We start from the raw sequence: 57,671 nt of genomic DNA, 5'->3' as shown, positions 1-57,671 counted from the left end.
AAAAAACCGGTTATTAAGACGTCGCTACCCGAAAGAGCTGCGGTACGGCCGGCGTTAATGCCTTTGCCGCCAACAGATTGGACGGGGGTAGCAAAACGATTTGTCGCACCTAAAGCAAAATGGGGAATTGTATAAGAATAGTCCAGTGATGGGTTCATGGTAATTGTAATAATCATTCAGGTTCCTCCTTAAGAATCTGGGTGTATTGACTATAATGGTGTACCCATTCATTGGTAATGTGATCATCGGTAATCAAATAGTCCATTTGATCCATATGTTGGAAAGTATAGACATCAGAAACCCCTAGTTTTGAACTATCCGCTACGACGCAAGAAATTTTCGCTTTGGCAATGGCCGCATTTTGGATATCTCCTTCTTCATACTGGGCCGTGGTAATGTTGTTTTCAAAAATGCCATTCGTTGCGATAAACGCATAGTCGATGTTGAGTGTTTCAAAAGAGCGCTTGGCAACTTCACCGATAAATTCCTCGGTCGTATTAATAAACTCGCCACCAGTCAATAAAATGCGGTAGTCGGTATTATCTTTCAAATAATTAAAGGAAATCAAACTATTGGTAATCACAAAAAGATTTTTGCGGGTAATTTCTGATAGTGCGTGAAAAATGGTTGTCCCAGCCCCAACAAAGATGATGGCATTATCATGAATAAGATTGTTCATTAATTTGCCAATGTATTTTTTTTGTTCAACATTTGTCGTGATTTTTTCATCAGTAGAAAGTTCTTTATTTAAGACATCTAATTTTTGAGCGCCGCCATAAAGTTTATTTAATTTCTTTTGTTTCGCTAATTCCGTGACGTCTCGGCGAATGGTCATTTCAGAAACGTCTAGTCGTGATGCGATGTCAGAAATACTTAAGTACGTATGTTGTTGGATTAGTTCCAAGATTTTTTGTTGTCGTTCTTGTTTAAGCATGAACAGGCCTCCAGAATATTTTGTTGGACATTGTTAAAGTTTGTTTCAAATCGATGTTCGACTTCATTGTAGCGGAATATGTAATTGTTTTCAAGTAATAGAAGGACAAAAAAATGTTCAACTTTGTTAAAGAAAGCGTTGACAGAGAAGTTAAATTCGATTATGATGAGAATGTAGAACAAAGTAGAACACAGAAACACAAAGTTTAACATTGTTCTTCACAGGTCGAGGAGGTGTCGGAATGGACTATAAATCGATGTTTAGTCCTAAGTTAATTGATTTGTCAGTCGTAGCTACAACAGAAGCAGACGTGTTTAAAATTGTAGCAGATAAGCTTTTAGAAGCAGGTATGGTGAATGAGGATTATTTTGCTGGTATTACAAAACGGGAAGAAAACTTTCCCACTGGGTTGGTCACCCAACATTTGAATATTGCATTGCCTCATGCAGATCCAGAATTTGTTAAAGAAGCTTTTGTTTTTATTTGTCGTTTGAATTCTCCTGTAACATGCCGGCAAATGGGAGATAACCGAGAAATGGAAGTTGAGAATTTATTCTTTTTAGGAATTAAAGATGGAAAAAATCAGGTTGGTTTGTTACAAGTCTTTATGAATTTATTTATGGATGAAGAGTTTGTTCAGCAATTCTTGGCAATTGACTGTCAAGAGACAATGTATCAATTTTTCATTCAAAGTATTGAATCTTAGGAGGAAAAAAACATGAAAAGAAAATTAATTGTAGCTTGCGGCAGCGGGGTTGCTACTAGTCAAACGATTGCGAGTAAAATTGCCAACAAATTTGAAGATGACGGAATTGATTTTCAAGTTGAAGCAGTGGATTATAAATCAATCGCAAATGAACTACCACAAGCGGGAATTTACGTGTATATCGCGCAACCAGATAGCGAAGTCTTGTCTAAAGCAGATGAATTAGGCGTGAAAGTTTTTCCTGGTATTCCATTTTTAACAGGCATGGGTGCTGACGAAATTTACGATCAAATTACAGCATTGGCGAAATAGGAGGAAAAAAGATGGAAATCTTTCAACGGGTTGTTCAAGCTATTTTAGATCTTGGCTCTGCAATTTTTGTTCCATTAATTATTTTATTATTGGGCCTTTTAGCGGGCATGAAGCTGAAAAAAGCCTTTATGTCAGCAATCACTTTGGGAATTGCCTTTACGGGCATGTCGATGGTCATCGGTTTTATGTCAAATGCCGTTAGTCCAGCGTCTGAAGCAATGGCAGAAAATACCGGCATTAATTTACCAGCTTTAGATATGGGCTGGACGGGTGCTGCCAGCATTACCTGGTCTTGGTCCTATGCCTTTGTCTTTTTCGCGGTGACAATCGGGGTCAATTTCTTAATGTTAGTTTTAAAATTAACCAAAACACTAAACGTTGATATGTGGAATGTTTGGGGAAAAGCCTTGACGGCGTATTTGGTTTACTTTGTTTCAGGTAGTTTAGTAGCTGGTTTTATTACAGCCATCATTCAGGTCATTTTAGAATTAAAATTAGGTGATATGTTCCAACGACATATTCAAGATTTAACTGGTATTCCTTTGGTAACAGTTACGCATTTTATGACTTCTTCTGCGATTGTCTTGTTACCTTTTAACATGTTGATGGACAAGATTCCTTTCTTTAACCGCAAAGCAGATGCCAATGCATTAAAAGCAAAATTGGGTATTTTCTCAGAGAACTCTGTCATGGGCTTCATTATTGGTTTAGCATTAGGTTTTGCCGCTTCTTATGGTGTTTCAGGTTCCTTGAATTTAGCGATTCAAGTAGCAACGGCCATGGCGTTATTTCCAATGATTTCTAAAATGTTCATGCAGGCGTTATCACCACTAGCAGACGCAATGTCAGAATTCATGAAAAATAAATTCAAGGATCGCGAAGTCTATATCGGATTAGATTGGCCAATTTTAGCGGGTCGTTCTGAAATTTGGGTAACGGCTATTTTACTCGTACCAGTATTTATCGGTTATGCAATGTTCTTACCAGGCAATACTGTATTGCCGCTAGCTGGTATTATCAACTACGCAATTGCTGTTGGCGGGTTACTTTTAACTGGCGGAAATTTAGCGCGGATGTTGGTTTTAGGTGTGATTACATTGCCAATTTATTTGTATACTGCGACTTGGTTAGCACCGATTTTAAGTGGTTTAGCAGCTAAAACTGGTGCAGTTGAAGGTTTTAAAGAAGGTCAGTTAATCACGTGGTCTTCTATTGAAGGGGCAGAATTTAGAGTTTTATTTGCCGAGGCCTTTAATAAAAATATTTATGCGATTGCCGGTATCGTGATTTTCTTAGGACTATTCGTATTGTTGAATCGCTATATGAATCAAGCCAAAGTCCCAAGTCAACGCTATGAAGAAAAGAAAACAGAAAAACTAGCAACCAAAACGGCTTAAATGAGGGGGAGTCATAGTGAATAGCGAAAAATTTAAATGGTACAGTTTGTTAATGGTGGCAATTGGCCTTTTTGTAACGAATCTTTTTATGCAAAATCTCTTGATAAATGGGGTCATCATTATCTTAGCTGGGATTATTTATCACTATGGTAGCCCGATTTTATTCAAAGAATACAATGATAGACAAAAACAAAAATTGCAAGATTCCCAAGAAATTAGAGCGGCTACACGTGAAGTGCTGTCTTCGGGGAAATTGTTTAAAAAATAATGGGGGAATAAAATATGTCTGATGGACGCATGCTTTTTGAACGAGAACGACAAGATATGGCGGATATTGTTCGCCTCATCTTTACACGTAAACTAACCAACGTAGCGGGCGGAAATTTTTCTTTTCTAGCTGAAAAAGATGGGCAAAAATATATTATTATGACACCGACGATGATGTCAGAAGCTTACTTGGGTAATTTAACCGCTGCTCAAATTTTAGTAGTTGATCTCCAAACGCGAGAAATTGTCAGTGGGGTTGGCAGTTTAACACGAGAGATCAATATGCACCAAGCTGTCTATAAAACAAATGAAAAAATAAAAGCAGTTCTTCATGCCCACGCACCAAATGCTATGTTTTGGGCTACCAGCGGTTTGCCAATGCCAAACTTAACCGAAGCAACGCAAAAAGTTGGCCCGGTACCAGTTATGCATTTTGCACCAAACTGTTCCGAAGAATTAGCTGAGATCACCAGCACGTACATTCGAGAAAATGATTTGCCTGTTCCGCACATGTTATTGTTAGATAGTCATGGCGTATTGATTAATGCGACTGGAGATGATGGTTTGATGGCAATTCATAAAGCGCTATCGATTCTAGATACCGTAGAGTGGAACGCTGAGATTGCCTATAAACAAACAATTTTCCAAGCGTTAGGCATTATGGACAGCTACCATTCCAAAGGCGAAGATATCGCTGACGTTGCTGACTTAAAAGCAAAAGAAGCCATTTATAATCGCGCTAAAATTGCTGCTGGTGGCGATTAACATTAACAAAAATTAAAACCGCACTTCTCTTTAACGAGTTGTGCGGTTTATTTTGTTTTCAAATACGTAGATGATAGTCCGCACTGGTTTGAAAATTGTCTAAATCCGACCCCAGCATGAATTTTCACAGGGAAAAAGGGGGCGAAAAATTGTCAAAAAATACAATTCAGCGTAGGATAATCAAAAAAGGGGTGGGACAGTGGAACAAGTAAGTGATGCATTATTAATCATTGATTTACAAAATGGTGTTTGTCACCAAGAAAATACGAACATTCATCAGCTAGAAAAGTTGGTTGCAACAGTAAATAAACGCATTGCTTTATACAATCAGGCCAAATTACCAATTATTTTTGTACAACACAATGACAACGAACTGCGCAAAAATTCTTTTGCTTGGGAAATCTTGCCAGCAATACAAACGGATAAGGGTGATTATTTTGTTAATAAAACCCATGCCAATTCTTTTTATCAGACCAATTTGCAGACAATACTTACTAAAAATAACGTTAACCAAATAGAAATTTGTGGTGCACAAACGGAGTATTGCATCGATGCAACAATCAAGTTTGCCCACGGACTAGGTTATGATTTGCGGATGCAAAAAAACATGTCTACCACCTATGACAATGAATTTATGACCGCGACACAGACAATCAAATTTTACGAGAAAATTTGGGATAGACGGTTTTTGACGTTTATTTGAGTTGGAGAAGGTTTTCGCCTCACTGGAATCAAATAGCGAAGAAATTACATTAAACCATAACGCGTGGAAAAATTCAGAACCACATCACATCATCATTTACAAAAGTAGTAAGTGGTGAAGTCGCTTGTGTTCGTTTTCCAATGCCATTAAAGAAAGAATATCGAAAAGTAAATTGGGCATTACTTGGCCATGGCAATTCGTTGGGAATTGGATAAAGCAAAACACGGTGATACATATCGTCAAGTTATGTTGAAATCAGCCAAACCAAATCCAATTGCTCGTGTTACCATTTCAATTATTAGACGATCAGCGCTAGGTGGCAGGTGCTTTTCGCTCTTTCTTGCATCCTTCTCTAGGAGCGTATATACTGTATCTACAGGATATACAAAATTAAAAAGGGGTGAAAACTATGGCGATAACAGAAAGGAAGCTTCGCAAAGTGGGGAACTCAACTGTTGTAACGCTGTCTAAAGATTTTTTAGATAGTATGGGTATGTCTGAATCTGATACTGTCATCATTGATGAAGAGAAACTAAAGGAAGCAATGGTGAAAAAAGTGGAAAAAGATGAAGATCAATTACTAGTGGAGATGTCTATGGCTAAAATGTCTAAGCAATATGAAGAAACGTTTAAAGCTTTGGTGACAAAATGAAGTATTTAACTGGCAAGCAGATTAGCATGATGAATGCTTTTCAAATAGCTGAATATTCTCCTGGCGAAACAGTTGGAATAAGAGATATTAACGCTATTGAAATGGCGGTCAATCAGCCAAAACAAGTCGTTTTCGGAAAAGAGTTATATTCGACGATTGAAGAAAAGGGTGCTATTCTTGCAATTAACATTATCAAAAAGTATCCGTTTCATAACGCAAACAAACGAACGGGGACTTTTGCATTGCTTGTTTTTTTAGATTTAAATGGCTACGATTTTGTTATGGATAAACAAGAGCTAACGAAGTTGGTCGTTCATATTGCTATTTACGAAGGAGAATTTGACGACCTAAAGACTGAAGTATCTAACATCATTAAAAGCGCAATGGTAAAACGTGCAGACTAATAACAATGTAAAATCTATCACTTGTGGATAGGTTTTTTTCTTATATTTGTTGATAGTCACGCTTTGTCGGTAACTATATTTCGTCTAAGAGTATTAGATTATTACAGACAGACACAGATAGGGAGGCTAACTTTCTATAGCTGTAATGGGGATTTCGGATTTAGTTATTTTTATAGGAGATAAAATGAATGTGTAGCAAATAATTTCTCGTACGTGTATTTAGCCAGAATTTTTGGAATTTATCCAGCTTTAACCAAATTGCTAGAGTCATTAAATGCAGTAAACTAAAATTGCTAGATATGCTTAGTAAATATAGTATACCCTTTATTATTTGAATCTTGCGACAAAAAAATGTAGAACCTGACTGTTTATTAGGCTTTGTTCCAACTTTTTTTCTGTTATTTTTATCCTTGAAATATTCCGACTTTTAAAAATTTTACAAAAAAATTGTTGACAATTGTAAAGAGGTTAAGTAAGCTAACAATCAATTAAAGAATTAATACGTTGAAGAGAAGAGTAGCTAAAAAGAGTGATCCAAGAGAGTCCGGTTGGTGGGAAAGGACATTGCGCGATTTAGTGAAGATGAGCTCTGAGTATTTCAAATGGTTTACGCTATTTGGACGGAAAAGCAATCGTTATCAATGCCGGGTATCAACAGGTACCGTTGAGATATTATTTGTGAGGATAATATGAATAAGGGTGGTAACGCGAAAAGTCTTCGTCCCTTTGTTTGTCATAGTTTGACAAACAAAGGGATGGAGATTTTTTTTTTGCTTTTGATAAGAGCTCATCACGATTTGACGGAATTTTTTGACGATTTATAGATTTAGATCAATTTGGAGGAGTTGGAAAAATGAAAGTGAAAAAGAGTATTTTGGTGGTAACAGGAATTTTGGCTGCGGTGACGTTAGCCGGGTGTAAAACTGGCGGGGCAGCTAAGGAAAGTGCTAGTTCAACAGCAAAACAAGCAATAAAACAAGAAATCAGTGTCAGTTTACCGGCGCCGTTAAGTACGTTAGATACAACGCAAACTACCGATAAAATCACATTTACTGTGGTACAGCATTTGTTTGAAGGGCTATATCGTTTTGATGATAAGAGTCAACCAGTGCCTGCTTTAGCAGAAAAAGTTGACATTAGACCAGATGGAAAAACATATACCTTCACTTTAAGAGAAGACGCGAAGTGGAGTAATGGGGAAAAAGTAACCGCCAATGATTTTCTTTTTGCCTGGAAACGACTAGTAAATCCGAAAACAATGGGGCCAAATGCGTATTTACTGGATAATGTGGTGAACAGTCAAGCAATTCGTGAAGGTAAAAAAGCAATTGATGAAATTGGTTTAGCTGCACCGGATGAAAAGACTTTTGAAGTGAAACTAACACAAGCCCAGCCGTCATTTTTATCTGTGGTTTCCATTGGTTGGTTGGCACCGCAAAATGAAAAATTTGTCACCGACAAAAAAGATGAGTATGGCCGCACCAGTGAGGATCTTTTGTATACGGGACCTTTTGCATTAAAAGATTGGAAACAGACCGGAGATGAGTGGACCTTGGTGAAAAATGATGATTATTACGATAAAAAAGCTGTCAAATTGTCAGAGGTGCACGGTTCTACGATCAAGGAAGAAAATACCGGAATTCAGTTAGTGGACAGTGGAGAATTGGATTTACAGCGTATTAGTGGTCAATATGTGGAACAATTCAAAAATGATCCACGGTTAGTGACAGAAAAAGATGTGGCCAATCAATTTTTAGATTTTAACAAAAAAGCCAACAAAGCCTTAGGAAATGTACATGTTCGCAAAGCGATCGCCCAAGCAATTAATAAAGAACAGCTGGCAAAAAATGTTTTAAATGATGGCGCCACCCCTTTAAATGGCTTGATTCCAACGGGTCTTTATAAAAATCCTCAAACAAAAGAAGATTTCCGCAAATTTAGCGGCGACTACAACACCTATGATGTAAAAGCAGCTAAAAGTGAATGGTCCAAAGCCAAAGCGGTCATTGGCGATAGCTTAACGTTGAAATTATTGGTAACCGATGATGATAACGGTGAAAAAGTTGGTGAGTATTTGCAAAGCCAGTTACAAGAAACATTGTCCGGCTTGAAAATTGTTATTAACAAACAACCAAAAGTGAATTTGAACCAATCCCGTACCGATGGAAATTACGAATTGTCGGTTTCTGGTTGGATTGCCGGTTCTAGTGAACTGGATTCCTATTTCAATTTATATAAGACGGGTTCTTCTTACAATTACGGCGGGTATACTAACAAAACCTACACAGATTTAGTCGAAAAAGCCCGCACTACCGATGCGAATGATCCTAACGCATTTTTTAAAGATTACCAAGAAGCAGAAAAAGTATTGCTCGCAGATGATGCAGCGCAAGTACCGCTATATCAAAGTGCTTCAAATTATTTAATCAATGAAAAAGTAAAAGGTATCGTTTTTCACGCCTATGGTGATTATTTCAATTTACGGACAGCATCTGTGAAGTAAGGAGAGAAAGTATGCGTCAATTATTGGAAGATTTTTTAAGTTATGTCAAAGTGAATACCCGCTCAGATGAAAAATCCACCTTCATTCCCACTACGCCAGGTCAAATTGATCTGGCGCTGCAATTAAAAGAGCAGCTGGAACAATTGGGATTAAGTAATGTTGCTTATTTTGAGAAAAATAGCTTTGTGATTGGGGCTTTAAAAGGAAATGCCGCAAAACCTGCAATTGGTTTTATTGCCCATGTGGATACGGCGGATTTTAATGCAGAAAATATTCAAGCGCAAGTTCATTACAATTACGATGGCAATGAGGTGGTTTTAAATGCAGCTCAAAATATTGTTTTGTCTCCTAGCCAGTTTCCCAATTTAAAAGACTATGTAGGGCAAACGCTAATTACGACAGATGGGACGACTCTTTTAGGTGCTGATGATAAAGCCGGGATTGCTGAAATTATGGCCGCGTTGCGAAACTTAAAAGAAGTTCCAAAAGAAAAGCGTGGGGATGTTTGGGTCGCTTTTGGGCCAGATGAAGAAATTGGTCGTGGGGCAGATAATTTTGAGGTTGCAGATTTTCCGGTGGATTTTGCCTACACAATTGACAGTGGTCGTGTTGGGCATTTTGAATATGAAACGTTTAATGCTGCCAAAATTGAGATCACAATTGAAGGGACCAGTGTCCATCCTGGTACGGCGTATGGGCAATTGGTGAACGCCATCAAGATTGGGGAGACCATTGACAGTCGCCTCCCTCAAGCAGAAGTACCGGAATTAACGCAAGATTATGAAGGTTTTTATTTATTGAATAAATTTAGCGGGGATATTTCTTTAGCGCAGTTGGATTACATTATCCGGGATCATGATCAAGCCAAATTTATAGCCAGAAAAAATCAAATCGTAGCGATTATTGACGCCTTGAATGCCACCTTCACCTATCCGCGCATTACGTATCGCCTGTTTGATCAATATTACAATATGAAAGAAATCGTAGATAAAGAACCCCGGGCGGTAGACTATGCACTTTTAGCGCTGAAAAATTTAGGGATAAAACCGATGGTCACCCCATTTCGTGGTGGTACTGACGGATCGAAAATTTCGTATAAAGGAATTGCTACCCCAAATTTATTTACCGGAGGCGAAAACTTTCACGGACCATATGAATTTATCACCCTTGAAGCAATGGAAAAAGCCCGCGATACCATCGTTGAAATCGTTAAAGTAGCCGGTGAGGAAAAATAATTTAGTTATTTTTGACAGTTTTTGTTGGTTTTTGAATTCGTCAAAATATTTCACAAATAATTATTTTACTGAATTATTTTGAAGAATTATTTCCACTTTTGGAATAGGAAAACCTGTTTTTATAATACTTTTCAAGAATTTGATTGTAAGTAATTTTCTTCACGTAAATTCCACGTCTTGTTTTTTGAATTATCAGAAAATTTATATATATTTGTTTTTTTATGAATAAAGTATTGCTTTTTTAATAATTATTGATTAAAATTTTCGTTAACTTCAGAAAATGTTTAATATTCTGAAAATTCAATACAAGACAAGGGGTAAAGGGAATGAAAATGAAGAAGACATCATTATTTGGCGTTATTGCTGTCTGCGGTGTTGTGTTATCAGCATGTGGCAGCGGTAGTGGCACAACAGATGGCAGCAGTGCTGCAGGCGGTTCTGGTAAAGAAGCGGACAAACAAGAATTTAGAGTTTCTGTCTTACAAGAAATGCCGAGTGCTGATTTATCACTTGCGACAGATACCATTAGTTTCACTGCGTTAAACAATGTCTACGAAGGAATTTATCGTTTGGACAAAGATAGCAAGCCAGTGCCAGCTGGTGCCGCTGAAGAAGCCAAAGTTAGTGAAGACGGTTTGAAATATACGATTAAATTAAGAGAAGATGCCAAATGGTCTGACGGAACACCCGTTAAGGCTTCTGATTATGTCTTTGCATGGCAACGAACAGTCGATGCCAAAACCGCATCTGAATATGCTTATTTATATGAACCCGTTGTGAATGCAGCCGATATTACTGCTGGCAAAAAAGATAAATCTGAGTTAGGCATTAAGGCTGTCAACGACTACGAATTGGAAATTACGTTAACCCGTCCAACGCCTTATATGGATTATTTATTCGCATTCCCTTCATTTTTCCCACAACCACAAAAAGTTGTTGAAAAAAATGGCGACAAATTTGCTACAAAATCAGAAAATTCTGTTTACAACGGTCCATTTGTTTTAGCTGGATTTGACGGTCCTGGTACTGATACAGAGTGGGAATACAAGAAAAACGATACTTATTGGGATAAAGATACAGTAAAATTAGACGCTGTCAAAGTCAGCGTAGTGAAAGAATCCTCCACAGGGTTGAACTTATTTAATGACGGACAAACAGACGATGCAATTTTAACCGGTGAATTGGCACAACAAAATGCCAATCAAGAAGCTTTCCAATCGGTTAAAGAAGCCCGCACTTCTTATCTAGAATTAAATCAACGAAAAGAAGATTCACCATTTATGAATGAAGATTTGCGTTTGGCAATCTCTTACGCAATTGACCGCAATGCAATCGTTAATTCTGTTTTAGGCGATGGCTCGGTTGCTTCTACTGGTTTGATTCCATCGGATATGTCTAAAAATCCAGAAACCAACGAAGATTTCACCAAAGAGGCGGGCGATTTGGTCAGCTTTGATGCGAAAAAGGCAAAAGACCACTGGGAAAAGGCTAAAAAAGCTTTAGGAAAAGATAGCTTTACCTTTGATATTGTCGCTTCTGACGATGACGGAACTAAAAAAGTTTTAGAATATTTGCAAAGCACACTCGAAGAAACATTGTCTGGTATCAAAATTAAACCAACGCCAGTACCATTTTCTGTTCGGTTAGATCGTTCAAATAACGGTGAATTCGACATGGTATTAGGTGGTTGGGGTGCTGACTACTCAGACCCATCAAGCTTTACAGATTTATTTGTTACAGGGAATTCGTATAACCGTGGGCAATGGTCAAATGAAGAATACGATAAAGTTGTGAAAGAATCTAATACGACCAATGCAGGTGATCCGATGAAACGTTGGGCTAATTTGCAAGAAGCAGATAAAATTATCAGCTCAACTGCTGGAGTTATCGGCGTTTTCCAAAAAGCAGAAGGTCACATGATTAATCCGAAAGTAAAAGGTATCGTTCATCACGCTGCCGGCGCCTCATGGGATTACAAATGGACATATGTAACCGAATAATAAGTAACACTTAAGTTGCTACTCAAAACGTCATTTAAATAGTAAAAAGAGGCTGGCACTGCCAGCCTCTTGCAACTATTTTTGCTATTGGTGTAGTCATGCTTTAGAAATTAATAATTATTAAATGCTGCCAATGGCATAAAAAATGAGCGAGCAGACCAAGATGATACCGGCAATTTTTAGCCAAAAAAGATACACACCCTGGCCAACTTGTGATAAAGGCGTATAGTTAGCTTTTTTCTTTTGCTTTCTCCCTACAGCTTCATGCATGGATCGTTGAAAAGTATCGAAGAAGCCAGAGGAAAAAACCCATAACAAAATGCCAATAATCAAAAAAGGCAGTCCCAACATAAACAGAGTGTCTGATAACATGATCAGACTTAAATTTTTTTTGATCAGACCCCAGATAATAGCGATAACGAAGATAATGACGGCAATAAACGCGGGAGGATATTTTTTCATAATGGTCTCCTTGTTGGTTTTTGTAGCTTTTATACAGGGCAAGTTTTTTAGCTAAAGACTAGTGCCAACCAAGTTTCAAAAGCTTTTCCAATGTCTAGCTTTTCAAACTAACTCTCGGCGACAATAAGCAGAAAATTCGAGAAATTTGAAGAACAATTTATCAAATTTTTGTCTTATTGCTTGAGTGCTAACCAAGTTTCAAAAGCTTTTTCAATGTCTAGCTTTTCAAACTGTCACTCTAAGAAATAAGACAAAATTTTCAAAAATTTGAAGAACAATTTCCGAAAATTCCGTACTTATTTTTTGAGTGCTAACCAAGTTTCAAAAGCTTTTCTTTTACTTTATCGAATCCATTTGGCAAAGTCAAAAGAGTTTTTTTTTAGCACCATTTACTTCTTAAGGTAGGGAACTTGTTTTAAAAAACAGAAGATTTTCCCACCTGCAAAAAAATTTTCACATCATGTGCAGTTGATGCATTTTTTGTTCTTGTTGCATATTCTCAATTTTATTTAGGAGGAGAAATAATTTGAATGACTTTCTCAAATATTTTCTAAAACGGCTATTTTTTATGCTGGTAACCTTGTGGCTGATTGCTACGATTACATTCTTTTTATCAAAAATGTTACCAGGAACGCCTTATACCAATGCAGAACGTTTAAGCCCAGACCAAATTGCGTTGTTAAATAAGCAAATGGGTTTGGATAAGCCGGTTATCGTGCAATATGGAACGTATCTGAAAAACTTACTTCAAGGTGATTTTGGAATTTCCTTCCAGTTTAAAAACCAACCAGTTGCAGCCTTATTGGCTGGTCGCGTGGGACCTTCCTTACAATTAGGGATGCAGGCGATTTTACTGGGGACTTTCGTGGGGATTATTTTAGGGACGATTTCAGCCATGAAACAAAATACATGGGTAGATACGTTAGCGACTTTAATTGCGATTTTGGGTCGTTCGATTCCAAACTTTGTCTTCGCCGTTTTACTACAATATGTTTTTGCGATTAAATTGCACATTTTGCCGATTGCTAAGTGGGAAGGTTTTGCCTATACGATTTTACCAACGATTGCGCTGGCAATGTCGCCTTTAGCCGATTCGGCACGTTTTATTCGAACAGAAATGGTGGAAGTTATGCACAGTGATTACGTGGAACTAGCTCGAGCTAAAGGATTAAGCCGTTGGGAAATCGCCTTTAAACACGGCTTGCGTAATAGCTTGATTCCCTTGATGACATTACTCGGACCTTTAGCAGTTGCTTTAATGACTGGTTCTTTAGTAGTAGAAAATATTTTTGCGATCCCTGGTATTGGGGAGCAATTTGTAAAATCAATTACCACCAACGACTATCCAACCATTATGGCGGTAACCGTCTTGTACTCGGCAATGTTGATTATTGTCATTTTAGTGGTTGACTTATTATACGGCATCGTTGATCCACGAATCCGCGTGTCAGGAGGGAGCAAAGGCTAATGGAAAATGCAAAACCAAAATATGATACGGTTGCCAAAATCCCAGCGTCAGAATTTGAGCTGTACCACGGTAGTACCATTAAAGAACGGGAAATGATTGCCGCTCCGTCTTTGACTTTCTTACAAGATTCTTGGCGGCGCCTTCGAAAAAATAAAGCAGCGGTCGTATGTATGGCGATACTACTCGTAATTATTGTGATTTCGATTATTTCAATTTTCTTTTCACCCCATAATCCCACGAAGCAAAATGTTGCCTATATGAATTTGCCACCACGAATTCCTGGGATTGATATTAATGGCTTAAACGGAAAAGCAATGGTTGGCGGACAATTAGTCGATAAATATGCCGCAGCGAATGTACCGGATAATTTGAATTATTATTTTGGGACTGACGGATTGGGCCGTGATGTTTTGAGCCGTCTTTTGATGGGAACGCGGGTCTCTTTATTGATCGCCTTTATTGCGGCGATGTTCGACATTATTTTTGGTGTTACTTACGGATTAATTTCTGGTTTAAAAGGCGGTACAGTGGATACGTTAATGCAACGTATTTTGGAAATTCTTTCTGGTATTCCAAACTTAGTTGTGATGATTTTAATGTTAGTCGTTTTTGAACCGGGTATTCCATCGATTATTGCTGCCATGGCCATCACTAACTGGATTCCAATGGCGCGGATCGTTCGGGCACAGACGCTGAAATTAAAAGACCAAGAATTTGTGTTGGCTGCCCAAACTTTAGGGGAAAGTAATTTCAAAATAGCCTTTAAACATATTTTGCCCAACATCTCCAGCGTGATTATTGTCCAGATGATGTTCAGTATTCCAACGGCGATTTTCTTTGAAGCCTTCTTGAGCTTTATCGGTTTAGGTTTAACACCACCGAATGCTTCACTGGGTACAATGTTAAGTGACGGGTATAAAACCTTCCAATATCTGCCTTACCTATTGTGGGTACCAGCAGTTACGTTATCTGTCATTATGATTGCCTTCAACTTACTAGCTGATGGTCTTCGTGATGCTTTTGATCCGAAAATGAAAGAGTGATGATGATGCCAGAAAAAGTATTAGAAGTTAAAGATTTGGAAATCTCCTTTGATACTTATGCGGGAACAGTCCGCGCAATCCGCAATGTTAGTTTTGACCTTTATAAAGGAGAGACTTTGGCGATTGTAGGGGAGTCAGGTTCCGGTAAATCGGTAACTACTCGCAGTATCATGGGACTTTTAGCCAGTAACGCCAATATTGATAAGGGTGAAATTATTTTTAAAAATTCCGATATTGTCAAAAAATCGGAAAAAGAAATGCAGAAGATTCGAGGTAAGGAAATTGCGATGATTTTCCAAGATCCCATGACCTCTTTAGATCCAACCATGCCAATTGGCAAACAAGTTGCGGAGTCTTTGATTATTCACAACAAAGTGTCTAAAAAAGAGGCCTTAGCTTCCGCGTTGGAATTGTTAAACTTAGTTGGTATTCCCAATGCCGAAAAACGATTGAAAAACTATCCCCACCAATTTTCCGGTGGACAACGGCAACGGATCGTAATTGCCATTGCGCTTATTTGCTACCCGGAGGTTCTGATTGCTGATGAACCAACGACCGCTTTGGATGTAACAATTCAAGCCCAAATTTTAGAGTTGATGAAAGATATTCAGAAAAAAATTAATACGTCGATCATTTTTATCACCCATGACTTAGGTGTTGTGGCAAACGTGGCTGATCGCGTGGCAGTCATGTATGGGGGCAGAATTATCGAAGTTGGAACGGCAGAAGAAATTTTTTACAACCCGCAACATCCGTATACATGGGGGCTGTTAGGTTCAATGCCGACTTTAGAAGGGGGCGAAGAACGCCTATATGCTATTCCAGGTTCGCCACCAGATTTACTGCAACCACCAAAAGGGGACGCTTTTTATCCTCGTAATGAATTTGCTTTAAAAATCGATACCGAGGAAGCACCACCATATTTTGACGTCTCTAAAACCCACAAAGCGGCAACGTGGCTCTTAGCACCACAAGCCCCTAAAGTAACCCCACCGGCCGAAATTGTTCGTCGTTGGGAAATTTTCAAAGAAAAACAAGAAGCCTAAGGAGGTAGCCGCGTGAAAAAAGTTTTATTAAACGTAACTCACTTGAAACAATACTTCAATGTCGGACGTAAAGACGAAGTCAAAGCAGTGGATGATATCAGCTTTCACATTTACGAAGGCGAGACTTTTGGCTTAGTGGGAGAATCCGGTAGTGGCAAATCCACCACCGGGCGCACGATTATCCGCTTAAATACGCCAACTGATGGAGAAATTGATTTTGCTGGCCAAGATGTGATGAAAATTAAAGGCAAAGAAGGCTTAAAAACATTTCGTCGCGATGTACAAATGATTTTTCAAGATCCGTATGCCTCTTTAAATCCTCGCATGAAAGTGCGGGACATTATCGCAGAAGGCATTGATATTAATGGTCTTGCCAAAAATGAAAAAGAACGCAATGCCCAAGTGGATGAACTGTTAGAAACGGTGGGGTTAAATCCTAGTCATGGAACGCGTTATCCTCATGAATTTTCCGGCGGACAACGGCAACGGATCGGTATTGCCCGCGCCTTAGCTGTAAAACCAAAATTTATTATTTGTGATGAACCAATTTCAGCTTTGGATGTTTCCATTCAAGCCCAAGTGGTAAATTTATTGCAAGACTTGCAAGAACAGCAAAATTTGACGTATTTATTTATCGCCCATGATTTGTCGATGGTAAAACATATCAGTGACCGCATTGGTGTTATGCACTTAGGCAAATTGCTGGAAGTGGGTACCAGTGATGCCATTTATAATCACGGCGTTCATCCGTATACGGAAAGTTTGCTGTCGGCAATTCCATTACCAGATCCAGATCATGAACGTAACCGCAAGCGGATTAAATATCAGGCCCAACCTGATGATGGCAAACAGCGAGGAATGCATGAAATTGCAGAAGGACATTATATTTATTGTTCAGAAGATGAAATTGCCATGTACCAAGCAAAATTACAGCAAAAAACGACGCAAAGCCAAGTGGCACTGTAATTGGACTCTTGCGGACTGAGAAAGTTCATTCAGCTTTTCTTGTTGTCTAGCTTCATGAACTGGTCCTCCAAGAAATAAGGCAAAATTTCCAAAAATTTTGGGAGCAATTTCCGAAAATTCCGCTCTTATTTTTTGCGGACTGACCAAGTTCAATCAGCTTTTCTAGTTGTCTAGCTTCATGAACTAACTCTCGGCGACAATAAGTCAAAATCTTGAGAAATTTGAAGAACAATTTATCAAGATTTTCCCTTATTGCTAGCGAGTTGACCAAGTTCATTCCGCTTTTTTAGTTGTCTAGCTTTATGAACTAGTCCTCCAAGAAATAAGGCAAAATTTCCAAAAATTTTGGGAGCAATTTCCGAAAATTCCGCTCTTATTTTTTGCGGACTGAGAAAGTTCAATCAGCTTTTCTTTTAAAAAATTTGTTAGGTTAGGTAAGGTTAGGTGGGACAAGGGGAACGTCCCTACCAAAAGCCACCACAACTGAAGTAATGATCAGTGAGGGGAGGCAGGTACCAATTAAAATATTAAAAGCTTATAAATTTGCGCTTTATCCTGATGAAGCGCAAAAAAAATTTTTTATTCAAACTTTTGGCTGTGTTCGTTTTACTTATAACACGTTATTGACACTGCGGCAGACAAACTATCAAGATAATAGCGAAACTTTTACAAATCCAGCTTCAGGGCGGTTAAAGACGCAAAAGTTAACGCCAGCTAAACTAAAAAAGGAGTATTCGTTTTTAAAAGCGACGGATAGTTTAGCTTTGGCTAATGCGCAACGTAACTTGGAAAAAGCCTTTCAAAATTATTATCGCGGCCATGCCAGTTATCCGAAACTAAAGAGCAAAAAAAGTGCGTGGCAGTCTTATACTACAAATAATCAAGGTCATACTATTTATCTTGAAAAAGATGGCTTGAAGCTTCCAAAGTTAAAAAGTAAAGTTTTGTTGCATCAACATCGTAATGTGACGGGAAAAATTCGCTCGGCCACTATCTCTGCTAAAAATTGGCAGGAATTTTATGTTTCTTTATTATGTGAAGAAGATAGTACTGCTTTGCCAAAAACAGGTAGCAAAATTGAAATTACCTATAATGGGACAACACTAATTGAGCCAAGTGTGGCAGTGCGCGGCATACCGACGCTTTGCCAAGTGCAACTTTTAGCACAGCTAAAAAAAGCGCAGCGGCGCCTTGCCATCCGAGCTAAGAGTGCACAGCGGCGCAATGTAAAGTTGGAACAAGCTAAAAATTATCAAAAACAAAAATTGCGCCTCCAACAACTATATATCCGCAAAATGAAGCAAAAAGAAGACTTTACAGAACAACTGTCGATTGCTCTTGTGCGCCAATTTGATTGTATCGTGGTCACAATGCCAGCAGCAGGAGACGATGAAACAAAAAACAAGGGCAACAAAGCCCTTAAAACGCAGAAAAATAATCAAAATACCCCAGTTTTGCAAAATATTGAAGAGAAATTTACTTTAAGTGACTGGAATCGTCTCCTCTTGAAATTGAAATATAAAGCCGATTGGTATGAAAAAGAGTTAGTCTTTTGTTCAAAGCAAAAAGCCAACTAATAATTAGAAAATTTTTTTAGTTTAAGAGAATTTGATTGAAAAACTATTTCTGACAGATAAAAAAAGAAACACTAACTGCAAAGTGTTTCTTTTTTAAGAACTGGAAGGGGCTCCAGGGATCGCCTTGGGTATATAAAAAGTGCATCAGCACTTTTGTTTCTAGGAATCCGCTCACTAATTATGATAAACCATTGTCAGCTTCTTTAAAAAGAGGCTGGGGCATAGGCTAAGTTATGTAAATGACTTGGTCTATGTTTTTTTTGACTGAAAAAAGTTCGAACACGTCATTTTGCACCCCACAAAATAAATCCGCCTAAAATTTTCTAAAAAATAAAATATATTGCATAAAAAAGATAAAAATAAGTCGTTTTGTTTTTAATTTAGGCAAGAAGAGGGTATTCTATGGATACCCAAAAAAGCAATAAAATGAAAATTATTATAAATATTGGTAGAAAGAAGTGAGTGAAAATGGGTTTAATTTGGTCATTAATCGTTGGTGGTGTCATTGGTGCGATCGCAGGTGCGATTACAAATAAAGGTGGTTCAATGGGAATTATTGCAAATGTCGTTGCCGGTCTAATTGGTTCTGCGATTGGGCAGTCTTTATTGGGTCATTGGGGTCCAACTCTAGCTGGAATGGCAATTGTACCTTCTATTATTGGTGCAGTTATTTTAGTGGCAGTCGTATCGTTCTTTTTTGGTAGAAAAGCATAGACATAGTCAGCTTATTTTATTAGTAATAGGTCGTCATTTTGTGACAAGTTATAAATTTGCTGAAATGATTCGGATTGAAAAAAACAGGAATTCAATTTACAATCGTGGTCTATCTTTTGGTTAAATAATTAGAATGTTTGCAATCAGATAGAAGTATAATCCTAGGATGATATAAATGATATAACCGACAGTAAAAGTGTAGGTGTCATTTTAATGGGTGGCAAAACCTACTAAAAATCTGTCTGTAATTAAAAAAACTGCAAGCGCAGGTAAAGTCACGAGACTTTGCCTGCACTTGCTTTTTTTATGCTAGTTTTACGACAAATGTTTCGTAAGGCAGTAAGTTCAACTGATTTAAATGGTGATACGTATGGGGATAGTTTGTGATAATCGTTTCTGTGGCGGCATAAGGCAATGAGACTGCTTGTTTGCTGTCAGAAAAATTCGCACAAATAAGCCAAGTTTCCCCTTCGTAGCTACGAGTATAGGCAAAAATATTTTCAGCGGTATCCAGTAAGTCATAATCTCCCCAGACAATTAGCGGATAATTTTTTCGCAACTGAATTAATTTTTGGTAGGTGTAAAAAATGGATTCAGGATCATCCAGCCGGGTTTGCGCATTAATAGTTGTGTAGTTGGGATTTAAATTGTACCACGGAGTTACGTTTTCTCCTGTAAAGCCAGCATTAGGCACATTAGACCATTGCATTGGCGTACGGGCGTTGTCACGTCCTTTAGTATTAATGGCTTGCCAAATTGTTGCCTCACTGCTGCCTTTAGCTTTTTCTTCTTCATAGTAATGAATACTTTCAATATCATCTAATTGGCTAATTTTATCGACGTATTGGTTGGTCATGCCCAATTCTTCACCTTGATAAATAAAAGGAGTCCCCCGCATCAAATGGAGTAAAATGGCCAACATCTTACTGCTTTTCGTGGGGTAATCAGCTACATTGCCCCAACGAGATAAAATCCGTGGTTGGTCGTGATTACTCCAAAATAAACTATTCCAAGCTTCTTTTGGTAAGTCTGTTTGCCAGCGGGATAGCACCGTTTTTAACTCGGAGACATTTAAGGACTTCAAATTCCATTTTGAAGTTTTGGCAACTTCATCTAAGGCCATATGTTGAAATTGAAAGACCATCAACAGCTCTTTTCTCTTAGGATCTGTATACAAAGGAGCAGTTAATGGCGTGACACTGCCAGTCTCGCCGATGGTTACAACGTCGTGTCCTGCTAAAACTTCGCGATACATTTCTTGTAAATATGGATGTAAGGCGGGGCCGTCCCCAATAATTTTTTGATCGGGAATTTTACCAATTAATTCGATCACATCTAAGCGAAAACCACCGACGCCTTTTTGCAGCCAGAAATTCATAATTTGCCATACTTCTTTGCGGACAGCAGGATTTTCCCAATTCAAATCGGGTTGTTCTTTGGCAAATAGATGGAAATAATATTCGTTTGTTGCGGGCAAGTGTTCCCACGCACAGCCGCCAAAAAAAGAATTTAAGTCATTTGGCAATCCATTTTTATCAGAACGAAAAATGTAATAATCCTTATAATGTGGATCGCCTGCTAAGGCTTTTTTAAACCAAGGATGTTCACTGGAGGTATGATTGACTACTAAGTCCATGATAATTTTTATGCCCGCTTTTTTTGCTGTGGCAATTAATTCTTCCATATCTGCCATCGTGCCAAATTCTGGCATAATAGCGCAATAATCACTCACATCATAGCCATTATCGACATTAGGAGATGCAAAAACTGGCGAGAGCCAAATGGCGTCGATCCCCAATTTTTCTAAGTAAGATAAACGCGCGGTAATTCCTTTAATATCGCCAATGCCGTCATTGTTGCTATCTTGGAAACTCCGGGGATAAATTTGATAAAAAACGCTTTGTTGCCACCATTTTGATGCCATGATAAAACTCCTTTCAAAAAAAATAAACTTTTAGTGAAACGTTTTTCTTATTTGGTAAAATATTTGCAGCTAGATTTTACCATGAAATTGTTTTCAAATGGTTGTTTTATTAAAATATTGTCATTTAATTTTTGATGAATGCTTATTTAACGCTGATTTTACTCGTTGTGAAAAGTTTTTTTATAAAAAATCGTAGAAAACGGTTGCAAATTGAATCACGGCATTATATACTCTGTTCGTAGAAACGTTTCACCAAAAATGAAATACGGAGGAAGAAAGATGAAGATTTCGAAAAAGCTTTGTTTATTGGGTGTAACAGCAGCGATGACACTGGGTGTTTTAGCAGGTTGCGGGTCAGGTTCTGGCGGAGATTCTGCTAAAGATGACAAGGTCTTAAATATTTGGGGTATGGGAGAAGAAGTGAAACAATTATCCAAAATGACGGATAAATTCACAGATGAAACTGGGATCGAAGTTAAAATCCAGTCTATTCCTTGGTCAAATGCCCACGATAAATTATTAACAGCTGTTGCTTCTAAGAGTGGCCCAGACGTATTGCAAATGGGGACAACTTGGATGCCTGAATTCCAAAAAGCTGGTGCTTTAGCAGACATGAGCAAGTACATTGAAAAATACGACAATTTAAAAGCTGAAAACTTCTATCATGGTTCTGTTGAAACGACAAAATTTGACGACAAATATTACGGTATTCCGTGGGCAGCTGAAACACGCGTACTATTTTACCGTACTGATGTTTTAGAAAAAGTTGGCTATAAAGAAGCGCCAAAAACTTGGGAAGAATTAGAAGATGCTGCTAAAAAATTAGCTGCTCGTGGCGATGACAAATACGGTATCAACATCGACAGCAAAGAACAAACACTAGGCTTTATGTTTGCTCGTCAAAATGGTTCACCATTATTAGAAGATGGCAAACCTGTCTTCAATAAAAAACCTTTTGTTGACGCTGTTTCTTACTTGAATGACTTTATCCAAAAAGGTTACTCACCAAAAGAAGATTTAGGTTTGGATGTATCGCAAACTTTCTCTGGTGACGATGCAATGGTACCAATGTTTATCAGTGGTCCTTGGATGGCAAAAACTGTAAAAGACACAGTAAAAGATGTAGATGGCAAATGGGCGATTGCAACATTGCCGAAAAAAGAAAACAACATTTCTTCAATGGGTGGCTCAAACTTAACTATTTTTGAATACTCTAAGAAAAAAGATGATGCAGCGAAATTCATCGAATTTATGGCCCGTCCTGAAAACCAATTAGAGTGGATGAAATTAACTGACGCACTTCCAACTGCGTTAAAAGCTTGGGAAGATGATTCTTTGAAATCTGATCCTGTTTACAGCGTCTTTAACGAACAATTACAAAACTCTGAACCAATGCCTTTAATCCCTGAATTTGAAGAAATCGCACAAAACTACTTGAAACACTTTGAACAAATCTATCTTGGCGGCGCCAACGTTCAAAAAGAAATGGACGCTTTCAACCAAGAGTCAGAAACTACTTTAAACAAATAATCGTGGTATAAAAATTTAACAGCTAAGAAGTGTTAAATCGTCACCACAAATTTTTTAGGAGTGGTCCAAAAGTCCTGTTTGGACTTTTAACCACTCCTTGCTTTTGTCAATTCCTACAATTCACGAAATTATTTTGAAGGGGGCGCTTCCATTGCGAAAAGCCAAAACCACCAAAGCACCATATCTTTTCATTGCTCCAGCCTTGATTTTACTTTTGCTATTTTCAATTATTCCTATTTTTGTTGCATTTTTTATTAGTTTTACTGATATGAGTCTTGTTGGACTCGCCGACTGGTCACAAATTAAATTTGTTGCGTTTAAAAACTATCAAGATATTGTTTTGGACCCTGTTTTTCTAAAGAGTATTAAAAATACGCTCTTTTACGTGGTATTCGGGGTGCCGGTTGTTATTGCCTTATCAATGGGTTTGGCGTTAATGATTAATTTTGGTAAAAATCGAATTTTTTCTGCTTTTCGGATGATTTTTTACACACCGGCGATTACAAACGTGGTTGCCGTGGCAGTAGTTTTTGCCTATTTATATAATCCAAGTTTCGGCTTTTTAAATTATTTGTTGTCACTTTTACACATTGATGCGGTGCCATGGTTAACCAATCCGGTCATGGCAAAAATTTCCTTAATTATTTTAGGGGTATGGCGCGCAGTCGGGGCCAATATGTTGATTTTCTTGGCTGCCATTCAAGGTATTCCAAAAGAATTATATGAAGCCGCTTCACTAGATGGTGCTTCAAAACGGCAGCAAACTTGGTACATTACCATTCCGTCGTTACGCTTTTCAACGTTCTTTGTTACCGTCACAACTTTAATCGGCTGGTTGCAATTCTTCGAAGAACCATTTGTTTTAACCAATGGTGGACCGCTAGATTCTACGACTTCTGTTGCGTTGTTTATCTACCGCAATGGTTTCCAATTAAGTAAATTTGGCTATGCTGCAGCGGGATCGTTCATTTTATTTGCAGCTATCATTATCGTGACATTGCTACAATTTAGAATGCAACGCAAAAATGCAGAAAATCAATTATAAGTGAGGTAATCAAAGATGACAAAAGAAATGCAAAGTAACCGTCGTGCCAAAATTGCAATCGGGATTGCCTTAGCCATTGGTGCGATTATTTGGATGATTCCTTTTGTATGGATGATCCTTTCTTCTTTTAAAACAGATGCGGAGATTATGCAATTTCCTCCGAAAATTTTACCGGAACATTTTTCTATGGATAACTTCAAAGAGTTATTCGGTGCCTTCAATTTTATCGTGTATTTGAAAAATACGTTAATCGTTGTAGCCTTCTCCTTTTTAGGCATGTTCTTTAACGCTATGGCAGGTTTTGGCTTTGCCAAATACAACTTTAAAGGCCGTGAACCTTTGTTTTACTTGGTCTTAGCAACAATGATGATTCCCGGTCAGGTAACGATGATTCCTGTTTACTTGATCATGAACTCTTTAAAATTAACCAATACTATGGCAGGGATTATTTTGCCCGGCTTAGTGGGGGCATATGGGATCTTTTTATTCCGCCAATTTGCTTCCGCTATTTCCAATGAACTTTTAGAAGCTGCTCGCTTGGATGGCGCAAGTGAATGGTATATCTTCACCCGCATCGTTTTACCTATTTCCAAACCGGTGTTGGCCGTACAAGGGATTGCGACATTTATCGGTGGTTGGAATTCATTCTTATGGCCGTTGATTATGGCAAACGACGAAAAATATTACACCTTATCTGTTGGCTTGCAGTTGTTAAAAGGACAATATGCGAATAATTACTCCCTACAGATGGCAGGTTCAACCTTTATGGTCGTGCCAATTTTAATCATCTTCATGTTCTTACAAAAATATATCTTGGAAGGCTATAACGTTTCAGGAAATAAATAAAAAAAACGCACCAGCTAAAGGAGGATGCAGCAATGGAACAGGCAAAATTAACTGCATTGGTACAAGAAATGACATTGGCTGAAAAAGTCGATCAGCTTTTACAATTGGCTGCCGATTTTTATTCACAGGCCGCAGAAGAAAAAACTGGTCCCATGACAGAAATGGGCTTAAAAGATGAAAATATTCAAAATGCCGGTACTATTTTAGGTTTAGCCGGAGCCAGTGAAGCCAAGCGAATTCAAAAAGAGTATATGGAAAAAAATCGCTTGGGTATTCCTACACTATTAATGGCCGATATTATTCACGGCTTTCGCACAATTTTTCCGATTCCATTGGCTCTTGGCAGCAGTTGGGATTTAGCAGCCGCAGAAGAAATGGCGCAAATTTCTGCCAAAGAAGCAGCAGTTTCTGGCTTACACGTTACCTTTTCACCAATGGTCGATTTGGTAAGAGATCCACGTTGGGGCCGGGTGATGGAATCTACAGGAGAAGATCCATATTTAAATGCCCGCTTTGCTGAAAGCTTTGTTAAAGGTTATCAAGGGGATGACTTAAAAAATGACTTCACGCGCGTTGCCGCTTGTGTAAAACACTTTGCAGCTTATGGGGCAGCTTTAGCTGGTCGGGATTACAATACTGTCAATATGTCAGAAAGACAGTTGCGGGAAAGTTATTTACCAGGGTATAAAGCTGCTTTAGATGCCGGTGCTAAATTAGTTATGACCTCCTTTAATACCGTTGACGGCATTCCTGCTACGGGGAACAAGTGGTTATTCCGGGATGTTTTACGTCAAGAATACGATTTTGACGGCGTCGTGATTTCAGACTGGGGCGCAGTAAAGGAATTGATTTTTCACGGTGTTGCCGCTGATGAAAAACAAGCGGCGCAATTAGCCATTGAAGCTGGCGTTGATATTGAAATGATGACGACCTGTTACACCCATTATTTAGCGGAATTAATTGAAGAAGGCAGTGTGGATGAAGCGTTATTAGATGAAGCTGTCTTACGCATTTTAGAATTGAAAAACGATTTGGGGTTATTTGAAAATCCCTATCGTGGTGCCAGTGTTGAAGATGAAAAGGTGATTTTATCACCCGAGCATCGCCAAGCAGCTCGTGAAATCGCGCAAAAATCAATCGTCTTATTAAAAAATAAAGCAGATATTCTACCTTTAAATTCAGAAGAAACAGTTGCAATTATTGGCCCCGCGGCTGCAAGTCACGATGTTTTAGGGGCTTGGTCTTGGCAAGGAAAAATGGAAGAAGCCGTTTCACTTTTAGAAGGGGCCCAAGCGTATAGCTCACATTTATTAGTCGGCAAAGAAGAGTTTGATTACTTTGCCCCAAGTCAAAAAGCTGTGGCAGAAGCCGTTTCATTGGCGCAAAAAGCCGATAAAGTTGTGTTGGCTTTAGGCGAAGCAGAATGGATGAGCGGCGAAGCGGCAAGTCGTAGCGATATTACTTTGCCAAAAGCGCAAATTGCCTTGTTTGAAGCTGTTAAAGCAGTCAATCCCAATATTATTGTGACCTTATACAATGGTCGTCCTTTGGATTTAAATGGCATCGATGAAGCCAAAGCCATTGTGGAAGCATGGTTTGCAGGTACAGAAGCTGGAAATGCCTTAGCCGATATTTTATGGGGGGCCTTTAATCCAACGGCGCGCTTGTCCATGTCATTTCCTGAAAGCGTTGGCCAAGTACCGATTTTTTACAATTGTGATAGCACGGGCCGCCCTTATGAGAGTGCACCGAATGAAAAATATGTTTCAAAATATTTGGATGTCTCCAATTATGCGAAATATCCTTTTGGCTTTGGTTTAAGTTATAGCCAATTTTCTTATCAAGACGTCGTGATTGACCAGACAGAATTAACGCCAGAAAACCAAATTCTGCTCACAGTGACAATCACAAATGAAAGTGAGCAAACAGGCAAAGAAACAGTGCAGTTGTACATTCAAGATTTAGTGGGACAAGTTGTACGTCCGATAAAAGAATTAAAGGCCTTCCAGCAAGTTGTTTTAGCCGGTAAAGAAAGCCGCAAAGTTTCTTTTGCCATTACAGAAGAGATGTTGCGCTATGTCCATCAAGATCAAAGAAGGATTAGTGATGCAGGTGCCTTTTTGGCAATGGTGGGACCAAACAGCCGTGATTTAACTGCGGTAACATTTAATTTAGTGAAGTAGGGAGCCAAAACAATGAAGCAAATCATTTTGAACGCCGGAGATGTCCAAGCGGCATTTTTACCCACAGGGGATTTATACGAGTTGTGCAGCAATGAAATTATGATTAATCAATTAGATGGTAACGCCTTAGATGGTAGCGTCAATCAAATTTATTTACGTATTTTTGATGAAAAAATCACAGCGATACCTTTAATTGGTTCAAATACTAACAGTACTTTTTCGCAAAATGAAAATGGCGTAACGTGGCAAGGTAGCGTTGAAGAAATTAGGTACCAAGTGGACTTTACCTTAAGCAAAAAAAATATCTGGTTTTGGACGATCACATTAAAAGGTGAAGGACAAGTTGTGGATGTCATCTTTGGGCAGGATTTAGGCAACGCCGCCAAAGGTGCTGTGCAATCAAACGAAGCATACATGTCCCAATATGTTGACCACAAAGTAACACAACAAGAAAACGGCTATATTATTACTTCACGTCAAAACCAACCACAAGGTGGAGAATTTCCAGTAGTGGAACATGGTAGCTTAACGAAAAACCGCGGCTTTTTAACCGATGGCTATCAATTCTTTGGAACAAACTATAAAACTACAGCGACACCGCAAGCTTTAGCGATTGATCAATTTGAAAATGAAGTTTATCAATACGAGTTTGCTTATCCCGTATTACAATCTGAAAAAATGACTTTACAAGGTGAAGCAGAAGTAGTTTTTTACGGCGGCTTTAAAAATAATCATCCTAAAGAAATAACAGAAGCACTTTTTACCAAAGAGCAAGTTGCTGCAGCCTACCAGAAACCAGTAGTTTTACAAAATGAACAAGGAAACACGCGTCAGAAAAAAATCGGTGCGCCTTTAACGGGGAAAAAATTAACTGCCGCTGAAATTGATGCCTTATTCCCAGAAAAAAACCAAGTTGAAGTAGTTGATGGCAGCGTATTGTCTTTCTTTACACCAAATTATCACCACGTGGTTTTACAAGAAAAAGAAGAACAGATGGAACGGGCAACCGGCCACATTTTACTAAGTGGAACGGACTTAACTGTCGATAAACCGCTTCTAGCAACGACAGCTTATATGTACGGAATTTTCAACTCCCAAGTGGTTTTAGGCAACACTTCCATGAATAAATTAATGAGTAACAGCCGTAACAGCTTAAATGTTTTAAAACATTCTGGTCAACGCCTGTATGTAAAAGAAGGCGAGAACTGGCGTGTTCTAACCATGCCTTCTGCTTTTGAAATGGGCTTAAATTCGGCAACTTGGTATTACCAATTAGACGATGATTTACTGACAATTACGACCTATACGATTGCAAATGGCCGCGAAATTCGTCTGAATTGCCACAGTGCCATTGGCAAAAATTATACCTTTGCTTTAACGAGTCATCTTTTGATGGGGGCACAAGAAACGCCAACGTATCAAATGACACAAACGGGCAATCAAATGACGATTAAACCGGCAGCAAGCTCACCTGTAAACAGTGAATACCCTGATTTGACCTATTATATGACCATGGATACAGCATTTAGCGTGACAGATGAAAGTCTCTTTGGAGTAGAATCTTCTGACTTGCAAGTTGTAGTTTTAGAAGATGTTTCAGGTTTTGAAAGTATTATCCAAGGCACATTAACAGGGGCAGATTTTGTTGAAACCAAAACGGATTTGATTGCAGAAGATGCAGCCTATGTAGCTTTTGTTGACCGCTTATTACACAATTTCAAATTGGAGCACGAAACGGCAGACGTTAGCAGTATGAATTATTTGAGCCGCTGGTATGTTCACAATATGCTCGTTCACTACTTATCCCCACATGGTTTAGAACAATATGGCGGGGCTGCCTGGGGGACGCGGGATGTTTCCCAAGGTCCAACTGAATTTTTCTTTGCAATTAACCGACCAGAAGTTGTAAAAGATATTATTAAAAAGGTGTATGCCAACCAGTTTGACGATGACGGCAACTGGCCGCAATGGTTCATGTTTGATCGTTATGAAACGCAAAAAGCTGATGAAAGCCATGGGGATGTAATCGTTTGGCCAATGAAAATTATTGCAGATTATTTAGCTAAAACAGCGGATTACAGTATCTTGCAAGAAAAATTGCCTTATACAAAACGCAGTGATTTCCATAAAACGGCTGAAAGCTACACGTTATTTGACCACTTGAAAAAAGAAGTTCAATATATCGAAGATAATTTCTTAGCGGGAACGTATTTATCTTGCTATGGCGATGGTGATTGGGACGATACTTTGCAACCTTATGACAGCCGTTTGAAAAAACATATGGCCTCTAGTTGGACTGTCGCTTTAACATACCAAGTTATGAATAAATTAAGTCACGTTTTAGCGACAGAAGATGCCGCCTACAGCCAACATTTAGAAAAACTTGTAGCTGGTATTAAAACAGACTTTACAAAATATATTTTAGGCACCGATGTTATTCCTGGCTTTGTTTATATGGAAGAAGATGGCACGCCTGAATTAATGATTCATCCAACTGACAAAAAGACCGGAATTCAATACCGTCTATTGCCAATGACTCGCAGTATGATTGCAGAATTACTAACACCTAAACAAGCACAAGCTCATTTGGCTGTGATCAAAGAAAACTTGCAATTTCCAGATGGCGTACGCTTGATGAATCGTCCTGCTCATTATGCCGGCGGTGTGAGCACTAACTTTAAACGGGCCGAACAAGCCGCTAACTTTGGGCGGGAAATTGGTTTGCAATACGTTCACGCCCACATTCGTTTTACCGAGGCAATGGCAAAATTAGGCAAAACAGAGGAAACTTGGCGGGCATTACAAACCATTAACCCAATTAATTTAAAAGAGCGGGTAAAAAATGCTAAATTACGCCAAGCCAATGTGTATTTCAGTAGTTCTGATGGCGATTTCAAAACAAGATATGAAGCACAGGAAAACTTTGGTAAACTAAGAGATGGAAGCGTTGACGTCAAAGGCGGCTGGCGGATTTATTCTAGCGGCCCGGGAATTTACTTAAATCAACTGTTAACGAATGTTTTAGGCCTAAGAGAAGACAGTAAAACAATCGTCTTAGATCCCGTTTTACCGGCAGAACTTGACGGACTTAAAGTAAATTATGCTCTAGCTGATGCACCAGTAGCGATCACTTTTTATACTGCAGCAGATAAAAAGCGCAAAGTCGTAATCAATGGTAAAGTGGTGGAAACAAAAATAGAAGCGAACCCATATCGTACCGGTGGCTTTGTCATAGACAAAAAAGACTTCAAAGAATATTTGAAAGACGGCAATCAAATTGCTGTTTATTGCTAGCCTTGAAGGTATAAGTATTTGAAAAAACGTAGCAGAAGGAAATTCAATTGTGAAACGACAATTGAATTCTTTCTGCGAGTTTTAGAAAAAGCAGTTTTTAAGGCTAAACGTGACACATGTTTGGACTTGTTTTTTAGAAAAGAATAGATCTGCTTAAAATGAAATAGGATGTCAGTTTCTCACAGCGATTTTCGCTGATGTGAGATGATATACGAAGAGAAAATAGGACTCATTTTTTTCAAAAAAATGAATACATTAAAATGAAATAGGATGTCAGTTTCTCACAGCGATTTTTGCTGATGTGAAATGATACACGAAGAGAAAATAGGACTCATTTTTTTCAAAAAAATGAATACATTAAAATGAAATAGGAGCGTAAGGCACATGGTTGGTATTAAAGATATAGCAAAAGCCGCAGGGGTATCGATTTCAACAGTTTCATATGCTTTAAACGGCAGCACCAAAGTAACAGAACAAACCCGCCAGAAGATCATGGCAATCGCCAATGAGCTGAACTATGTCCCCAACATGGCCGCCCGCACTTTAAAAAGACAACAAACAAACATTATCGGTGTCTACCTAGCCGATTATGCTGGTAGCTTTTATGGTGAATTATTAGACGGGATCAAACGGGGACTAGCGGCTTACGATTATGAAATGATTGTTTGCAGTGGGCAAAAATCACACTTATTTATTCCAGAACGAATGGTGGATGGGGCGATTATCTTGGATTGGACTTTCCAAACCAAAGAAATTGAAATGCTCGCAAATCGTGGTCATCAAATGGTGGTATTGGATCGTGAAATTGCCAACGACAATATTTCCCGCGTTTTATTAGATAACAAAGGTGGTGCAACCTTAGCGATTGAGCGATTAGTTGCGGCACAGACGAAACATGTTTATCTGGTAACCGGTTCAATGGGTTATGATAATGAACAACGTTTGTTAGCCAGCACGAAAGAATTAACGCGTTTCAATATTAGTTATGAAATAATTGAAGGAAATTTCACAGAACCTTCTGGCTACGCCGCCGCTGAGAAAATCGCGGAGAGGCTCGATCAAAAACAAAGTGAAACACCAATTGATATTTTTTCCTTCAACGATGAAATGGCCGTTGGGATTTACAAATTTTTCGCAGATCGGCCAGAAAAAATTGGACAAGATATTCGGATTGTCGGCTTTGATAATATTGAAATTAGTTCATTTTTAACACCACGATTGGCGACAATCGCCTATTCTAAACATCGATGGGGCATGGTCGCTGCCGAAAAAATTATTCGCCTGATTCAAGGTGAAAAAGTCGAAGATGAAGCTATCTACACCACCTTTGTCTCTGGTAGTTCACTAAGTTAAAAAAACTCCAATTACCGCAATTTCCAAGTATGACTTCAATCGTACTTGGAAATTGCGGCTGGAGTTTTTTAATTTAACAGAAAGAAAAATTCCTTTTTGCCAAGGTGTAAGGTGATTTTTTGATACGTGTCATATGCTGGATAATCAAAGGTCAAAATATCTTCTTTTTCAATAGTTTTTGAAGCGTTGATGGAAGATAGAGGATATTTTATTTGGGTGCTGTTTTTTGTACTAGATGTTGCTGTTAGATAAATTTCAGCGGAACTGATATTTTTAAGTGTTTCAAAAGAATGTGGGACGATAACTGTAAAAGTAGTGGGTGTTACGTGAGCTGTTAACGCGATAGTACTATTGGCTATCGTTTCAAATCTTAATGTTGAAAAAGGTTTAATCTGACTTGTTTTTATAGGCAGTTCCCAGCGACCGGTTATTTTTTCATAATCACTTCCTTCTTTTTGATAGGAAAATCCAGGCTTATCTTCACGTTTAAAGTTCCCTGTCAGACTTGTAACGATAATTGTGCTGTTTTTTAAAACGGGGATAGCTTTATCAGCAGTGTGATAGCGATAGTATAAATCTAGCTGATTTGTTTTTTTATCATAATGTTGCGAGCCAGAAACACTACCAGCAAGGCCATTTGAACTAAGGCCAGTATTTAAATCAAAAATAAGACTACCATCAGCATTTTTAAGAGCAAAGTTCAAAGCATATTGGTCGATTTTAGGGTTTGTTAATTTGGATTTTTGCGGTAAAGCAATAGCAAAATGTATCCCAATTTCATTGGTATCCGCATAAACTTCTTTTACGGCAATCTGAATTTCTTTTGTTGTTTGTTGACTGTTTTGTTTGGTAACAAATCCTTTTGTTTTTAATGTTTTTGATGTGAATTGGCCAAACTGCAAATAATTGGCAATGGCGCTACCAATTGGTGAAACACCTAAAAGTAGAAAAATAAAGGCAGCACTGGTTAGAGCCAGCATAAATTTACGATTGTGCCAAAAATTTCTAGCTTTTTTTGTCACAGACGTGTTTTTCTTTGCAATGGTAGTATAGGCTTCATCATAGGCGAAACGGGCTTCTTTTGAGAGGGGATACTCTTTTTTTAGACTTTGTTCTAATTTTTCTTCAAAATTTTTCATGGAATACCTCCTGCTTTTTCAATTCTTTTTTGATTAAATTGCGCCCGCGACTGAGCTTTGATTTAATCGTACCAACGGGTTCATTTAAAATTTCGCTGATTTCTTTAACGGAAAAGCCGTTATAATAATAAAGCACAAGCGGAATTTTATAGGTATCCTTTAGTTCATCTAAAAGATTTTCAAGTGTTAGAGACAATTCGAAATCCAATTTTTGAGAACTTGCATTTTGAGTAAGATTTTCATAGGTAAATCCAATGCTTACTTTACTATTTTTCAAAAGTAAAGCTTTACTCTTATTAATCAATATTTTACAAAGCCAGGTGTAAAAATATTGCGGTTGTTTTAATTGATTTAGATTTTCATAGGCGCTAATTGTCGTTTCTTGCAAGACATCTGCAATATCATATTCGTTATGTAAAAATCGTTTGGCTAAGTTGTACAATCTCACTTCATAATTCTTCATCAATGAGAAAAAAGCTGTATGGTCGCCTTTTTGTGCTTTTTTAACTAACTTGATTTCAGTTTTCATGTAATATTCCTTTTTTCTGGGTTAGCATTTAAGGAGTCCCCCTTTTCTTTTATATACATTAGAGTGAGGAAGTTGACATTTGGTTGCAAAAAAAATTTAAAAATAGTGTTGCTGATAAAAGATAACGCAATGGGTACAAATGTAAGTTTAAATCTTTTAAAAATATATTCTAATTATTTTACTTCACATACAAAGGAGTTTTTTTATGACAATTTGTCGGATGAATTTTAAATCACAAGTTTTAGATTTGAGCACCAGTGTCAATGTCTACTTACCAGATAATGAGGTAATGATAGCAGAGGCGCCAATACTTTATTTGCTGCATGGGTGGTCGGATGATTGCAATGCGTGGCTTGATAGTACAAATTTAATACGACAAGCGCAAGCATACCCTTTTGTCATTGTGATGCCGCAAGTAGGTTTAAGTTATTATACGGATATGATTGCAGGAGGCGATTATTTCACTTTTTTGACGAAAGAATTACCACAAAAAATTGCGCAATGGTTTCAAATTATGCCGCAAAAAAAGAAAACTTTTGTCGCTGGGCTTTCCATGGGAGGATACGGTGCTTTTAAATGGGCGCTAACATATCCCGAACAATTTTGCGCTGCAGCTTCCTTGTCAGGTGCACTAGACGTTGTAAATATATGGCGCCAAAAACCTGAGCGTAAAAAGCATCTTGCGGCCATTTTTGGTGATTTGGATTTACTTACAGATAGCCGTAATGATTTATTTGCTTTACTAAAAAATCCGGCGCTAGTAGAAAAATCTTGCGAGACGCATTTTTTTCAAATGTGTGGGACAGAAGATTTTGTTTACGCCGATAATCAACGCTTTTTACAAATAGCCAAAAAAACTTTGCGTAATTTTGAATACCAAGAAAGTCCCGGCGATCACAATTGGGATTATTGGGAGGGAGCGATTGAGCTAGTTTTGAAGCGCTTTGCGGGGATTTATGAGGAAAATAAAAATGTACTCTGACAAAATTATTTTTGCCAGAGTTTTTTATCTTAACGTGGTACATAGGAAAAACTTCCTACCGGTAGGAAAAATGTCGGTTTGAAAGCGGATACCAAACTAGCTAAACTAAGCATGTAAGAAAGAGAAGGGAATGGTAAATATGGCAAAAAATATTTTATTAATTTGTGGCTCGGGAGCGTCAAGTGGTTTTATGGCAGCTTCAATTAGAAAAGCAGCAAAAAAACGTGGAGAAGAAGTAACGGTAAAAGCAGCAAGTGAGTCACAGCTAGATGAGCGAATTAATGAAATTAATTATCTTCTAATCGGGCCACACTTGTCTTATATGTTGGATGAATTAAAAGTACAAACTGAAGGAAAAGATGTAAAAGTAGCTGTTATTCCACAAGCAACATATGGAACTTTAAATGGTGATAAGGCATTGGATTTAATTCTAAGTATGGAGGGTTAGACAATGATGAATAAAATTATGGACTTTATGACGAATAAATTTGCGCCAAAAGTTAATAAGGTTGTTAAAAATCCATGGGTGTCGGCAATTCAAGATTCTATTATGGCAGCTTTGCCGTTAGTATTTGTCGGGTCATTGGTGACAGTTGTCTCGTTATTAAAAAATATATTTAGTGGACTGCCAGATTTTTCGATGATCAGTAATTTTTCTTTTGGGATGTTTGGTTTAGTAGTTTCATTTTTAATCCCTTATTACTTAATGGAGAAAAAAGGAAACAGTGGTCAAAAATTAATTTCGGGTGCTACTGGCTTGGTTTTATTCATGATGTTGTTATTTCCGACTGTGACAGCTGAAGGAAATGCCACATTTATTCTTTCACGTTTTGGTGCTACGGGAATGTTTTTAGCAATTATTTCAGGATTGTTTGTCTCATGCATCATGAATTTTGCAGCAAAAAAATCTTTATTTGATGAAGATACACCAATTCCAGATTTTGTAGTAGGTTGGTTTAATAGCTTATTGCCAATTACATTCATTTTATTAGTGGGTTGGTTTATTACCGTTCAAATGAACGTTGATTTCTTTGAAGTTGTTGTTTGGGCCTTTAGTCCACTTGCAACTATTGTGCAATCTTACCCAGGATTTGTATTGTCTGTCTTCATTCCAGTGTTCTTATATACTTTTGGGATTTCTGGTTGGGTAATGATGCCGGCAATTTATCCAGTATATATGGCTGGTTTAGCAGCCAACGCAGAAGCTGTCGCTAGCGGCGGGGAAGCAGTTAATATTGCAACACAAGAAACTTGTTATGCTTTTTCTTCAATGGGCGGTGTGGGTACAACCTTGGCATTGTCTGTCATGATGCTACTTTTAAGCAAATCAGCACAGTTAAAAGCAATCGGTAAAGCTGTATTTGTGCCATCTATTTTCAATATTAATGAACCGCTTGTATTTGGAGCACCAATTGCATTTAATCCGTATTTGATGGTACCAATGTGGATTAATGCGTTAATTGTACCAACGATTTCTTATGTTGTAATGAGCATGGGTGTAGTGAATATTCCAAGTCAGTCATTCTTACTTTGGTATATGCCGTATCCATTTACTTCCTATTTAGCAACACAAGATTTTCGTGCCGTTATTATCTGCGCTTTGATTTTTGTTATTACTTGGTTTGTATTCTTACCATTTTTCAAAGCTTATGATAATTCATTAGTAAAACAAGAAAAAATCGCTGAGGAACAAGAAGCAGCAGAAGCAAAAGCGATGCAAGCTTCACCTGTTCAATAATTGGAGGAATTAGTATGTCACAACAGTATGTTGAAGAAACAGATAGTTTAAATGAATTATCCATGAATATCTTAATTCACGCTGGGAATGCTCGGGAACTTTTAGTTAAAGGATTAAATGCATTAGAAGAAATGGATTTTGATGTAGCAGAGGACTTAGTAAAGGCTGCCCGCAAAGAAGTTGTCGTAGCTCATGGGCTGCAGACAGAGACTTTACAAATGGAGGCGTCAGGTGAACAAATTCGTTATTCAACACTATTTTGCCACGCGCAAGATACATTAATGACGGCACAAAGCGAGATTTTAATTGGTGAACATATGGTCCGCCTATTTAGAAAGTTCGCAGCAAAAAATAATTAATTAGGGGGATATTCAATGTTTGCAGAATATAAATTTCCAAAAGATTTTCTTTGGGGGGGCGCGATTGCAGCCAACCAAGCAGAAGGCGCTTATAAAGTAGCTGGCAAAGGTGTAAGTTTAGCCGATTTGCACCGCTACTATCCCGATAAAACAAATGAAGAAATTGCAGCTGAACAGCACAAGGGTATGTCAGTAGCACAAGTCAAAGAAAATATGGTAGATAAAACAGGTTATTACCCTAAACGTCATGGCATTGATTTTTATCATACGTATCCAGAAGATTTGGCTTTACTAGCGGAAATGGGTTTCAAAACTTTCCGTACGTCCATTGATTGGACGCGCATATTTCCTACAGGTGAAGAAACAGAACCAAATGCGGCCGGATTAGCTTATTATGATGCATTAATTGATAAGATTCGTGAACTGGGTATGGAGCCGATTATCACCATGTTGCATTATGAAACACCAGTCGAAATCACGCTAAAATATGGTGGCTGGAATAACCGAACAGTGATTGATCTATTTGTAAAATACGGAAAAACAATTTTGGATCGCTACAAAGATAAAGTGAAATATTGGATTGTAATCAATCAGATTAATCTAATTCAATTTGAACCATTTAATTCCACCGCAGTTCCATATGACACAGTAGATAACTATGAAGAAGCAAGCTATCAAGCAGTGCATAACCAGTTTGTTGCGAGTGCAAAAATCTATGAATATGGAAAGAAAATTAACCCTGACATGCAAATTGGCACGATGGTCGCAGATTGTACCGCTTATCCATTTTCTTGTGATCCAGATGATGTCAATTTAGCACTGCGCCGTAATCGTATGGAATATTTTTATACGGATGTACAGTTTAGAGGAGAATATCCACAATACGCTTTGAATTATTTTGCAGAAAATAATATTCATCTTGAGATAACTGACGCAGATAAGCGGATATTAAAAGAAAACACAATGGACTATCTTGCAATCTCTTATTACTATTCACAAATGGTTGACGCGAAGAAAAACGACATGAATCCAGCCTCGGTGACACCAAACCCTAATTTGAAAGCTAATCCTTGGGGATGGGCGGTAGATCCAAAAGGCTTATACAATTCATTATCGCAATATTGGGATCGTTATGGTAAAGAAATTATTATTGCTGAAAATGGTTTTGGTATGTATGACAAGCTAGAAGATGGTGAAGTTCACGATGATTATAGAATTGACTATCTAGCTCGCCATATTGAGCAAATTAAACGCGCAATGTATGACGGAGTAGGTGTAATTGCGTATTGTGCATGGGGACCAATTGATATTATTAGTTGTTCATCAGCGCAAATGGAAAAACGATACGGTTTTATCTATGTTGACTTGGATAATGAGGGTAACGGTAGTGGGACCCGTATCAAAAAAGATAGTTTTTATTGGTACAAAGATGTGATTGAATCTAACGGAGAAAAACTATAAATTACAGTAGTTGATAGGTGTGATACGAGTTTACTATTTTCGTATCCACCTTTTTAGAGTATTTCCTGGGGAAAATTTCTGTAAAGTAAACGCTATGGGAGATGAAAAAAAGTGGCCACCAAAAGACAAAAAGAGCTAATGGCATACCTCACAAAAAATCAGCAGCGTTGGGTGACTGCAGGCGAACTAGCAGAATTTTGCGGTTGTACTACTCGAACGATTCGCAATCAAGTAGCCCAAATTAATGAAACAGAGCAGCAAATTCTTTCAAGCAGTCAAGGCTATCGGATCAATACAAATATGAAGATCCGTCATAAAAAGCATAATGATATAAATGAAGACCGTAAAGCACAATTGTTTTTACTGTTGCTCAAAAGTACAGTTGCGGGAATTGACCTGTATGATTTGGCGGATACACTATACGTTTCTGAATCGACGTTGAAAAATGATATTCAGATTTTGCGCCAGGAGATGCAAACTAAAAATTTAAAATTGAGTATTAGAGAAAATACAATTCGACTGACTGGATCAGAACGGGATAAAAGACGCTATATGATTTCGTTACTCTATAATGAAGGAGATTACCAAGAAAAATTGAAATATCATATTCAAGATATGATTGGAGAAATCTCTTTGACCGATTTAGAGCAAAGAATTCGTGATGTCTTGGCCCTACACAAGATAAAAATTAATCAATATTCTATGAATAATATTGTTTTACACTTTGCAATCAGCATTGAGCGTATCCGTCAAGGAAACGATTTAAAATTGATGAAAGATTCTCCTTTGAAAAAAGATTCCACTGAATATCAACTGAGTAAAGAAATTACAGATATCCTCTCCCATTTTTATCAAATTAACTTCTCAAATTCTGAGATACAACAGTTGGCGTTACTTTTTATTGGGTTGCAAAATGAGTTTTTAGCTAATCATAAAGAAAGTTCATTATCAGAATTTGTTGATTTTCGTTTTATTGAGACACTACAAGAAGTACTAAAAGAAGTGAAAGAGACCTATCTTATTGATTTGCAAGATGAAGCCTTCTTTAATAAATTGGCGATCCATTTGCAAAGCTTGTATAATCGCTCGCAGTATGAACATTTCACCCGCAATAGTAGCCTATTAGATATTAAAACAGCCTATCCTTTAACGTATGATATTGCCGTCTATATTTCAATGTTATTGCAAGAAAAACTGGCCATTTGGTTTAATGATGATGAGATTTCTTTTATTGCACTGCATATTGGAGCCTATTTAGAAAGTAAAAAAGATAGTGGGCCTAAATTAAGGGTCTTGGTGGATGTAACGGATTATCATGATTTTGAAACAACAAATATTCAGAATTTACGGAATACTTTAGGGGAAGATATTGCAATCATTGAAGTGAAAGATCAAGTCAGCGAAATCCAAGAATGCGATGTTTATTTAACTTCTGATCGAGAGAAAGCAATAGAGACTAATGGGGCAGTGTATGTTCACCCTATTTTGACTCGAAAAGATTTGGAAAAAGTGCAAAAACGCGTTGCAGCCAAGAAAAAGAGTTGTTGGCGTAAAAAAATGTTTCAGCTAATCGATCGTTTTGTCGTAGAAGATCTTTATTTTGGACAATTTGATCCCGTTAATAGTACGCCAGAAGATATTCGCAAAAAAATGTTTCAAAAAATGCTCTGTGCAAACTACGTCGGTAAAGAATTTGCCGCGACGATGGAAAAAAGAGAAGAAATGTCGCCAACAAGCTTTCCATCTGGGATTGCTGTTCCGCACTCGATTGAGCAAAATGCCCGGAAAAGTGCTATTTCTGTGATGACATTACAAGAAAATATCCGGTGGAGTGAGTATTCAGTCGGGATGGTGGCTCTGGTTGCAATTGCTCAAGAAGAAAGTAGCGAGTTTAATGACTTTTTTGAAACTTTTATTGAAATTGTTTCAGAACCGATTAATGTCAAACAGCTCGCAGATACAGATAATTTCACAGAATTTATTTTAAAATTGAAAACGTTGGTGGAAGCAGATGAATAATATTATACAGCGTCTTATTATTGTTTGTATTGGGACAATTGTCGCAGGTTTTGGTGTTCAGTTTATCGTAGCTGCAAATCTGGGATCTGATTCTGTCAGTACCTTGATATTGGGACTATTACAGCACACGAGTATTCCTTTTGGTCGATGGAGCCAGCTACTGAGTCTCATATTTTTACTTAGTACTTTTGTGTATAAAAGAGAAATATTGGGCATCGGTAGCATTATTAATACACTTTTATTCGGTGAGGCGATTTCTTTTTTAGCTAATTTTATTCAATTTGAGACAGGTCGTTCTTTTGGTTTAAACTTCAGCTACTTGATTGCGGGATTTACTTTAATGGCCTTAGGCACTGCTATTTATTTGCGAGCAGATTTAGGCGCAGGGCCAGTTGAAGGAATTATGTTTTGTCTTTGCGATAAATTGAAGTTTTCACTGAAATACAGCCGCATTGCCATTGATTTTACGATTGTGTTTATCGGCTTTATACTAGGTGGTTCATTGGGAGTGGGAACACTCTTCGCAATTTTTGCCCTAGGTCCCATGATAGCTGCATTTATTCATATTTTAGAGAGAATTAATGCAAAATTTTTACTTCCTTTACAGACAACAGAAGAATAATTTTTAAAACAATAGCCACCACAAAATTAGGCAATTAAAGCTAATTTTGTGGTGACTATTTTATAAAAAAGAGACAAAATGTTCATATGCATAAACAACTCTATGGCAACTTATCTGCGGCTAGCCTTTTTAATCCTGCCTCCTCTTTATCCCTTCACAAAAGCTAAGTCTTTTGCTAAGAAGAAGGGAGTGTAAAAGGCGACACCGCTTGATAGTGGCAAGACGTGGTCAGGTAAAGTGATATTAAGTGTTTGGCGAATGTATTCTTGTCTGGTTTTAATGCGTTGCCAAACTGTTGGGTAATTTGCGGCTAACTCTTGGCGGAGGTTAGCGTCGGCCAAAGCGACGCCGTTTTCGCAGCTGGCGCCAGCAAAGCCTGCGACCGCAGGAATGATGTCAATTTGCAGCAACATTCCTGAAGTGAGTTTAACGGACGAATTTTCCTTCACGGGCGAAGACATCCACTCTTCATCAGCGGTTAAGTGACCAGGATTTAAATGCCAATGATACGTATTTTTGGGCAGGACATCTTCAATTATTTGATACAATTGCCCGCCTGTCATTCCGATTTCAATTTGCTCTAACCACGTTGTCACAGCGTTAAAGTAAGGTTGCGCAACTTTGGACAAATAATTTTCTTGTCCTTTCGGTAATTCTTTTGCAGTGTGAATAACATAGCCGCTGCGACTAGCTAAACCACCTTTAAAGCCAGTCGTTAAAGACATTTTATCTCCTAATTGAATTTTTTTGTCAGTTGGGGAGATAAAGGCGTTCAAAAAGCGCTCGCCACAAGCTGCAATCGGCATAACATTTGGTGTTTGCCCATAGCGCACGAGGTGACTAGCGACCGCCATTTCCGTTTTGCCGAGGTTTACGGCATCAAGGGCGCTTAATACGCAGTCAGAAGCCAGACTGGAGCCAAATTCATAATAGGCGATTTCGTTGGCGTTATTTGTTGCACGCACACCATAAGCTGGATGAATAAAGATGTCACTGCGATTTTCAATCTGACTTTTTGGCGCGGCGGCCTCTAATGCTGCAAGGATAAAATGCGGGACATCAAAAAGCTTGCGATTGTCTTCTTGAGCGCTGGTAAACATTTTCCAACCGATAACGCCAATATTTTGCTGTTCATTTGAGATTTTTGCTGCTTGTAAAACAGCTGTCAAAGATTTTTCACCGTTCATTGGCTGGTCGGGCAGTGAAAATTGCGGATAATGCAGCAGCGTCGCAGAAAGACGGCTGTGTTGATTCATCTTCAAATTTTCATTTCCGGAGATGAAAAAAGCGGTCCCGTCTTGATGTAAAACCAGCAGACTTTCTTCAAAGCGGGTCATAAAACCTGTTAAATAAGAAAAATTACTGCCGTGTTCTAAATCGCAATAAATAATGATGCTGTCGATGTTCTCTTTTTGCATTGCAGCTAACACTTTTTCTTTTCGTAACGCCATTGTTTCATCGGTCAGATGATAAATTTTTGCTTCGTTGTCTTTGATAGGCGGCGTTACTTTTTTTAATTCAATTTTCGCCATGGGAGACCTCTTTTCTTGGTTTACGTCTTTAGAATCAATTCTTTCTTTTATATTACGCAAAAAAGAGTAAGAAACGAAGTCTTTTTCATCATTTCTTACTCTTTTTTTGCTAATATGTAGGTATTTTTGCGAAACGATCATATTTTTTTGTACTTTTACTGTAATTGGTACAGCCAGAGTAAGTTATTTCAATAGTAATCGCAACGCCAATTTACAATTTTCTGCTAAACTAAAAGTAGTTTCAAAATGACGAAAGTGGGATTGTGATGGAAAAGATATTGAAGAAGATTCCGGCTTTATTAGCCAGCAAGCTTTCTATTTTTATTTACCTATTTCTATTTTTTTATTTGGTCATCTTTGCCTTTTTAACCAAATTAATTCCAGCCTTAAATTCGTGGGCGCCGGATAATAATGTCCAATTAGTCTTGGGCAATTACACGAATGTATTGAGCGCACTGGGGGCTTCCATTGCGGCCGGCAATGGCGTGGCGGTACGATCAAAAATGGATAAAATGCAACGCCGGCATGAAGATATGCACCAAGAGCTGTCAGATAAGATTGCCGAACTACACAGCAAACTGGAACATCTGGAAGCATTGCGCTCCGCAGAAAGCACAGCAGCAAAAAATGATGGGACGAAAGCTGAACAGATAGTGGACAGTGATAAAATTGAGTAAGTAAAAAAACATGAACCAGCAAAAAGAGGCACAAAGTCCTTCAAAAATTGCTGGTTCATGTTTTTTTACCGGCGGAAGGATAAATTTTTACCCAACTTCATTAAAAAATAATATTATCCTTAATAATCTCAAGGTCTAAAATTATAATTTTTCGCCTTTTCATGGTGATGGCGCCCATATCTTTTAGTTGTTGCATCATGCGGTTGACGCTACTGGCAGAAGCGATGCCGCAAAAATGCGCAATTTCTTCGTTGGTAACGACAAAATCGATTAATAAGCCTTCGGGTGTTTTTACGCCAAAGGTATCGTAAAGTTCATAAATTTGCGTGCAGACGGCACCAAATTTGCCATTCATCAACATTTGTTGCATGCGTTTCATGGAATGCAGCAAACGCACGCGGTAATAATCTTTTACAAAAAGCTGTAAATCCAAGTTTTGATTGATGTCTTTCCAAAACTGTACCCGATCGATTTGATACAATTCTGCTTTACAGGATTCCACGCGAATATTAAAGGGTGCATCAATAAATTGGGAATATTCATCTTTTAATAGTGAAACAATTTCCAAGCTGTTGATATAGCGCAAATTAAATTCTCGTCCATCGCGGGAGATGACGCTTGTTTTAATCGTACCGCTTTTTAAAATGTAAACATTTGAGTCTTGCAATCCCTCATAAGTTAAATACTTTTTCTTCTCCTTAACCACTACCGGAAAATCATGAGCTTGTAAATAGTCCTCCAACACTCGATTATCCATTCAAGTAACCGCCCCTTAGCCTTTTTTACGTAACTTTCATTTTTTTTCAGAAAAACACAGTTAGCACTATTTAAACTGATAAAAGCTAGAAAAACAATAACAAATGTTAATGTTTTTTGTTTTTGCGAAATCTTTTTAACTTTTTTTATGCACAAAATCGCATTTTTTCTCTGCTTTGTATCGCTATACTAAGGCACACAACGAAAAGAAAGAAGGAAATTTTCATGAAAGAATGGAAAGAAATGATTTTAGAGCGATTGGACGCGGCGTATAAAGCACGATTTGAAAAAGATCAAGCGCTAATTTTTTTAAATGATGCCTATCAAGATGTCTTATTCTGGAAAATGCAAGTAAATGGTAGTGAGAAAACTGACTTTACGGCATTTATGGCGGAATTTATGGAAGTACGGGATTTATTTATTGGTCTTTTAGTAGATCGTTATCCTTCAAATTACCGGGAAGTAGAAGCAAAATTGGAACATTTGAAAACAGGAAATATTCCTGAAACAGAATTTGTCGCCAACTTAGCGGAATCTTTTGCTTAAGGATAGGCTGCAAAAAAATTTTTAAAAATTTTCGTCAGGTTAAATATCATTTAGTTTACGAAATGTTTAAAAAAAGAGACGGAAATCAAAAATTCTAGGAGGAAAAAGATTGGAACACCAAGCAGAAAAATTATTTAATAAAGGCTTTATTAGTATCACCCTCATTAATTTTGTTGTGTATTTAGTGTATTATTTGTTAGTTGTCATTATGGCGGTCATTGCGCAGGATAATCTTCACGCGACATTAGGACAAGCGGGACTTGCAACCGGCATTTATATTTTAGGAACTTTATTAGCCCGCTTAATTATCGGAAAAACATTAGAGCTGTGGGGACGAAAAGCCGTCTTGCGCTACGGGGCGCTATTTTACTTAGTGACCATGATAGCTTACTTGTATATGCCGACAATTGGGATGATGTATTTGATCAGATTTTTAAACGGCTTTGCCTACGGAACGGTTTCAACAGCAACTAATGCGATTGTGACCGCCTATATCCCCAAAGCAAAATACGGTGAGGGCATTAATTACTACGGCTTATCTACAAGTTTAGCTGCCGCAATTGGACCGTTAATCGGGATGGTATTACTAAATACGACGAATTTTTATTTTATTATTATTTTTTCCATTGTTTTGATCTTCATCACGACAATTGCTTGCTTTGCCTTTCCAGTCAAAAATATTGTTTTAACCAAAGAACACCGAGAACAATTGTCAAAATGGACCTTTGATAGTTTTGTAGAAAAGAAAGTTGCCTTTATTTCCTTTATTGGCTTTTTGATGGGGCTAGCTTACTCAAGTGTCTTGGCTTTTCTTTCTTCATACGCCAAAGCAATTGATTTAGTAGGGGCAAGTTCATTGTTCTTTGTTGTTTATGCGCTGGTCATCACTTTTACACGACCAATGTCTGGGCGTATCTTCGATTTACGGGGTGAAAATTATGTGATGTATCCCAGCTATCTCTTCTTAACTGGCGGGCTCTTTTTATTGAGTATCACCAACGCTAGCTGGATGTTGCTTTTAGCCGGTGCTTTAATCGGTTTAGGTTATGGAACCTTTATGTCAAATGGCCAAGCGATTTGTTTGAAAGTCAGCGAAGATCACCGCATTGGGATTGCACTGTCCACTTATTTTATCGGTCTTGATTTAGGTCTTGGCATTGGGCCTTTTGTTTTAGGGGAATTACGCAGTGTTTTATCTTTCCAAGGAATCTATTTAGTAGCCGGCTTTTTACCTGTAATTTGTGCAATTTTATATGGCATTTTTTATCGGGTAAAAACGAGTGAAAAGAAAGAAAATCTTGTCGTAGAAGAAGATTAAACCTTACAGGAGGCAAAAAAATGAATACAGAACAAATCACAACCTTATTGCAGCAAGTGTTGGTGAAATTAGAAGAAACCGACCAGTGCTTAGAAGAAATCAAAGCCCAAGAAGCTGCCCAAGTGCAAAATACTAAAAAATACCTTTGTGCCATTCAAGAAGTGATCCAAAACAATAACGTTATGTAGTAAAAAGCTGTCAGGTGACAGTTTGAAAACTGCTAACTAAGCTGACTAGAAAATTCTATGTATGACAAAGCAGCTAAGATTGTTTTATTAAAAAATCAAAAAATTAGGCAAATAAAAATACCGCGGAAACCAGTAGCTGTTTTCCGCGGTATTTTTTTAATTTGTAAATTATGAGATATCTAGGAGTATAACAAGGAAAATAATAATACAAGTAATTGTCATATACAGCATGTTTTCAAATTTTCGTGTCTTTGTTTGAAATAATAAACCAGGCTCAGTCGAAAAGAAGTTGCTACGGTATTTCATTGGAATAAAATTTCCAATTAATATCCCTACCAACAAGAGATAAAAAGGCCAGTTTTGTGTCATTCCCCTAGCTAAAAAGGCCCATACAAGAGAAATTCCATAAATGATAGACTGAATGAGTGTCACAATGAAAAAAATTTTTTTATCCTTATGCAAGGACTATTCCTCCTGCTACATTATATTTGTTTCATTTTACCATCCCCTTGGCCTTACTGTCCCTAAATAAAATAAAAATAACTGATATGATTAATTAAAATAACGGATTTTTAATTTGGGATCACAATTAAATGTGATAAGATTAATCCAACCAACAAAAAAAGGGTTTCAAAAATGGTGAAAGCAAAAGTCGTACTAGCAACTTCAATGATGATAGTAGGAGGCCGTTTAGCAGCCTGTAAAACTGATGTGCAAGCGCCAGCAAGGTAAAAAAGTAGTAGAGAATACATATTCATAAGCTTAGTTAAAAGAGAACACAATTAACGGATCAATAACGAAAATTGAAGATACGAAAGACAGTGCTGAAAATCCGGCAGTACTGATTACATCTGAAGTAATCAAAAAAGCTGTTCACTTACAGCCCGGGCAAATGCTGTAAAATTTACTCCGTAGTAAAACCAATAATAGAAAAATGTAAAGGAAACCTTCATGAAAAAAGTAATTGTTGCAATTTTAGGAATAGCCATAACACTAGGAGGAATTTTATTGATTAACTCCGAAATGAAAGACAATTCAGTGCAGACAAAAAATGATAGTTCTTCAACAAAAGTCGACAATGATTCAGTCAAGTTCAAAATTGTGGATGGGAATAAAGAAGATTTGGGAAGAAACATAAGTCTGGATAATTTAGATTCAGGAGAAGTTCTTTTTATTTTTGATTATCTGCCGATGTCTTATTATTCGGGTATCTTTTTAGATGGCAAACAGGTGCAACAAGCAACGCGCGCTACCAAACGGGAGTGGGGCTTTTATTTGACCGAAGATGCGCATAGTGATTTCTTGAAAATAGGAAATCATGAAATTGATATAAAAATATTTAAAACCAAAGAGGATATTCAGGAAGATAATGTTTTTGAAGACGTACATTTTGAATATTCAATCCAAAAATGATGCCACGAAGAAAATCCAAGCAAAAAAAGTAAAGTCAGTTTGTAGTGTGTACCGCCCCCAGAAGTTAGAGCAAAATTCTAGCCTTTGGGATCGGTACAGTTGCTGAAACTGACTTTACTTTTTTATTGTTAAAAATTGGCACGTTTTGGATAGTATTACTGTTTATTTTTGAAATATTTTAAAATGCTGTCTTGGAAAATTCCGGCGATAACAAAAATCAGCCAAGAATAACCCCAGCCGCCAAAAATAAAGGACCAGATAAGGTAGATTACAACGACAGCCGGCCAATAAACCGTAGAAAACATGCCCACAAGGGGTGCGTTTTTGCCATAAATATGCTGACGGGCATTTGGACCAGGCTCATCTTCATCTGAGATAAAAATAGGACCATTATCAAATCGTTTGTAATAAGCTTGCACAATACTGCCGTAAATAATTAAGAAGGCACCCAGACCGGCGATAATTAAAAACAGCGTAATACCTAAATGCTCACTGTATTGGAAAATAAAAATAGGCATAAAAGAAACGATACACATAAAAATACCCGCGACCAGTGAAAAACTAAAACTACGGTGATATTGTTGGGCGTACATTTTACCTGTTTGGCGCACATCTTCTTTAATTGGACGATCATCCAATACTTTGTGGGCACCAGAAAATTTCATTCCTGCGGTAATAAACATGGTCACAGCGACCGCTACGAGTAAAAAGAAGCCCGCCAAGCCAAGAGCATCAGAACCCCCACCGCCTTGAAAAACAAGGAAGGCAATGGCAACAACGCAAAGTAGGACGCCGCTGGCAATGAAAAGCGCAAATTGACGAATCATACTCCAGTAATCTTCTGCTTCACTTAAGGTAATTGGATTGGCTAAATTGTAGCTGTAATCTTCATCTGCAGCATCTTTTTGATTTGGATTTTCTTCTGCAAACTCTTCGTGGTTGGCTCGCCAAGCAGCTTTGGAAAAGTCTTCTTCGTCGAAATTAAAGTCATCATCCAAACTATTTTGTGTTTTTTCATTGGCTTTTTGGATCGTTTTGCTTGCTGGTGGGGCTTGGGGGATTTCCCGCTTTAAGTCTAACTCTTCTAGTAATTCATCGATTGAACCAAATTCGGTAATAACAGCGCCGATTGCTTCATGTTCATTTTTTCCCTCAGCAATTAATTCGTTGTAATGGTCTTCCATCAAGGCCAGTAAATCTTCTTTTGCTTTTTTTGTTTCCGGCGTGACGGGGACATTTAAAAACAAACTATCTAAGTACTCTGCGATAATTTTCATTTTTATTCCTCCTAGTTTGATCGCTGTTAGATTTTGTTATCAGACTAACAACGCAGTCCATATTTCAAATTAAAGCTGTCTTTTTAAGTATTTTTAAGTGTGAAGTTAAAAGACCTTTTTATTTTCCAGCTAAAATTGAAGTAGCGTAATGACGATTTATTTTAGTACGGGTTTAAAAATATGTGCAGCAATTATTTAGGAGCCAATTAAAAAACGATCTACGACTTTTTTTGTCTGCTCCCATTCGGCGATCTTTTCTGTCAAAGCACTTTTACCGGCAGCGGTGATGGCATAGTAGGTACGTTTTTTCCCGTGGGTCACCTCACCGGGATAAGAAGTAATAAAGCCAAGTTTCCCCAAACGCGTAAATGCGGAGTAAAGCGTGGTTTCTTTGATGACATAGATTTCGTCGGTGCGTTCTCTAATTTCTTTTGAAATCGCATAACCGTAAGAATCACCTTCTGCCAAAATGGTTAAAATAATCGCATCGTTGTAACCGCGAATCCCATCGCTTGAAATCATAGTGTCACCGCCTTTTATAATTACTTCATCTGTCGTAATAATAATAGCATGTTTACTACGACAGATGAAGTAAAAAAACTTAATTTCACAAAAATCAGTCGCAAGTCTGATTTTCTTTTGACAAGGGGCCGCTTTTTTTCGTTGTTAAAGTGAAAGGCAAAATTTTTTGCTGTGTTTGGCAGCTGGAGCCTAGATGAATAGGAGTAAGATATTCATTTATCTCAGTTGATATTCACGGATAAAGGGTGTAACACAAGGAGCGTTTTTATAAATAAGTCGAAATTTCACAAAAATTTGAGGAAGGATTTTCACAAAATTTTAGCTTTTTTTGAAGCTGTACTCTTTTATCCCAAGTTCAAAAAGCTGATTGCAAGTCCAACTGTAGGTCGTAAAGAATATTCAAAAAAGAAAGGAGCAACGCGATGTATTGCCCATTTTCAGCTAAACAAGTCTTTGGCTTAACAGCAAAAACCCTAACCAAACGCATCAAAACCTACTATCAAGGGGAAGAATTTGATGAAAGGATTTACTTACAGTTGTTGAAGTGTTTTCAAATACGGGAATACCTTGCACAAACGCCCGAATTTTCCGCTGCTTGTTTTGCCCGTGAACTTGCAGAAATTTATACAAAAGAAGAATGGAGTCTTTGGCAGCTGAAATTTTTCTATGACTTAAAGCGATTTTTTGCTGCTAAAAATTGGGTATTATTTTCTAAACGTTACATTACAAAAATTCGTCAGCTGGGCTATGCCCTTGTCAGCTGTCTTAAAATAAATCAAAAAAATCGTGTGCAAGTGGAGCAAAATAAAAGTGCTGAAATTTTGACTACGTTGTTTAATGTTCGTGTTTTAGCTCGTTTGAAGAATAAATTAAAATCATTATTCGAGAATAAGTTGAATAATTCCAGTTAACCTGATACAATAGTTCAGGATTGAATAAAAGAAAATGAGGTGTTCGTATGTCATCAGTAGTAGTTGTGGGGACACAATGGGGCGACGAAGGAAAAGGAAAGATCACTGACTTTTTAAGTGAAAATGCAGAAGTTATCGCACGTTACCAAGGCGGCGATAATGCGGGACACACGATCAAATTTGATGGTGTGACATATAAATTACATTTAATTCCCTCAGGTATTTTTTACCGGGAAAAAATCAGCGTGATCGGTAACGGCGTCGTAGTGAACCCGAAATCATTGGTGCAAGAACTGGCTTATTTAAAAGAACACGGTGTTGCTACTGATAATTTACGTATTTCAGATCGCGCCCATGTTATTTTACCTTACCATATTAAATTAGACCAATTGCAAGAAGATGCAAAAGGGGATAACAAAATCGGCACGACCATTAAAGGAATCGGCCCAGCTTACATGGATAAAGCAGCGCGGGTTGGGATTCGAATTGCTGATTTACTTGATAAAGAAATCTTTGAAGAGCGTTTACGCATTAATTTAGAAGATAAAAATCGTCAATTTACCAAAATGTTTGACAGTGACGCAATGGACTTTGATGATATTTTTGAAGAATATTACGCCTACGGTCAAGAAATTAAAAAATATGTGACAGATACTTCAGTTATTTTAAACGATGCTCTAGATGCAGGAAAACGCGTTTTATTTGAAGGAGCACAAGGGGTTATGTTGGATATCGATCAAGGCACATACCCATTTGTAACTTCATCAAATCCAGTTGCCGGCGGTGTGACAATTGGTTCTGGCGTTGGTCCTTCAAAAATTAATAAAGTTGTCGGTGTCTGCAAAGCCTACACTTCTCGTGTGGGAGACGGCCCGTTTCCAACTGAATTATTTGATGAAACTGGTGAACAAATTCGCGAAGTTGGTCGTGAATACGGTACAACAACAGGACGTCCAAGACGGGTTGGCTGGTTTGACTCTGTCGTGATGCGCCACAGCAAACGGGTTTCAGGGATTACCAATCTATCACTAAACTCCATTGATGTTTTAAGTGGTCTTGAAACGGTTAAAATTTGTACGGCCTACGAATTAGACGGCGAATTAATTTACCACTATCCTGCCAGCTTAAAAGAATTAAATCGTTGTAAACCTGTTTATGAAGAATTACCAGGTTGGTCAGAAGATATTACAGCCTGCAAAGATTTAAGCGAATTGCCAGAAAATGCCCGCAATTATGTGCGCCGCATTTCTGAATTAGTCGGCGTCCGCATCTCAACATTCTCTGTCGGACCAGACCGTAACCAAACCAATATTTTAGAAAGTGTTTGGGCACAAATTTAAGGTAGAAAGTAAAAGCTCTGTTTCACTTTATGTGAGACAGAGCTTTTTTTCTTAGACGAAAAATTTATTTTTTTCCCCGATAGCTAAGGTAGTAAAATCCTGAAACAAACAGCGCGCCGCCCAAAATGTTACCTAAATAGACCGGCAAAAAGTTCAGGATAAAATCTTTCCAAGTTGCACCGCCTTCAAAAATAGCAGCTGGAATAATAAAACAATTTGCCACGCTATGTTGAAAACCGATGGCAACAAAGATCATAACTGGAAACCAGATTGCAACTATTTTTCCTGCTGCGTCTTTTGCCCCATAGCATAACCACAGTGCTATGCCTACAAACCAGTTGCAACCAATACCAGAAACTAATGATTGCATAAAAGTAGCATGGATCTTGTGTTGTGCAATCGTTCGTACATGTTCTTGGTAAATACCGCTGCTGGTTAACCCAATAAAATGTCCAAAAAAGTAAGCAACAAAAAGTCCACCAATAATGTTCCAAAAAGTAATGACAAGCCAGTTGGATAAAAGATTTTGGAGCGAAATTTTTTTATCGTAAAAAGCAATGGATACAGCCATCATATTACCAGTAATTAGTTCTCCTCCAGCGAGTAAAATGACAATTAAACCAATCGGAAAAACAGATGCGCCTAAAAGGGTCCCCAGTCCAGTAAACTCTGTGGGAATAGGGGCTGATATTCTGATATAGGCAAGATAGCCTAAAGAAATCATTGCCCCACCAATAAAGCCTAAAATGCACTTTGCCTGTACAGTTTTATGGATTTTTTTTATCCCATTTTGAATAGCAATTTCCATGATTTCCTCTGGTGCATACATGAATTTACATCCTTTCAATCTGTGCTTTAAAAAAAGATGTTGGTGACCTCACCAACATCTCCTAAAGCAAAAGTCTTACATTTTATTATTTAAAAAGCGTATTGATTGCAGTGTCAATCATACTTTGATTAGCTAGGTAAGGAATTGTGATATGATCAGTACCTTTATTCATTTTGTTATATTCAATCGATGTTTCAATGGCGTGATCATTTCGTGCCCAACTACGACGTGCTACACCGCCCATTGTATCCCAAGCGATAGCAGATTTAATAATATCATCTACTAATTTTGAACCGTCTAATACAAGGCCAAACCCACCGTTGATTGATTTTCCGATGCCAACACCACCGCCGTTATGAAGCGCAATTAATGACATTCCACGAGCAGCGTTGCCTGCATAACACTGTGTTGCCATATCGGCACAAACATTGCTGCCATCTTTTATATTGGATGTTTCTCGGAATGGTGAATCTGTTCCGGAAACGTCGTGGTGATCACGCCCAAGCATAACTGGGCCAATTTTTCCTTCTCGAACCAATTCATTGAATTTTAGTGCGATATTTACTCTACCCATGCAATCTTGATATAAAATGCGTGCTTGCGTGCCAACAACAAGTTGATTTTTTTCCGCATCACGAATCCAGTTGTAGTTATCGCGATCTTGATAGCGACGATTAGGATCAATAACTTCCATCGCGGCATGATCGGTTGCCACTAAGTCTTCATGGTTGCCACTCAAGCAAACCCAACGGAAGGGGCCATAGCCATAATCAAACAACATCGGGCCCATGATATCTTCTACATAAGAAGGCCAAATAAAACCGTCTTTATCATCCACGCCGTTTTTAGAAATCTCTTTAATACCGGAATCATAAATAGCCTTCATAAATGAATTGCCATAGTCAAAGAAATAAGTTCCTTTGGCAACAAGTGATTCAATGACATGATAGTGTCGTTTTAGCGTTTCATCTACGAGTTGATGGAATTTCGAGCTGTCTTTTGCGAGTAGTTCTGTTCTTTCTTCAAATGTAATTCCGGCGGGACAATAACCGCCATTATAGACATTATGGCAAGAAGTTTGGTCAGATAATAAATCAACATGGATATCATGTTGCGCAATATATTCTAACAAGTCCACGATATTTCCATGATAAGCAATTGATGTTTTTTCTTTTCTGGCAAGATACTCTGACGCAATTTTTACAGCTTCTGCCGGCGTAGTAGCAAGATTAGAAATCCAACCCTGTTCTAAACGAGTATCAATACGTGAACGGTCAACTTCTGCAATGATTGCCACCGCATTGGCAATTTCTCCGGCCTTCCCTTGTGCACCGGACATGCCCCCAAGACCAGAAGAAATAAATAATTTTCCTGCTAAATCACCATCGTCGGCAATTCCCAGTTTTAAGCGTCCAGCATTTAAAAGTGTATTAAAAGTGCCGTGTACAATCCCTTGTGGTCCAATATACATCCAGCCGCCTGCTGTCATTTGTCCATAGTTGGTTACACCCATTTCTTCGGCGATTTCCCAATCGTCGATATTATCATATTCTCCTACCAACAAACCATTTGTGATAATTACGCGAGGCGCATCCTTTTTAGATTTGAAAAGACCTAGTGGGTGGCCAGATTCCACTACTAAAGTTTGTTCGTCTGTCATAATTTCAAGGTATTTTTTTATTAGATTATATTGCATCCAGTTGGAACAAACTTGTCCAGTTTCGCCATATGTGACTAATTCATAAGGATAAAGAGCAACTGAAAAGTCCAAATTGTTATCAATCATAACTTGCATTGCTTTTGCAGCCGTGCAATTTCCTTGGTATTCATCAATAGGCTTTCCGTAAATCCGTTCTTTGGGGTACCAACGATAACCATAAATCCGTCCCCGTGTTTTTAATTCTTCCAGAAATTCAGGAATCACAACTTCATGGTATTTTGGATGGACATAACGCAGGGCATTTTTCAATGCAAGCTCAGTTTGTTCCTTCGTTAAGCGAAACCCGCGGTCGGGTGCTCGCCGAATTCCCTCTTGAAAAATAGTTTTCTCTGGTAAAAAGTCATCTAATTTTACCGTCATCGCTTGTTCGATGTCTTTTAAGTCAATCATTGGTATTTCCTCCTTCATGTTTCTAATTGTTTGTGAATGAATGAAATGATTTCAAAGCTTTTACGCCTTTTAGTATATGTAAGCGGTGTCAACGAAGCGTCTATCGCTTAAAAATTTTTTAAAAAAATTTTTTTGACAAAAGGGAAGTCTGGTTTGACTCCTATTTGACTATATTTTTTTATACTAGAGGTACGAAAATGATATGAAGGAGTAAAATTATGAAAGCAGATAAAATTCTTAAAAATTTTAGTCAAATTTTTTGTCCTATTGATAACGGAGTTCCCTTGCGAGGCGAGGAAATGAGTAAGGCGGTAATCATTGAAGATGGTTATATTGCAATTAAAGATGGCAAAATTTTAGCTGTTGATCAAGGAGAGCCAGATAGTGATCTAATTAATTATGATACCGAGATTGTTGATTATACAGGTAAATTAGCTACACCAGGCTTAATTGATTGTCATACGCATTTGGTTTATGGCGGTAGTCGTGAACATGAATTTTCACAAAAATTAAATGGCGTCCCTTATTTGGATATTTTAGCGCAGGGCGGTGGAATTCTGAGCACGGTGAGAGCAACAAGAAAATCTTCTTTTAATGAGCTTTACGATAAGTCATCTGCTCTACTTGATAAAATGTTAGCTCATGGTGTGACAACAGTAGAAGCGAAAAGTGGTTATGGCTTAAATTGGGAGACAGAAGAAAAGCAACTAAAAGTCGCAAAAGAGTTGAATAAGAATCATGTTGTCGATGTAGTTTCGACATTTATGGGGGCGCATGCTATTCCCGAAGAATATAAAAACCGTTCAGGTGAATTTATTGATTTCGTGATTACAGAAATGTTGCCAAAAGTAAAATCAGAAAATTTAGCCGAGTTTTGTGATATTTTTTGTGAAAAAGGGGTATTTACAGCAGCAGAGTCCTATAAATTATTACACGCAGCAAAAGAAATGGGTTTTAAATTACGCATACATGCTGACGAGATTGCTTCCATTGGCGGGGTAGACGTAGCAGCACAATTAGGTGCGGTTAGTGCGGAACATCTGATGATGATCACAGATGAAGGCATTAAAAAATTAAGTGAAGCCCACGTTATCGGTAATTTATTACCAGCGACAACATTTAGTCTTATGGAAGATACGTATGCACCAGCAAAAAAAATGATTGAAAATGGGATGGCGATTACTTTGACAACAGATAGTAATCCAGGCAGTTGTCCCACCGCAAATTTACAATTTATTATGCAATTGGGCTGTTTTATGCAGAAGTTAACACCCATTCAAGTATTTAATGCCGTAACAATTAATGCAGCGTATTCTATTTGTCGAGCAGAAACTATTGGGAGCTTTGATAAGGGAAAAGCAGCTGATATTGCTATTTTTGATGCACAAAATATTGATTATCCATTATACTTTTTTGCCACAAATTTAGTGACAGATGTATATAAAGCTGGAAATTTAATCAGTGCATTATGATAAAATAACCAGTAAAAAGCATTTTGTTTCTTATCCTCTCAAATTCTAGCTATAGAATTTGAGAGTTTTTTACTAGTCTGTACTTTTTGCTTTTGAAAGCGGTATCTTTATTTGGATGCTTCCTTTAGAATAAGGATGAAGAATTGGCGGCAATAATGGTTGAAAGAAGGTACAACGATGCCACATATATTATCTTTTGAATTATTAGGTACGCCATCTATTAAAGTAGATGGGGAAACAAAAATTTTTTCATTTTCGAAGATCAATGCATTACTTTATTACATGGTCATTAATAAGCGAATTAGTCGGGATGAGATTGCGGGTATTTTATGGCCTAGTAAAGATGAAAAAAGTGCAAAAAAAAATTTACGCAATACAATTTATCAAGCCAATCGTGCGATGGGCGGCGAATTTATTGTTTCGCCAAATAAAACAATTTTGACCTTTAATTGTGATGTGACAGTTGAAAGTGATACTTATCGTTTTGAAGAAGATGCTTATACACATCTAGAAGAATATCGTGATGAATTTTTAAAGGGCTTCTATTTGAAAGACTCGGATTTGTTTGATGCTTGGTTAGCAAAAATGCGTAACTTGTATGAACACCAATTTATTGAATGTTGTTATCAAAAAGTAGCAGAAGATATTTCGTTTCATGCTGTAGCCGATGTGGAAAAGAATATTCGTAAATTAATTGCGATTGATGAATTTGATGAACGTAATTATCAATTGCTGATGCGTTTTTATATCGAGAACCATCGAAATGGTAAAGCAATTGAAACATATTACGAATTAGCGGAAATTTTAAAAGTTGAATTGGGGATTGAACCAGGAGAAGAAACAAAGCAGTTATATCAAGAAACATTGAAAATTGCCAACCAGAAACATGGCGATTTACGAAAAAAAAGAGCGTATCATTTTTATGATCGTGCCAACGAGGTTGAACGCTTGGAGTTAAACTTAGCAAATTTGAAACAAAAGAAACCATTTCAATCAGTTTTGGTTAAAGGTGATTTAGGCGTTGGCAAATCAGCTTTATGTCAGCTAGTTTTAGAAAATATTCAATATTCATACGAATGTCTCAAAGTGACTTGTTATAAAGCAGAGCAAAAACATTTTTTACGTCCTTGGCGAGAATTATTACAGCAACTGATGCTTTTATTGCAAAAAGATAATTTGGCTGAGATCGATCAATGGGAACAAACATTTAGTCGACAATTTCCTTTTTTTAAAGAGTTAAAAGCACAATCTATGTCAGAAAGCGTCGCCCCAGCTGAACTTAATTTTTTGGCACAAAGCATTTCAGAAGCCTTGCAACAGCTAGGGAAAAAAAGACCCCTTATTATTTTTATTGAAAATCTCCAATGGATGGATCAAGGGAGCATCAAATTATTGACGAGTGTACTTCTGCACAATCCTCATTCTGATATTATTTTTATTATGACCTTGCAGACGGGCTACCGCAAAGAAATATACGATTTTATTGCCAGTGTCCGGCATTACGAAAAGATCATTACCTTAGACTTATCACCATTTAAAGACTTTGAAGTACGGGCTTTTTGTGAAAAACAACTTCCTGATTATTCGTTTCAAACGACAACGCTAGATTTTATTGCAAGAGAGTCAGAAGGAATTCCTTTATATATCAATGAATACTTGAAACAATTACAAGAAAGCAACACGTTAGAAGTATTGACACCAAAAATGAATGATGAGTTAAGCTTACAATTTGTAAATTTGACTGCACTGGAATCTGAATTGGTCGACTTTATTTCATTTTTTCAAAAAGTTGCGCCAATGAGCCTTTTAACGCAACTAGCTGATGCCAAAAAAATTGAGATATATACCGCCTTGGATAATTTAAACAAGCAGGGATTGGTCAAAGAAAATGTTTATCTTGATGAAGTATGTTTTAGCTTCAATCATAAAAAAATGAAACAATATATTTATGCGCAGCAGTCCGCAATGAAATTACGAGTTATTCATGAAAAAATCGCAATTTTATTGGAACAAAAATTAAATGAGGTTACAGAGGATAGTGAACTACTAGCGGCGATCGGGTATCATTATCGCCATGCCCATCAAGAGCTAAAATCTTTAGATTATGAGTTGTCGCATCATCAAGCCTTTTTAAGAATCCAGCATGAACTATTTCCGATTTATCATCAGGAACATTTGTCATCGCAAGAGACAGTTAGAAAAGCAGAACCAAGCGAATTGGAAAAGTTTAAAGAAATTGGAACGAGATTAAAAGAAATTGAAGGACAATATGCAGAAGATAGTACCTATCAATTGTTGTTAGTAAAATTTCTCTATTTAGAAGGACGTTACTTGATTAATTGCGGTGATTACAACCAGGGCTTGGAAAATATTCAGCGTGTTATCGTGAAAGCCAAAGATTTTCATCTTACAACTTACCTATTGCGCGGGTATCGTCAGATGATTTATTACTATATTCAAACAGACAATGCTACGGACATGGCGCATTATATTGATTTGGCAATGGACGTTGCGATCAGTGCGAACAACAATGAATCTATCGGGATTTTATTACGCTTGAAGGGATTATATCATTTGATGATTGGGGATTTGGATCAAGCAG

General features: G+C 37.7%; 52 protein-coding genes and 1 other annotated feature (2 of these 53 only partly in view). Of the genes, 39 read left to right on the top strand and 13 right to left on the bottom strand.

The genetic code is table 11. The features are described from left to right. Together K4422_RS06070 and K4422_RS06065 are read right to left on the bottom strand one after the other, a co-directional pair. A protein-coding gene (locus K4422_RS06070; protein WP_206902963.1) for a 1-phosphofructokinase family hexose kinase crosses the window boundary here: on the bottom strand, positions 1–176 show its beginning. It extends 796 nt beyond the left edge of the window; only the first 176 of its 972 coding nucleotides appear in the window; the start codon lies at positions 174–176; the stop codon falls past the left edge of the window. Then, positions 173–934, bottom strand: a complete 762-nt coding sequence (locus K4422_RS06065; RefSeq protein ID WP_206902964.1) for a DeoR/GlpR family DNA-binding transcription regulator — start codon at positions 932–934, stop codon at positions 173–175. The genes K4422_RS06070 and K4422_RS06065 overlap by 4 nt, the downstream gene beginning before the upstream one ends. A gap of 241 nt (positions 935–1,175) precedes the next feature. Here K4422_RS06065 and K4422_RS06060 point away from each other — a divergent pair, with 241 nt between their 5' ends. The 6 genes from K4422_RS06060 to K4422_RS06035 all read left to right on the top strand — a co-directional run bounded on the left by K4422_RS06060 (position 1,176) and on the right by K4422_RS06035 (position 5,084). Continuing rightward, on the top strand, positions 1,176–1,640 hold the full coding sequence (locus tag K4422_RS06060) for a PTS sugar transporter subunit IIA (protein ID WP_230709768.1): 465 nt from the start codon (positions 1,176–1,178) through the stop codon (positions 1,638–1,640). 12 nt (positions 1,641–1,652) lie between these two features. Beyond that, on the top strand, positions 1,653–1,952 hold the full coding sequence (locus K4422_RS06055) for a PTS sugar transporter subunit IIB (RefSeq protein ID WP_206902966.1): 300 nt from the start codon (positions 1,653–1,655) through the stop codon (positions 1,950–1,952). An 11-nt stretch (positions 1,953–1,963) separates the two neighbouring features. Further along, positions 1,964–3,349, top strand: coding sequence for a PTS galactitol transporter subunit IIC (locus K4422_RS06050; protein ID WP_206902967.1), 1,386 nt, complete (start codon positions 1,964–1,966; stop codon positions 3,347–3,349). Positions 3,350–3,365: 16 nt separating this feature from the next. Then, positions 3,366–3,617 carry a hypothetical protein gene (locus K4422_RS06045; protein WP_230709766.1) on the top strand — a complete coding sequence of 84 codons (252 nt, stop codon included), beginning with the start codon at positions 3,366–3,368 and terminating at the stop codon, positions 3,615–3,617. Positions 3,618–3,631: 14 nt separating this feature from the next. Then, positions 3,632–4,381: a class II aldolase/adducin family protein gene (locus K4422_RS06040; RefSeq protein WP_206902968.1), complete on the top strand. Its 750-nt coding sequence runs from the start codon at positions 3,632–3,634 to the stop codon at positions 4,379–4,381. 199 nt (positions 4,382–4,580) lie between these two features. Then, positions 4,581–5,084, top strand: coding sequence for a cysteine hydrolase family protein (locus K4422_RS06035; protein WP_206902969.1), 504 nt, complete (start codon positions 4,581–4,583; stop codon positions 5,082–5,084). A 73-nt stretch (positions 5,085–5,157) separates the two neighbouring features. On the opposite strand, the gene K4422_RS06030 is transcribed toward K4422_RS06035, so the two are convergent. Continuing rightward, a complete protein-coding gene (locus K4422_RS06030) occupies positions 5,158–5,319 on the bottom strand; it encodes a hypothetical protein (protein WP_206902970.1) in 162 nt (53 codons plus the stop codon). 174 nt (positions 5,320–5,493) lie between these two features. Here K4422_RS06030 and K4422_RS06025 point away from each other — a divergent pair, with 174 nt between their 5' ends. From K4422_RS06025 to K4422_RS06005, 5 genes are all read left to right on the top strand, one after another. Further along, positions 5,494–5,736, top strand: a complete 243-nt coding sequence (locus K4422_RS06025; RefSeq protein WP_206902971.1) for an addiction module antitoxin — start codon at positions 5,494–5,496, stop codon at positions 5,734–5,736. Next, positions 5,733–6,140, top strand: a complete 408-nt coding sequence (locus tag K4422_RS06020; protein ID WP_230709764.1) for a type II toxin-antitoxin system death-on-curing family toxin — start codon at positions 5,733–5,735, stop codon at positions 6,138–6,140. The genes K4422_RS06025 and K4422_RS06020 overlap by 4 nt, the downstream gene beginning before the upstream one ends. A 495-nt stretch (positions 6,141–6,635) precedes the next feature. Continuing rightward, positions 6,636–6,869, top strand: a binding site (T-box leader). Between the two features lie 124 nt (positions 6,870–6,993). Continuing rightward, positions 6,994–8,643 carry a peptide ABC transporter substrate-binding protein gene (locus K4422_RS06015; RefSeq protein ID WP_230709762.1) on the top strand — a complete coding sequence of 550 codons (1,650 nt, stop codon included), beginning with the start codon at positions 6,994–6,996 and terminating at the stop codon, positions 8,641–8,643. Between the two features lie 11 nt (positions 8,644–8,654). Next, a complete protein-coding gene (gene pepT, locus K4422_RS06010) occupies positions 8,655–9,878 on the top strand; it encodes a peptidase T (RefSeq protein ID WP_230709761.1) in 1,224 nt (407 codons plus the stop codon). Positions 9,879–10,210: 332 nt separating this feature from the next. After that, entirely contained in the window at positions 10,211–11,878 is a 1,668-nt protein-coding gene (locus K4422_RS06005) for a peptide ABC transporter substrate-binding protein (RefSeq protein ID WP_230709931.1), read from the top strand. A 120-nt stretch (positions 11,879–11,998) separates the two neighbouring features. Here K4422_RS06005 and K4422_RS06000 read toward each other — a convergent pair whose 3' ends face one another. Then, the gene (locus K4422_RS06000; protein ID WP_206902976.1) at positions 11,999–12,340 is read right to left on the bottom strand and encodes a DUF3899 domain-containing protein; all 342 of its coding nucleotides are present in this window, start codon (positions 12,338–12,340) and stop codon (positions 11,999–12,001) included. Between the two features lie 526 nt (positions 12,341–12,866). Here K4422_RS06000 and opp3b point away from each other — a divergent pair. The 6 genes from opp3b to K4422_RS05970 all read left to right on the top strand — a co-directional run bounded on the left by opp3b (position 12,867) and on the right by K4422_RS05970 (position 19,154). Then, on the top strand, positions 12,867–13,808 hold the full coding sequence (gene opp3b, locus K4422_RS05995; RefSeq protein WP_206902977.1) for an oligopeptide ABC transporter permease: 942 nt from the start codon (positions 12,867–12,869) through the stop codon (positions 13,806–13,808). Next, positions 13,808–14,851 (top strand): ABC transporter permease, encoded by a 1,044-nt coding sequence (locus tag K4422_RS05990; RefSeq protein WP_230709760.1) that lies wholly within the window; start codon positions 13,808–13,810, stop codon positions 14,849–14,851. Before opp3b ends, K4422_RS05990 begins: the two co-directional genes overlap by 1 nt. Positions 14,852–14,853: 2 nt before the next feature. Further along, positions 14,854–15,897, top strand: coding sequence for an ABC transporter ATP-binding protein (locus K4422_RS05985; RefSeq protein WP_230709929.1), 1,044 nt, complete (start codon positions 14,854–14,856; stop codon positions 15,895–15,897). Positions 15,898–15,909: 12 nt separating this feature from the next. Further along, positions 15,910–16,863, top strand: coding sequence for an ATP-binding cassette domain-containing protein (locus tag K4422_RS05980; protein WP_206902979.1), 954 nt, complete (start codon positions 15,910–15,912; stop codon positions 16,861–16,863). A 491-nt stretch (positions 16,864–17,354) separates the two neighbouring features. Further along, complete coding sequence (locus K4422_RS05975; protein ID WP_230709759.1) at positions 17,355–18,440, top strand: RNA-guided endonuclease InsQ/TnpB family protein; 1,086 nt, start codon at positions 17,355–17,357, stop codon at positions 18,438–18,440. Between the two features lie 468 nt (positions 18,441–18,908). Then, entirely contained in the window at positions 18,909–19,154 is a 246-nt protein-coding gene (locus K4422_RS05970; RefSeq protein ID WP_206902981.1) for a GlsB/YeaQ/YmgE family stress response membrane protein, read from the top strand. A gap of 304 nt (positions 19,155–19,458) precedes the next feature. Here the strand turns inward: K4422_RS05970 and K4422_RS05965 are convergent, their stop codons facing one another. Next, complete coding sequence (locus tag K4422_RS05965; RefSeq protein WP_230709758.1) at positions 19,459–21,078, bottom strand: glycoside hydrolase family 13 protein; 1,620 nt, start codon at positions 21,076–21,078, stop codon at positions 19,459–19,461. 279 nt (positions 21,079–21,357) lie between these two features. Between K4422_RS05965 and K4422_RS05960 the strand changes: the two genes are divergently transcribed. The 6 genes from K4422_RS05960 to K4422_RS05935 all read left to right on the top strand — a co-directional run bounded on the left by K4422_RS05960 (position 21,358) and on the right by K4422_RS05935 (position 31,329). Then, positions 21,358–22,608: a sugar ABC transporter substrate-binding protein gene (locus tag K4422_RS05960; RefSeq protein ID WP_206902983.1), complete on the top strand. Its 1,251-nt coding sequence runs from the start codon at positions 21,358–21,360 to the stop codon at positions 22,606–22,608. A 151-nt stretch (positions 22,609–22,759) separates the two neighbouring features. Continuing rightward, positions 22,760–23,653 (top strand): carbohydrate ABC transporter permease, encoded by an 894-nt coding sequence (locus tag K4422_RS05955; protein WP_206902984.1) that lies wholly within the window; start codon positions 22,760–22,762, stop codon positions 23,651–23,653. 15 nt (positions 23,654–23,668) lie between these two features. After that, a complete protein-coding gene (locus K4422_RS05950) occupies positions 23,669–24,499 on the top strand; it encodes a carbohydrate ABC transporter permease (RefSeq protein WP_173101934.1) in 831 nt (276 codons plus the stop codon). A 32-nt stretch (positions 24,500–24,531) separates the two neighbouring features. After that, positions 24,532–26,682, top strand: a complete 2,151-nt coding sequence (bglX, locus tag K4422_RS05945) for a beta-glucosidase BglX (protein ID WP_230709757.1) — start codon at positions 24,532–24,534, stop codon at positions 26,680–26,682. Positions 26,683–26,694: 12 nt separating this feature from the next. After that, the gene (locus K4422_RS05940; protein ID WP_230709756.1) at positions 26,695–29,976 is read left to right on the top strand and encodes a GH36-type glycosyl hydrolase domain-containing protein; all 3,282 of its coding nucleotides are present in this window, start codon (positions 26,695–26,697) and stop codon (positions 29,974–29,976) included. A 384-nt stretch (positions 29,977–30,360) separates the two neighbouring features. Then, complete coding sequence (locus K4422_RS05935) at positions 30,361–31,329, top strand: LacI family DNA-binding transcriptional regulator (protein WP_206902987.1); 969 nt, start codon at positions 30,361–30,363, stop codon at positions 31,327–31,329. A gap of 68 nt (positions 31,330–31,397) precedes the next feature. Here the strand turns inward: K4422_RS05935 and K4422_RS05930 are convergent, their stop codons facing one another. Together K4422_RS05930 and K4422_RS05925 are read right to left on the bottom strand one after the other, a co-directional pair. Next, positions 31,398–32,468, bottom strand: coding sequence for a DUF4179 domain-containing protein (locus tag K4422_RS05930; RefSeq protein ID WP_230709755.1), 1,071 nt, complete (start codon positions 32,466–32,468; stop codon positions 31,398–31,400). After that, positions 32,455–32,997, bottom strand: coding sequence for an RNA polymerase sigma factor (locus K4422_RS05925; RefSeq protein WP_206902989.1), 543 nt, complete (start codon positions 32,995–32,997; stop codon positions 32,455–32,457). The genes K4422_RS05930 and K4422_RS05925 overlap by 14 nt, the downstream gene beginning before the upstream one ends. Before the next feature lie 205 nt (positions 32,998–33,202). On the opposite strand from K4422_RS05925, the gene K4422_RS05920 reads away from it, so the two are divergent. The 7 genes from K4422_RS05920 (at position 33,203) to K4422_RS05890 (ending at position 40,178) form a co-directional block, all read left to right on the top strand. Then, on the top strand, positions 33,203–33,979 hold the full coding sequence (locus K4422_RS05920; protein ID WP_230709751.1) for an alpha/beta hydrolase: 777 nt from the start codon (positions 33,203–33,205) through the stop codon (positions 33,977–33,979). A 130-nt stretch (positions 33,980–34,109) separates the two neighbouring features. Next, positions 34,110–34,427, top strand: a complete 318-nt coding sequence (locus tag K4422_RS05915) for a PTS sugar transporter subunit IIB (RefSeq protein WP_230709742.1) — start codon at positions 34,110–34,112, stop codon at positions 34,425–34,427. Between the two features lie 6 nt (positions 34,428–34,433). Further along, positions 34,434–35,717 carry a PTS sugar transporter subunit IIC gene (locus K4422_RS05910; protein ID WP_230709927.1) on the top strand — a complete coding sequence of 428 codons (1,284 nt, stop codon included), beginning with the start codon at positions 34,434–34,436 and terminating at the stop codon, positions 35,715–35,717. Positions 35,718–35,731: 14 nt separating this feature from the next. Next, a complete protein-coding gene (locus K4422_RS05905) occupies positions 35,732–36,076 on the top strand; it encodes a PTS lactose/cellobiose transporter subunit IIA (protein WP_230709740.1) in 345 nt (114 codons plus the stop codon). Positions 36,077–36,091: 15 nt separating this feature from the next. Beyond that, a complete protein-coding gene (locus K4422_RS05900) occupies positions 36,092–37,537 on the top strand; it encodes a glycoside hydrolase family 1 protein (RefSeq protein ID WP_230709737.1) in 1,446 nt (481 codons plus the stop codon). A 111-nt stretch (positions 37,538–37,648) separates the two neighbouring features. Continuing rightward, positions 37,649–39,556, top strand: a complete 1,908-nt coding sequence (locus tag K4422_RS05895) for a BglG family transcription antiterminator (RefSeq protein WP_230709735.1) — start codon at positions 37,649–37,651, stop codon at positions 39,554–39,556. Continuing rightward, positions 39,549–40,178: a YczE/YyaS/YitT family protein gene (locus tag K4422_RS05890; RefSeq protein ID WP_230709733.1), complete on the top strand. Its 630-nt coding sequence runs from the start codon at positions 39,549–39,551 to the stop codon at positions 40,176–40,178. The genes K4422_RS05895 and K4422_RS05890 overlap by 8 nt, the downstream gene beginning before the upstream one ends. A 146-nt stretch (positions 40,179–40,324) precedes the next feature. On the opposite strand, the gene K4422_RS05885 is transcribed toward K4422_RS05890, so the two are convergent. Continuing rightward, entirely contained in the window at positions 40,325–41,710 is a 1,386-nt protein-coding gene (locus tag K4422_RS05885; protein WP_230709732.1) for a M24 family metallopeptidase, read from the bottom strand. Between the two features lie 266 nt (positions 41,711–41,976). Here K4422_RS05885 and K4422_RS05880 point away from each other — a divergent pair, with 266 nt between their 5' ends. Continuing rightward, complete coding sequence (locus K4422_RS05880) at positions 41,977–42,387, top strand: hypothetical protein (protein WP_230709729.1); 411 nt, start codon at positions 41,977–41,979, stop codon at positions 42,385–42,387. A gap of 100 nt (positions 42,388–42,487) precedes the next feature. On the opposite strand, the gene K4422_RS05875 is transcribed toward K4422_RS05880, so the two are convergent. After that, positions 42,488–43,144: a Crp/Fnr family transcriptional regulator gene (locus K4422_RS05875; protein ID WP_206902996.1), complete on the bottom strand. Its 657-nt coding sequence runs from the start codon at positions 43,142–43,144 to the stop codon at positions 42,488–42,490. Positions 43,145–43,368: 224 nt separating this feature from the next. On the opposite strand from K4422_RS05875, the gene K4422_RS05870 reads away from it, so the two are divergent. From K4422_RS05870 to K4422_RS05855, 4 genes are all read left to right on the top strand, one after another. After that, a complete protein-coding gene (locus tag K4422_RS05870; RefSeq protein ID WP_206902997.1) occupies positions 43,369–43,689 on the top strand; it encodes a hypothetical protein in 321 nt (106 codons plus the stop codon). 109 nt (positions 43,690–43,798) lie between these two features. Then, positions 43,799–45,007 carry an MFS transporter gene (locus K4422_RS05865; RefSeq protein WP_206902998.1) on the top strand — a complete coding sequence of 403 codons (1,209 nt, stop codon included), beginning with the start codon at positions 43,799–43,801 and terminating at the stop codon, positions 45,005–45,007. A gap of 20 nt (positions 45,008–45,027) precedes the next feature. After that, positions 45,028–45,195 (top strand): hypothetical protein, encoded by a 168-nt coding sequence (locus K4422_RS05860; RefSeq protein WP_206902999.1) that lies wholly within the window; start codon positions 45,028–45,030, stop codon positions 45,193–45,195. A 951-nt stretch (positions 45,196–46,146) separates the two neighbouring features. Next, on the top strand, positions 46,147–46,608 hold the full coding sequence (locus tag K4422_RS05855) for a hypothetical protein (RefSeq protein ID WP_230709727.1): 462 nt from the start codon (positions 46,147–46,149) through the stop codon (positions 46,606–46,608). Between the two features lie 155 nt (positions 46,609–46,763). Here K4422_RS05855 and K4422_RS05850 read toward each other — a convergent pair whose 3' ends face one another. Continuing rightward, positions 46,764–47,885, bottom strand: a complete 1,122-nt coding sequence (locus tag K4422_RS05850) for a permease prefix domain 1-containing protein (protein ID WP_230709725.1) — start codon at positions 47,883–47,885, stop codon at positions 46,764–46,766. A gap of 195 nt (positions 47,886–48,080) precedes the next feature. Beyond that, positions 48,081–48,407 carry a PadR family transcriptional regulator gene (locus K4422_RS05845; protein WP_206903003.1) on the bottom strand — a complete coding sequence of 109 codons (327 nt, stop codon included), beginning with the start codon at positions 48,405–48,407 and terminating at the stop codon, positions 48,081–48,083. Positions 48,408–48,829: 422 nt separating this feature from the next. Here K4422_RS05845 and K4422_RS05840 point away from each other — a divergent pair, with 422 nt between their 5' ends. Both K4422_RS05840 and K4422_RS05835 read left to right on the top strand, forming a co-directional pair. Continuing rightward, positions 48,830–49,318: a hypothetical protein gene (locus K4422_RS05840; RefSeq protein WP_230709723.1), complete on the top strand. Its 489-nt coding sequence runs from the start codon at positions 48,830–48,832 to the stop codon at positions 49,316–49,318. Between the two features lie 47 nt (positions 49,319–49,365). After that, positions 49,366–50,658, top strand: coding sequence for an adenylosuccinate synthase (locus K4422_RS05835; protein WP_206903004.1), 1,293 nt, complete (start codon positions 49,366–49,368; stop codon positions 50,656–50,658). Positions 50,659–50,722: 64 nt separating this feature from the next. Here K4422_RS05835 and K4422_RS05830 read toward each other — a convergent pair whose 3' ends face one another. Beyond that, positions 50,723–51,487 carry a formate/nitrite transporter family protein gene (locus tag K4422_RS05830; protein WP_206903005.1) on the bottom strand — a complete coding sequence of 255 codons (765 nt, stop codon included), beginning with the start codon at positions 51,485–51,487 and terminating at the stop codon, positions 50,723–50,725. Between the two features lie 85 nt (positions 51,488–51,572). Continuing rightward, positions 51,573–53,597, bottom strand: coding sequence for a urocanate hydratase (locus K4422_RS05825; protein WP_230709721.1), 2,025 nt, complete (start codon positions 53,595–53,597; stop codon positions 51,573–51,575). Between the two features lie 218 nt (positions 53,598–53,815). Here K4422_RS05825 and hutI point away from each other — a divergent pair, with 218 nt between their 5' ends. Both hutI and K4422_RS05815 read left to right on the top strand, forming a co-directional pair. After that, entirely contained in the window at positions 53,816–55,069 is a 1,254-nt protein-coding gene (hutI, locus tag K4422_RS05820) for an imidazolonepropionase (RefSeq protein WP_230709719.1), read from the top strand. A gap of 177 nt (positions 55,070–55,246) precedes the next feature. Next, positions 55,247–57,671, top strand: partial view of an AAA family ATPase gene (locus K4422_RS05815; protein WP_230709717.1) — the 5' portion only. It continues 629 nt past the right edge of the window; only the first 2,425 of its 3,054 coding nucleotides appear in the window; it begins with the start codon at positions 55,247–55,249; its stop codon lies off the right edge, out of view.

The organism is Enterococcus sp. SMC-9 (assembly GCF_021011285.1).
In the GTDB taxonomy this organism is placed as follows: Bacteria; Bacillota; Bacilli; order Lactobacillales; family Enterococcaceae; genus Enterococcus_C; species Enterococcus_C montenegrensis.
The sequence above is the reverse complement of the archived record's forward strand: the minus strand, read 5'-3'. Positions and strand labels throughout refer to the sequence as shown.

Coding starts and splice junctions, on each gene's coding strand:
- K4422_RS05935 (WP_206902987.1), top strand. CDS start 30,361: ATGGTTGGTATTAAAGATATAGCAAAAGCCGCAGGGGTATCGATTTCA.
- K4422_RS05875 (WP_206902996.1), bottom strand. CDS start 43,144: ATGGATAATCGAGTGTTGGAGGACTATTTACAAGCTCATGATTTTCCG.
- K4422_RS05930 (WP_230709755.1), bottom strand. CDS start 32,468: ATGAAAAATTTTGAAGAAAAATTAGAACAAAGTCTAAAAAAAGAGTAT.
- K4422_RS05830 (WP_206903005.1), bottom strand. CDS start 51,487: ATGTATGCACCAGAGGAAATCATGGAAATTGCTATTCAAAATGGGATA.
- K4422_RS05960 (WP_206902983.1), top strand. CDS start 21,358: ATGAAGATTTCGAAAAAGCTTTGTTTATTGGGTGTAACAGCAGCGATG.
- hutI (WP_230709719.1), top strand. CDS start 53,816: ATGAAAGCAGATAAAATTCTTAAAAATTTTAGTCAAATTTTTTGTCCT.
- K4422_RS06050 (WP_206902967.1), top strand. CDS start 1,964: ATGGAAATCTTTCAACGGGTTGTTCAAGCTATTTTAGATCTTGGCTCT.
- K4422_RS05985 (WP_230709929.1), top strand. CDS start 14,854: ATGATGCCAGAAAAAGTATTAGAAGTTAAAGATTTGGAAATCTCCTTT.
- K4422_RS05910 (WP_230709927.1), top strand. CDS start 34,434: ATGAATAAAATTATGGACTTTATGACGAATAAATTTGCGCCAAAAGTT.
- K4422_RS05900 (WP_230709737.1), top strand. CDS start 36,092: ATGTTTGCAGAATATAAATTTCCAAAAGATTTTCTTTGGGGGGGCGCG.
- bglX (WP_230709757.1), top strand. CDS start 24,532: ATGGAACAGGCAAAATTAACTGCATTGGTACAAGAAATGACATTGGCT.
- K4422_RS05905 (WP_230709740.1), top strand. CDS start 35,732: ATGTCACAACAGTATGTTGAAGAAACAGATAGTTTAAATGAATTATCC.
- K4422_RS05885 (WP_230709732.1), bottom strand. CDS start 41,710: ATGGCGAAAATTGAATTAAAAAAAGTAACGCCGCCTATCAAAGACAAC.
- K4422_RS05880 (WP_230709729.1), top strand. CDS start 41,977: ATGGAAAAGATATTGAAGAAGATTCCGGCTTTATTAGCCAGCAAGCTT.
- K4422_RS06065 (WP_206902964.1), bottom strand. CDS start 934: ATGCTTAAACAAGAACGACAACAAAAAATCTTGGAACTAATCCAACAA.
- K4422_RS05845 (WP_206903003.1), bottom strand. CDS start 48,407: ATGATTTCAAGCGATGGGATTCGCGGTTACAACGATGCGATTATTTTA.
- K4422_RS05890 (WP_230709733.1), top strand. CDS start 39,549: ATGAATAATATTATACAGCGTCTTATTATTGTTTGTATTGGGACAATT.
- K4422_RS06040 (WP_206902968.1), top strand. CDS start 3,632: ATGTCTGATGGACGCATGCTTTTTGAACGAGAACGACAAGATATGGCG.
- K4422_RS06030 (WP_206902970.1), bottom strand. CDS start 5,319: ATGTATCACCGTGTTTTGCTTTATCCAATTCCCAACGAATTGCCATGG.
- K4422_RS06020 (WP_230709764.1), top strand. CDS start 5,733: ATGAAGTATTTAACTGGCAAGCAGATTAGCATGATGAATGCTTTTCAA.
- K4422_RS05840 (WP_230709723.1), top strand. CDS start 48,830: ATGTATTGCCCATTTTCAGCTAAACAAGTCTTTGGCTTAACAGCAAAA.
- K4422_RS05915 (WP_230709742.1), top strand. CDS start 34,110: ATGGTAAATATGGCAAAAAATATTTTATTAATTTGTGGCTCGGGAGCG.
- K4422_RS05975 (WP_230709759.1), top strand. CDS start 17,355: ATGATCAGTGAGGGGAGGCAGGTACCAATTAAAATATTAAAAGCTTAT.
- K4422_RS05925 (WP_206902989.1), bottom strand. CDS start 32,997: ATGAAAACTGAAATCAAGTTAGTTAAAAAAGCACAAAAAGGCGACCAT.
- K4422_RS05970 (WP_206902981.1), top strand. CDS start 18,909: ATGGGTTTAATTTGGTCATTAATCGTTGGTGGTGTCATTGGTGCGATC.
- K4422_RS05950 (WP_173101934.1), top strand. CDS start 23,669: ATGACAAAAGAAATGCAAAGTAACCGTCGTGCCAAAATTGCAATCGGG.
- K4422_RS05860 (WP_206902999.1), top strand. CDS start 45,028: ATGAATACAGAACAAATCACAACCTTATTGCAGCAAGTGTTGGTGAAA.
- K4422_RS06025 (WP_206902971.1), top strand. CDS start 5,494: ATGGCGATAACAGAAAGGAAGCTTCGCAAAGTGGGGAACTCAACTGTT.
- K4422_RS06005 (WP_230709931.1), top strand. CDS start 10,211: ATGAAGAAGACATCATTATTTGGCGTTATTGCTGTCTGCGGTGTTGTG.
- K4422_RS05825 (WP_230709721.1), bottom strand. CDS start 53,597: ATGATTGACTTAAAAGACATCGAACAAGCGATGACGGTAAAATTAGAT.
- K4422_RS05870 (WP_206902997.1), top strand. CDS start 43,369: ATGAAAGAATGGAAAGAAATGATTTTAGAGCGATTGGACGCGGCGTAT.
- K4422_RS06055 (WP_206902966.1), top strand. CDS start 1,653: ATGAAAAGAAAATTAATTGTAGCTTGCGGCAGCGGGGTTGCTACTAGT.
- pepT (WP_230709761.1), top strand. CDS start 8,655: ATGCGTCAATTATTGGAAGATTTTTTAAGTTATGTCAAAGTGAATACC.
- K4422_RS05965 (WP_230709758.1), bottom strand. CDS start 21,078: ATGGCATCAAAATGGTGGCAACAAAGCGTTTTTTATCAAATTTATCCC.
- K4422_RS05990 (WP_230709760.1), top strand. CDS start 13,808: ATGGAAAATGCAAAACCAAAATATGATACGGTTGCCAAAATCCCAGCG.
- K4422_RS05940 (WP_230709756.1), top strand. CDS start 26,695: ATGAAGCAAATCATTTTGAACGCCGGAGATGTCCAAGCGGCATTTTTA.
- K4422_RS05855 (WP_230709727.1), top strand. CDS start 46,147: ATGAAAAAAGTAATTGTTGCAATTTTAGGAATAGCCATAACACTAGGA.
- K4422_RS06060 (WP_230709768.1), top strand. CDS start 1,176: ATGGACTATAAATCGATGTTTAGTCCTAAGTTAATTGATTTGTCAGTC.
- K4422_RS06000 (WP_206902976.1), bottom strand. CDS start 12,340: ATGAAAAAATATCCTCCCGCGTTTATTGCCGTCATTATCTTCGTTATC.
- K4422_RS05850 (WP_230709725.1), bottom strand. CDS start 47,885: ATGAAAATTATCGCAGAGTACTTAGATAGTTTGTTTTTAAATGTCCCC.
- K4422_RS05920 (WP_230709751.1), top strand. CDS start 33,203: ATGACAATTTGTCGGATGAATTTTAAATCACAAGTTTTAGATTTGAGC.
- K4422_RS05835 (WP_206903004.1), top strand. CDS start 49,366: ATGTCATCAGTAGTAGTTGTGGGGACACAATGGGGCGACGAAGGAAAA.
- K4422_RS06015 (WP_230709762.1), top strand. CDS start 6,994: ATGAAAGTGAAAAAGAGTATTTTGGTGGTAACAGGAATTTTGGCTGCG.